Annotated in this window: 52 protein-coding genes and 1 rRNA gene (1 of these 53 cut by a window edge); 33 read left to right on the forward strand and 20 right to left on the reverse strand. The window is 54.5% G+C overall.

Annotated features, from left to right (window positions below):
• Positions 1-79 precede the first annotated feature (79 nt).
• Positions 80-1,619, reverse strand: a 16S ribosomal RNA gene (locus L462_RS04775).
• 453 nt (positions 1,620-2,072) lie between these two features.
• Between L462_RS04775 and L462_RS04770 the strand changes: the two genes are divergently transcribed.
• Positions 2,073-2,780 (forward strand): FadR/GntR family transcriptional regulator, encoded by a 708-nt coding sequence (locus tag L462_RS04770; RefSeq protein ID WP_020882776.1) that lies wholly within the window; start codon positions 2,073-2,075, stop codon positions 2,778-2,780.
• Positions 2,777-4,210, forward strand: coding sequence for a multidrug transporter subunit MdtD (mdtD, locus tag L462_RS04765; RefSeq protein WP_032679274.1), 1,434 nt, complete (start codon positions 2,777-2,779; stop codon positions 4,208-4,210). Before L462_RS04770 ends, mdtD begins: the two co-directional genes overlap by 4 nt.
• Here the strand turns inward: mdtD and rbsR are convergent.
• From rbsR to kup, 7 genes are all read right to left on the reverse strand, one after another.
• Complete coding sequence (rbsR, locus tag L462_RS04760) at positions 4,176-5,168, reverse strand: ribose operon transcriptional repressor RbsR (protein WP_106503580.1); 993 nt, start codon at positions 5,166-5,168, stop codon at positions 4,176-4,178. The two genes, mdtD and rbsR, sit on opposite strands and share 35 nt — an antisense overlap.
• Positions 5,169-5,171: 3 nt before the next feature.
• Positions 5,172-6,101, reverse strand: a complete 930-nt coding sequence (rbsK, locus tag L462_RS04755) for a ribokinase (RefSeq protein WP_020882773.1) — start codon at positions 6,099-6,101, stop codon at positions 5,172-5,174.
• Between the two features lie 107 nt (positions 6,102-6,208).
• The gene (gene rbsB / locus L462_RS04750; RefSeq protein ID WP_014172267.1) at positions 6,209-7,099 is read right to left on the reverse strand and encodes a ribose ABC transporter substrate-binding protein RbsB; all 891 of its coding nucleotides are present in this window, start codon (positions 7,097-7,099) and stop codon (positions 6,209-6,211) included.
• Positions 7,100-7,126: 27 nt separating this feature from the next.
• A complete protein-coding gene (gene rbsC / locus L462_RS04745; protein ID WP_020882772.1) occupies positions 7,127-8,092 on the reverse strand; it encodes a ribose ABC transporter permease in 966 nt (321 codons plus the stop codon).
• A gap of 4 nt (positions 8,093-8,096) precedes the next feature.
• A complete protein-coding gene (gene rbsA / locus L462_RS04740; RefSeq protein ID WP_032679277.1) occupies positions 8,097-9,602 on the reverse strand; it encodes a ribose ABC transporter ATP-binding protein RbsA in 1,506 nt (501 codons plus the stop codon).
• Positions 9,603-9,609: 7 nt separating this feature from the next.
• A complete protein-coding gene (gene rbsD, locus L462_RS04735; protein ID WP_020882770.1) occupies positions 9,610-10,029 on the reverse strand; it encodes a D-ribose pyranase in 420 nt (139 codons plus the stop codon).
• Positions 10,030-10,245: 216 nt separating this feature from the next.
• Complete coding sequence (kup, locus tag L462_RS04730) at positions 10,246-12,114, reverse strand: low affinity potassium transporter Kup (protein ID WP_014172271.1); 1,869 nt, start codon at positions 12,112-12,114, stop codon at positions 10,246-10,248.
• A 222-nt stretch (positions 12,115-12,336) separates the two neighbouring features.
• Between kup and ravA the strand changes: the two genes are divergently transcribed.
• Together ravA and viaA are read left to right on the forward strand one after the other, a co-directional pair.
• Positions 12,337-13,833 carry an ATPase RavA gene (gene ravA, locus L462_RS04725; protein ID WP_025202724.1) on the forward strand — a complete coding sequence of 499 codons (1,497 nt, stop codon included), beginning with the start codon at positions 12,337-12,339 and terminating at the stop codon, positions 13,831-13,833.
• On the forward strand, positions 13,827-15,278 hold the full coding sequence (gene viaA, locus L462_RS04720) for an ATPase RavA stimulator ViaA (RefSeq protein ID WP_014172273.1): 1,452 nt from the start codon (positions 13,827-13,829) through the stop codon (positions 15,276-15,278). Before ravA ends, viaA begins: the two co-directional genes overlap by 7 nt.
• Here the strand turns inward: viaA and asnA are convergent, their stop codons facing one another.
• Positions 15,279-16,271, reverse strand: a complete 993-nt coding sequence (gene asnA, locus L462_RS04715) for an aspartate--ammonia ligase (protein WP_014172274.1) — start codon at positions 16,269-16,271, stop codon at positions 15,279-15,281.
• Between the two features lie 151 nt (positions 16,272-16,422).
• On the opposite strand from asnA, the gene asnC reads away from it, so the two are divergent.
• The 20 genes from asnC to phoU all read left to right on the forward strand — a co-directional run bounded on the left by asnC (position 16,423) and on the right by phoU (position 36,496).
• Positions 16,423-16,881 carry a transcriptional regulator AsnC gene (gene asnC / locus L462_RS04710; RefSeq protein ID WP_014172275.1) on the forward strand — a complete coding sequence of 153 codons (459 nt, stop codon included), beginning with the start codon at positions 16,423-16,425 and terminating at the stop codon, positions 16,879-16,881.
• A 90-nt stretch (positions 16,882-16,971) separates the two neighbouring features.
• A complete protein-coding gene (gene mioC, locus L462_RS04705) occupies positions 16,972-17,421 on the forward strand; it encodes an FMN-binding protein MioC (RefSeq protein WP_020882767.1) in 450 nt (149 codons plus the stop codon).
• A gap of 374 nt (positions 17,422-17,795) precedes the next feature.
• Positions 17,796-19,685 (forward strand): tRNA uridine-5-carboxymethylaminomethyl(34) synthesis enzyme MnmG, encoded by a 1,890-nt coding sequence (mnmG, locus tag L462_RS04700; protein ID WP_032679278.1) that lies wholly within the window; start codon positions 17,796-17,798, stop codon positions 19,683-19,685.
• A 100-nt stretch (positions 19,686-19,785) separates the two neighbouring features.
• On the forward strand, positions 19,786-20,409 hold the full coding sequence (gene rsmG, locus L462_RS04695) for a 16S rRNA (guanine(527)-N(7))-methyltransferase RsmG (RefSeq protein WP_032679279.1): 624 nt from the start codon (positions 19,786-19,788) through the stop codon (positions 20,407-20,409).
• A gap of 616 nt (positions 20,410-21,025) precedes the next feature.
• Positions 21,026-21,406 (forward strand): F0F1 ATP synthase subunit I, encoded by a 381-nt coding sequence (atpI, locus tag L462_RS04690; RefSeq protein WP_008500194.1) that lies wholly within the window; start codon positions 21,026-21,028, stop codon positions 21,404-21,406.
• 8 nt (positions 21,407-21,414) lie between these two features.
• Positions 21,415-22,230: a F0F1 ATP synthase subunit A gene (gene atpB, locus L462_RS04685; RefSeq protein ID WP_014172280.1), complete on the forward strand. Its 816-nt coding sequence runs from the start codon at positions 21,415-21,417 to the stop codon at positions 22,228-22,230.
• A gap of 49 nt (positions 22,231-22,279) precedes the next feature.
• The gene (gene atpE / locus L462_RS04680) at positions 22,280-22,519 is read left to right on the forward strand and encodes a F0F1 ATP synthase subunit C (protein WP_000429386.1); all 240 of its coding nucleotides are present in this window, start codon (positions 22,280-22,282) and stop codon (positions 22,517-22,519) included.
• Positions 22,520-22,567: 48 nt separating this feature from the next.
• Positions 22,568-23,038, forward strand: coding sequence for a F0F1 ATP synthase subunit B (atpF, locus tag L462_RS04675; RefSeq protein ID WP_003862370.1), 471 nt, complete (start codon positions 22,568-22,570; stop codon positions 23,036-23,038).
• Positions 23,039-23,052: 14 nt separating this feature from the next.
• Positions 23,053-23,586, forward strand: coding sequence for a F0F1 ATP synthase subunit delta (atpH, locus tag L462_RS04670; protein WP_014172281.1), 534 nt, complete (start codon positions 23,053-23,055; stop codon positions 23,584-23,586).
• A 12-nt stretch (positions 23,587-23,598) separates the two neighbouring features.
• Entirely contained in the window at positions 23,599-25,140 is a 1,542-nt protein-coding gene (gene atpA / locus L462_RS04665; RefSeq protein ID WP_006808751.1) for a F0F1 ATP synthase subunit alpha, read from the forward strand.
• 51 nt (positions 25,141-25,191) lie between these two features.
• Entirely contained in the window at positions 25,192-26,055 is an 864-nt protein-coding gene (gene atpG, locus L462_RS04660) for a F0F1 ATP synthase subunit gamma (protein WP_020882764.1), read from the forward strand.
• Between the two features lie 31 nt (positions 26,056-26,086).
• Complete coding sequence (gene atpD, locus L462_RS04655; protein ID WP_006177559.1) at positions 26,087-27,469, forward strand: F0F1 ATP synthase subunit beta; 1,383 nt, start codon at positions 26,087-26,089, stop codon at positions 27,467-27,469.
• A gap of 20 nt (positions 27,470-27,489) precedes the next feature.
• Entirely contained in the window at positions 27,490-27,909 is a 420-nt protein-coding gene (locus L462_RS04650) for a F0F1 ATP synthase subunit epsilon (protein WP_006177560.1), read from the forward strand.
• A 305-nt stretch (positions 27,910-28,214) separates the two neighbouring features.
• On the forward strand, positions 28,215-29,585 hold the full coding sequence (glmU, locus tag L462_RS04645) for a bifunctional UDP-N-acetylglucosamine diphosphorylase/glucosamine-1-phosphate N-acetyltransferase GlmU (RefSeq protein WP_032679280.1): 1,371 nt from the start codon (positions 28,215-28,217) through the stop codon (positions 29,583-29,585).
• 228 nt (positions 29,586-29,813) lie between these two features.
• Positions 29,814-31,643 carry a glutamine--fructose-6-phosphate transaminase (isomerizing) gene (gene glmS / locus L462_RS04640; protein ID WP_032679281.1) on the forward strand — a complete coding sequence of 610 codons (1,830 nt, stop codon included), beginning with the start codon at positions 29,814-29,816 and terminating at the stop codon, positions 31,641-31,643.
• Between the two features lie 321 nt (positions 31,644-31,964).
• Positions 31,965-33,005, forward strand: coding sequence for a phosphate ABC transporter substrate-binding protein PstS (gene pstS / locus L462_RS04635; RefSeq protein WP_014172287.1), 1,041 nt, complete (start codon positions 31,965-31,967; stop codon positions 33,003-33,005).
• Positions 33,006-33,085: 80 nt separating this feature from the next.
• Positions 33,086-34,045: a phosphate ABC transporter permease PstC gene (pstC, locus tag L462_RS04630; RefSeq protein ID WP_014172288.1), complete on the forward strand. Its 960-nt coding sequence runs from the start codon at positions 33,086-33,088 to the stop codon at positions 34,043-34,045.
• On the forward strand, positions 34,045-34,935 hold the full coding sequence (pstA, locus tag L462_RS04625; RefSeq protein WP_014172289.1) for a phosphate ABC transporter permease PstA: 891 nt from the start codon (positions 34,045-34,047) through the stop codon (positions 34,933-34,935). Before pstC ends, pstA begins: the two co-directional genes overlap by 1 nt.
• A 47-nt stretch (positions 34,936-34,982) precedes the next feature.
• Positions 34,983-35,756, forward strand: coding sequence for a phosphate ABC transporter ATP-binding protein PstB (gene pstB, locus L462_RS04620; protein WP_014172291.1), 774 nt, complete (start codon positions 34,983-34,985; stop codon positions 35,754-35,756).
• Positions 35,757-35,770: 14 nt separating this feature from the next.
• Positions 35,771-36,496 (forward strand): phosphate signaling complex protein PhoU, encoded by a 726-nt coding sequence (gene phoU, locus L462_RS04615; protein ID WP_008500182.1) that lies wholly within the window; start codon positions 35,771-35,773, stop codon positions 36,494-36,496.
• An 84-nt stretch (positions 36,497-36,580) separates the two neighbouring features.
• On the opposite strand, the gene yieH is transcribed toward phoU, so the two are convergent.
• On the reverse strand, positions 36,581-37,246 hold the full coding sequence (gene yieH / locus L462_RS04610) for a 6-phosphogluconate phosphatase (RefSeq protein ID WP_014172293.1): 666 nt from the start codon (positions 37,244-37,246) through the stop codon (positions 36,581-36,583).
• Between the two features lie 165 nt (positions 37,247-37,411).
• Between yieH and L462_RS04605 the strand changes: the two genes are divergently transcribed.
• Positions 37,412-38,749, forward strand: coding sequence for an NCS2 family permease (locus L462_RS04605; protein WP_138614807.1), 1,338 nt, complete (start codon positions 37,412-37,414; stop codon positions 38,747-38,749).
• 87 nt (positions 38,750-38,836) lie between these two features.
• On the opposite strand, the gene L462_RS04600 is transcribed toward L462_RS04605, so the two are convergent.
• The 9 genes from L462_RS04600 to rpmH all read right to left on the reverse strand — a co-directional run bounded on the left by L462_RS04600 (position 38,837) and on the right by rpmH (position 46,356).
• On the reverse strand, positions 38,837-39,403 hold the full coding sequence (locus tag L462_RS04600; RefSeq protein ID WP_020882759.1) for an NADPH-dependent FMN reductase: 567 nt from the start codon (positions 39,401-39,403) through the stop codon (positions 38,837-38,839).
• 36 nt (positions 39,404-39,439) lie between these two features.
• Complete coding sequence (locus L462_RS04595; protein WP_014172296.1) at positions 39,440-40,186, reverse strand: 4'-phosphopantetheinyl transferase family protein; 747 nt, start codon at positions 40,184-40,186, stop codon at positions 39,440-39,442.
• A 122-nt stretch (positions 40,187-40,308) separates the two neighbouring features.
• Entirely contained in the window at positions 40,309-41,280 is a 972-nt protein-coding gene (gene yidZ, locus L462_RS04590) for an HTH-type transcriptional regulator YidZ (protein ID WP_032679282.1), read from the reverse strand.
• A complete protein-coding gene (locus L462_RS04585) occupies positions 41,249-42,424 on the reverse strand; it encodes an MFS transporter (protein WP_020882757.1) in 1,176 nt (391 codons plus the stop codon). The genes yidZ and L462_RS04585 overlap by 32 nt, the downstream gene beginning before the upstream one ends.
• Positions 42,425-42,535: 111 nt before the next feature.
• A complete protein-coding gene (gene mnmE, locus L462_RS04580; protein ID WP_032679283.1) occupies positions 42,536-43,900 on the reverse strand; it encodes a tRNA uridine-5-carboxymethylaminomethyl(34) synthesis GTPase MnmE in 1,365 nt (454 codons plus the stop codon).
• Between the two features lie 72 nt (positions 43,901-43,972).
• Complete coding sequence (gene yidC, locus L462_RS04575; protein ID WP_014172300.1) at positions 43,973-45,616, reverse strand: membrane protein insertase YidC; 1,644 nt, start codon at positions 45,614-45,616, stop codon at positions 43,973-43,975.
• A 2-nt stretch (positions 45,617-45,618) separates the two neighbouring features.
• Positions 45,619-45,876 (reverse strand): membrane protein insertion efficiency factor YidD, encoded by a 258-nt coding sequence (gene yidD, locus L462_RS24655; RefSeq protein WP_001307474.1) that lies wholly within the window; start codon positions 45,874-45,876, stop codon positions 45,619-45,621.
• On the reverse strand, positions 45,840-46,199 hold the full coding sequence (gene rnpA, locus L462_RS04570; protein ID WP_014172301.1) for a ribonuclease P protein component: 360 nt from the start codon (positions 46,197-46,199) through the stop codon (positions 45,840-45,842). The genes yidD and rnpA overlap by 37 nt, the downstream gene beginning before the upstream one ends.
• A gap of 16 nt (positions 46,200-46,215) precedes the next feature.
• A complete protein-coding gene (gene rpmH / locus L462_RS0123790) occupies positions 46,216-46,356 on the reverse strand; it encodes a 50S ribosomal protein L34 (RefSeq protein ID WP_000831330.1) in 141 nt (46 codons plus the stop codon).
• Between the two features lie 600 nt (positions 46,357-46,956).
• Here rpmH and dnaA point away from each other — a divergent pair.
• The 4 genes from dnaA to gyrB all read left to right on the forward strand — a co-directional run bounded on the left by dnaA (position 46,957) and on the right by gyrB (position 53,120).
• A complete protein-coding gene (gene dnaA / locus L462_RS04565) occupies positions 46,957-48,354 on the forward strand; it encodes a chromosomal replication initiator protein DnaA (protein ID WP_020882755.1) in 1,398 nt (465 codons plus the stop codon).
• Positions 48,355-48,358: 4 nt separating this feature from the next.
• Complete coding sequence (gene dnaN / locus L462_RS04560; protein ID WP_032679284.1) at positions 48,359-49,459, forward strand: DNA polymerase III subunit beta; 1,101 nt, start codon at positions 48,359-48,361, stop codon at positions 49,457-49,459.
• Between the two features lie 147 nt (positions 49,460-49,606).
• A complete protein-coding gene (gene recF / locus L462_RS04555; protein WP_032679285.1) occupies positions 49,607-50,680 on the forward strand; it encodes a DNA replication/repair protein RecF in 1,074 nt (357 codons plus the stop codon).
• 28 nt (positions 50,681-50,708) lie between these two features.
• Positions 50,709-53,120 (forward strand): DNA topoisomerase (ATP-hydrolyzing) subunit B, encoded by a 2,412-nt coding sequence (gene gyrB, locus L462_RS04550; RefSeq protein WP_032679286.1) that lies wholly within the window; start codon positions 50,709-50,711, stop codon positions 53,118-53,120.
• Between the two features lie 33 nt (positions 53,121-53,153).
• Here the strand turns inward: gyrB and L462_RS04545 are convergent, their stop codons facing one another.
• Positions 53,154-54,101, reverse strand: coding sequence for a LysR family transcriptional regulator (locus L462_RS04545; protein WP_032679287.1), 948 nt, complete (start codon positions 54,099-54,101; stop codon positions 53,154-53,156).
• A gap of 109 nt (positions 54,102-54,210) precedes the next feature.
• Here L462_RS04545 and L462_RS04540 point away from each other — a divergent pair, with 109 nt between their 5' ends.
• The 4 genes from L462_RS04540 to L462_RS04525 form a co-directional block, all read left to right on the forward strand.
• The gene (locus L462_RS04540; RefSeq protein ID WP_032679288.1) at positions 54,211-55,236 is read left to right on the forward strand and encodes a zinc-dependent alcohol dehydrogenase family protein; all 1,026 of its coding nucleotides are present in this window, start codon (positions 54,211-54,213) and stop codon (positions 55,234-55,236) included.
• Between the two features lie 113 nt (positions 55,237-55,349).
• On the forward strand, positions 55,350-56,162 hold the full coding sequence (gene yidA, locus L462_RS04535; protein ID WP_032679289.1) for a sugar-phosphatase: 813 nt from the start codon (positions 55,350-55,352) through the stop codon (positions 56,160-56,162).
• 226 nt (positions 56,163-56,388) lie between these two features.
• A complete protein-coding gene (gene dgoR, locus L462_RS04530; protein WP_006177594.1) occupies positions 56,389-57,078 on the forward strand; it encodes a D-galactonate utilization transcriptional regulator DgoR in 690 nt (229 codons plus the stop codon).
• Positions 57,075-57,671: the 5' portion of a 2-dehydro-3-deoxygalactonokinase gene (locus L462_RS04525; RefSeq protein ID WP_032679290.1), read on the forward strand. 282 nt of this gene lie beyond the right edge of the window; only the first 597 of its 879 coding nucleotides appear in the window; its start codon is at positions 57,075-57,077; the stop codon falls past the right edge of the window. Before dgoR ends, L462_RS04525 begins: the two co-directional genes overlap by 4 nt.

The raw sequence follows: 57,671 nt of genomic DNA on the forward strand, positions 1-57,671 counted from the left end.
GTCTCAATCGCAAGACGCCTTGCTATTTACTTTTCATCAGACAATCTGTGTGAGCACTACAAAGGCAGGTTCTTTAAGGTAAGGAGGTGATCCAACCGCAGGTTCCCCTACGGTTACCTTGTTACGACTTCACCCCAGTCATGAATCACAAAGTGGTAAGCGCCCTCCCGAAGGTTAAGCTACCTACTTCTTTTGCAACCCACTCCCATGGTGTGACGGGCGGTGTGTACAAGGCCCGGGAACGTATTCACCGTAGCATTCTGATCTACGATTACTAGCGATTCCGACTTCATGGAGTCGAGTTGCAGACTCCAATCCGGACTACGACGCACTTTATGAGGTCCGCTTGCTCTCGCGAGTTCGCTTCTCTTTGTATGCGCCATTGTAGCACGTGTGTAGCCCTACTCGTAAGGGCCATGATGACTTGACGTCATCCCCACCTTCCTCCAGTTTATCACTGGCAGTCTCCTTTGAGTTCCCGGCCGGACCGCTGGCAACAAAGGATAAGGGTTGCGCTCGTTGCGGGACTTAACCCAACATTTCACAACACGAGCTGACGACAGCCATGCAGCACCTGTCTCAGAGTTCCCGAAGGCACCAATCCATCTCTGGAAAGTTCTCTGGATGTCAAGAGTAGGTAAGGTTCTTCGCGTTGCATCGAATTAAACCACATGCTCCACCGCTTGTGCGGGCCCCCGTCAATTCATTTGAGTTTTAACCTTGCGGCCGTACTCCCCAGGCGGTCGACTTAACGCGTTAGCTCCGGAAGCCACGCCTCAAGGGCACAACCTCCAAGTCGACATCGTTTACGGCGTGGACTACCAGGGTATCTAATCCTGTTTGCTCCCCACGCTTTCGCACCTGAGCGTCAGTCTTTGTCCAGGGGGCCGCCTTCGCCACCGGTATTCCTCCAGATCTCTACGCATTTCACCGCTACACCTGGAATTCTACCCCCCTCTACAAGACTCTAGCCTGCCAGTTTCGAATGCAGTTCCCAGGTTGAGCCCGGGGATTTCACATCCGACTTGACAGACCGCCTGCGTGCGCTTTACGCCCAGTAATTCCGATTAACGCTTGCACCCTCCGTATTACCGCGGCTGCTGGCACGGAGTTAGCCGGTGCTTCTTCTGCGGGTAACGTCAATTGCTGTGGTTATTAACCACAACACCTTCCTCCCCGCTGAAAGTACTTTACAACCCGAAGGCCTTCTTCATACACGCGGCATGGCTGCATCAGGCTTGCGCCCATTGTGCAATATTCCCCACTGCTGCCTCCCGTAGGAGTCTGGACCGTGTCTCAGTTCCAGTGTGGCTGGTCATCCTCTCAGACCAGCTAGGGATCGTCGCCTAGGTGAGCCGTTACCCCACCTACTAGCTAATCCCATCTGGGCACATCTGATGGCAAGAGGCCCGAAGGTCCCCCTCTTTGGTCTTGCGACGTTATGCGGTATTAGCTACCGTTTCCAGTAGTTATCCCCCTCCATCAGGCAGTTTCCCAGACATTACTCACCCGTCCGCCACTCGTCACCCGAGAGCAAGCTCTCTGTGCTACCGTTCGACTTGCATGTGTTAGGCCTGCCGCCAGCGTTCAATCTGAGCCATGATCAAACTCTTCAATTTAAGTTTGATGCTCGTGAATTAAACTTCGTAATGAATTACGTATGTTCACTCAGAGACTTGGTATTCATTTTTTGTCCGAAGACATTAAGAATCCATGTCACTTTGAGTGCCCACACAGATTGTCTGATAAATTGTTAAAGAGCAGTGCCGCTTCGTTTTCGCTGCGGCGCGGGGTGTGCATATTACGCTTTCCCGCTTCAGAGTCAAGCATTTATTTTCGCTTATCTCTGCTGACCCGGCGGCGTGTGTGCCGTTGTTCCGTGTCAGTGGAGGCGCATTATAGGGAGTTATTCTGAAGTGACAAGAGGAAATTCAAAAAAAGTTTCTGTCCGTGTTTTTTTTCACCAACAGGGGTGAAATCAAGCTACAAATTGTTCTATTTGATGTATCTGCAACCACAATAACACCCGAGGTGGCATAATTATCAGCATGAATCTTTAAGGAATAAACGCGATGCCATTAAGCGCACAACAACTGGCTGCCCAAAAAAACCTGTCGTATGTGCTGGCAGAAAAACTGGCTCAGCTGATTTTAGCGGGTAAATATGCCCCGGGGAGCATCCTGCCGGGTGAAATGGAGTTGGGTGAGCAGTTTGGGGTGAGCCGTACCGCCGTTCGCGAAGCGGTGAAAACCTTAACGGCAAAAGGCATGGTGCTTCCGCGTCCTCGCATTGGTACGCGTGTGATGCCACAGAGCAACTGGAACTTCCTCGATCAGGAACTGCTCTCATGGTGGATGACGGAGGATAACTTTCATCAGGTCGTCGATCACTTCCTGGTGATGCGCAGCAGTCTTGAACCTCAGGCCTGCCTCCTTGCCGCCACGCTCGGGACGGCAGAACAGAAAGCGCAGCTCAATGCCCTGATGGAAGAGATGGTGTTCCTGAAAAAACACTTCAACCGCGAACGCTGGATTGAGGTCGATATGGCCTGGCATGAACACATCTATATGATGAGCGCCAATCCGTTCCTGACATCCTTTGCCTCTTTATTCCATTCGGTATACCACACCTACTTTACCTCTATTACGCAAGACGAAGTGGTAAAGCTGGATTTGCACCAGGCGATTGTTGATGCCATTCAGGAGAGCGACGGGCAGCGAGCCCAGGATGCATGCCAGGCATTGCTGGCCGCGCCAACCCACCAGCAGGTACATAAATGAGAGAGAGAAAAGCGCGCAGCATGGCCGGATTGCCGTGGATTGCAGCCATGGCGTTCTTTATGCAGGCACTGGATGCCACCATCCTCAACACAGCGCTACCCGCGATTGCACAAAGCCTTAACCGATCCCCGCTGGCGATGCAGTCCGCCATCATCAGTTATACCCTGACTGTCGCGATGCTCATTCCGGTGAGCGGCTGGCTGGCTGACCGCTTCGGCACCCGCAAGATATTCATGCTGGCCGTGACGCTCTTTACGCTCGGCTCTTTGGCCTGTGCGCTGTCAACGTCTCTTACAGAGCTGGTCATCTTCCGTGTTCTTCAGGGCGTTGGCGGGGCGATGATGATGCCCGTGGCGCGTCTGGCGTTACTGCGCGCCTATCCGCGCAGTGAACTGCTTCCTGTGCTCAACTTCGTCACGATGCCGGGCCTGGTCGGCCCCATACTGGGTCCGGTTCTCGGCGGGGTATTCGTTACCTGGGCAAGCTGGCACTGGATCTTCCTGATTAATATTCCCATTGGCGTCGCGGGGCTGCTTTATGCCCGCAAATATATGCCGAACTTCACCACCCCAAGACGCCGTTTCGATATGCGTGGTTTTTTCCTGTTTGGCCTGAGCCTGGTACTCTTCTCCAGCGGGATGGAGCTGTTTGGTGAGAAGATCGTCGCGACATGGATTGCACTCTCCGTCATCCTCGGCGGTATTTTGCTGTTCCTTCTTTATATACGTCATGCACACCGTCACCCTACGCCGTTAATTTCTCTGTCGCTGTTTAACACCCGAACGTTTTCCGTGGGGATTGCGGGTAACATTGCCTCACGCCTGGGGACGGGCTGCGTGCCATTCCTGATGCCACTGATGCTGCAGGTGGGTTTCGGCTACCCGGCTCTGATTGCCGGTTGCATGATGGCCCCCACGGCGATGGGCTCTATTCTGGCCAAATCAACCGTCACGCAGGTGTTGCGCTGGTTTGGCTATCGTAAGACGCTGGTAGGTGTAACGGTCTTTATCGGGCTGATGATCGCGCAGTTCTCCCTGCAATCCGCCTCTTTACCGGTCTGGATGCTGATTCTGCCCCTGTTTGTGCTGGGAATGGCCATGTCGACACAGTTCACGTCGATGAACACCATCACCCTCGCCGACCTGACCGATGATAACGCCAGTAGCGGCAACAGCGTGCTGGCAGTGACTCAGCAGTTGTCGATCAGTCTGGGGGTGGCCGTCAGTGCGGCGGTGCTGCGGTTTTATGAAGGTTTTGACAGTGCGAACACCGTCGAACAGTTTCACTATACCTTTATTACCATGGGCGCACTCACCGTCGTGTCGGCGTTGGTCTTTATGCTGTTAAAACCCAAAGATGGCCGCAACCTGATCAAAGAGCGCCACAAAGCAAAAGCTAAACCGAACCCCGTTCCATCAGAACAGGAGTAAGCTGCAGACGTTGCTGCTGCAGGCCGGGCTCGGCCATTCGGTGGATAAGCACATCGATGGCCAGCTCGCCCAGTTCATCTTTTGGCTGATGAATCGTGGTGAGCGGCGGCGTCATGTAGCGGGCCAGTTCAATGTCATCGTAACCAATCACCGCCAAATCGTGTGGAACACGCAGCCCCGCCTGATATAACGCCTGGTACGCGCCAAACGCCATCGCATCGTTGCCGATAAACACAGCCTGCGGACGCTGCGCTTGCGACAGCAGTTTCTGCATAGCTTCAAAGCCGCCGTTAAATTCGAAATCACCGGTAATACGGTAGCCATCCGGAACAGTAAGCCCCGCCCGCGCCATCGCAGAAAGATACCCCTCAAGACGCAAACGCGCCGGGGTTTTATCCAGGGGGCCAGTAATGCAGGCGATGCGGGTATAGCCTTTATCGATCAGATACTGGGTGGCCATGTCACCTCCCAGCAGCGAGTTATCCTGAATGAGATCGCTGGTACCGTCGAACGGCGCCCAGTCCATCATCACCGTGGGAATAGAAGGGTAGCGCTGAATAATCTCTTTCGAGGGCTGATGTGTTTCGGTACACAGCAGCAGTAACCCGTCGACGCGTTTTTGCATCAGCGTCTCCAGGTTGCGGTTCATTCGCTGCTCATCCCCTTCGGTATTGCACAGCACCAGGCTGTAACCACGCTCGAAGCAGCTGCGTTCGACACCGCGAACAAGTTCAGAATAAAAGGGGTTGGTACTGGCGGTGATCAGCATGCCGATGGTGCGCGTCTGGTTGAGCTTGAGGCTGCGCGCCAGCGCGGACGGCGCATAATTGAGATCTTTAACCGCGGCTTCGACTTTCTCCCGAATCGCCTCGCTAACGAAGCGATCGTTATTAATGACGTGGGAGACTGTCGACGTAGAAACGCCCGCCTGGCGGGCGACATCTTTCATTGTGGCCAAGCGTTACCCCTGCTGACTTAAGAATTCATCAATCTCTTTACGCCACGGAACGGAAGGCTGGGCACCTTTGCGCGTTACGGCAATCGCCGCGGCGGCATGGGCAAAGCGAATAGCATCATCCATTCTCTTGCCTTCCAGCAGCGCAGTCACCAATGCACCGTTAAAGGTATCTCCCGCCGCGATGGTATCAATCGCCTTAACCTTAAAGCCCGGCACGCGACGGCCTTCCCCGTTTACGCTGGCCCACACTCCACGACTGCCAAGGGTAATGATAACGGTGCCGATGCCTTTATCGTGCAGCACTTTCGCCGCCCGCGCGGCGTCGTCATCATTTTCAACGCGAACGCCTGTCAGTTTCTCCGCTTCAGTTTCGTTCGGGGTAATGATATCCACCAGCGCCAGCAGCTCGTCTGATAATACCCGCGCAGGCGCAGGATTGAGTACGACAGTGGTATGATTTTGATGCGCTATCTCTGCGGCCGCCAGGACGCTTTCAACGGGTGATTCCAGCTGCATCAGAAGCGCTTCGGCATTCGCGATGATCTCGCGCTGCGCGTTCACCCGCTCAGTGGTCAGCGCGGCGTTAGCCCCCGCATGAATACCGATGACATTCTCACCTTCCGCGTTGACGAAAATCAGCGCCACGCCGGTTGACTCCCCTTCGACAACGCTGACAGGCGCAATATCAATGTTATCGCTGGCCAGCTGTTTGCGTACGCGCTCACCGGTATCGTCATCACCCGTGCAGGCAATAAAGGCGATCTTCGCCCCACTGCGTCCTGCGGCGACGGCCTGGTTGGCGCCCTTACCGCCGAACGCTACCTGATACTGATTACCGGTGACGGTTTCGCCCGGTGTCGGGAACGATTCAAGGTTAAGAATGTGATCGGCATTGATACTGCCAAGGACGACAAGATTGCCTGCGGTTTTCATGGTTGAGGTGTCCATCTGAGAGCGCCACCGGTGTGACCCGGTGGCGTATGCCACACTTTTCTTTATAGGGTGTCCCTCAGGCAGCCAGCAACTGCCTGATTCGCCTTTTACTGCTTGATGACCAGTTTCAGGTCAACAGGATATTTGGCCTGAACTTTTTCGCCCTTCAGCACTTTATCAGCAGTCTGCACGCCCGTTGCGCCGATCTGCTCAGGCAGCTGAGCGATGGTCGCCGCCAGTTTGCCATCTTTTACTGCTTTTTCACCATCCGGCGTGCCGTCAAATCCGACAACCATCACATCAGATTTACCTGCGGTCTGCAGAGCACGCAGCGCGCCCAGCGCCATTTCGTCGTTCTGTGCGAACACAGCCTGCACGTCAGGGTGCGCGGTCAGCAGGTTCTGCATCACGTTCAGACCTTTCGTGCGGTCGAAGTCAGCAGGCTGGCTGGCCAGTACGTTAAATTTGTGCGCTGCAACAGCCTGCTGGAAGCCTTCACCACGCTCACGCGCCGCTGACGTACCGGCAATACCCTGCAGTTCGATAACTTTCGCGCCTTCACCCGCTTTCTTCGCGATGTAGTCACCCGCGATTTTGCCACCCAGTACGTTATCAGAAGCGATGTGGCTGACTACGTCGCCTTTCGTCGCCTGACGGTCAAGGGTGATGACCGGGATCTTCGCCTGGTTTGCCATCTTCACGGCGTTACCCACAGCGTCAGAATCCGTTGGGTTGATCAGCAGGATTTTGGTGCCACGTACGGTTAAGTCCTGAACGTTTGCCAGCTCTTTCGCCGGGTTGTTCTGAGAGTCCAGCACCACCAGGTTGTAGCCCAGTTTGTCAGCTTCTTTCTGTGCACCGTCCTTCAGGGAGACGAAGAACGGGTTGTTCAGCGTGGAGATAACCAGCGCGATGGTGTCTTTCGCCATTGCGTTAGCACTTACGGTTGCGCTCAGCGCGACAGCAGAAACCAGGGTAGCCAGTTTTTTCATGTTCATATCTAAGATGTCCTGTAGTGTCGTCAGTTACTGTTTTTTGTTGTCTACCAGGACCGCCAGCAAAATCACCACTGCTTTAACGATCATCTGGTAATAGGAGGAAACACCTAATAAATTCAAACCATTATTCAGGAAACCAAGGATCAGTGCGCCGATCAATGTCCCAACAATGCGACCTTTACCGCCCGCAAGACTCGTACCGCCCAGAACGACTGCCGCAATGGCATCCAGCTCATACCCCGTCCCCGCCGTTGGCTGCGCAGAAGAGAGGCGCGCCACTTCGATGATGCCTGCCAGAGAGGCCAGCAGACCACACAGCGAATAGACGATGATTTTGACTTTATTGACGCTGATCCCGGACAGACGCGTTGCCGCTTCGTTACCGCCCAGCGCATAGATATAACGACCCAGACGGGTGTGATGCAGCATGTACCACGCCGCGAGGAAAACGATAGCCATGATCCAGACCGGCGTCGGGATACCCAGCGGACGACCAATACCGAACCAGCCAAACAGATCGGCGTTATCCGTAAAGCCGGTATTTACTGGACTGCCGTTGGTGTAAACCATGGTGACACCGCGCAGCAGGAGCATCATGACCAGCGTCGCAATGAACGCCTGAACGCGACCTTTCGCCACAATCACACCGGTCACGGCACCAATTGCCGCCCCAAGTGCCAGCGCAGCTGCAACTGCCACCAGCGCGTTGACCTCAATCCCTACAATTGAAGCCGCAACCGCACCGGTGAGCGCCAGCAGGGAACCGACGGACAGATCGATACCCGACGTCAAAATCACCAGCGTCATCCCTACCGCCATAATGGCGTTAACCGACGTCTGCTGAAGAATATTGAACAGGTTATTAACGGTAAAAAAGTTTGGGCTCATGGTCGAAACAATCGCGATCAACACCAGCAGGGCAATCAGCGATTTTTGTTCCAGCAGCCATGCCTTTGTGAAATAACGGCGACCAGAAACAGCCTGGGTAGTCATCTTCTTACTCCTGATTCACGCGATTAAGCTTGCCCACAGCGGCAGCCATCAGAACTTCCTGGGTGGCCTGCTCGCGAGTGAATTCACCACCGAGATGCCCTTCATGCATGACGATAATGCGATCGCTCATGCCTAATACTTCTGGCATCTCGGAAGAGACCAGAATGATGCTCAGGCCGTCGGCCTTGAACTGGTTAATCAGCTGATAGATCTCTTTCTTGGCCCCCACGTCCACGCCGCGGGTTGGCTCATCAAGGATCAGCACTTTCGGGCGCGTCATCAGACCGCGCGCAATGGCCACTTTTTGCTGATTACCACCGGACAACAGGCCAATCGCCTGCTCCATCGACGGCGTTTTAACGTTGAAGAGACGGATAAAATCGCTGACCGCCTGCTGTTCATCTTTGTGCTTCAGGCTGCCACCGCTGCGGCTGAAATAGCGCAGGGCAGTAAGCGACATGTTCTCTTTTACCGACATCCCCAGTACTAAGCCGTCACGCTTGCGGTCTTCGGAGATATAGACGATGCCGTTTGCCAGGCCATCCTGTGGAGAGCGAGTCACCACCTCATGACCGTCGAGCGTGACATAACCGCTGGTACGCGGCAGTGCGCCATAGAGCACTTTCATCAGCTCGGTACGGCCTGCCCCCATTAACCCCGCCACGCCAAGGATCTCCCCCTGGCGCAGGGTAAAGGTGACATTGTTCACGCCCGGGCCACAGAGGTTGTCCACCTTCAGGCGGATCTCACCCGGTGCTTTGTCCAGATGCGGATACTGGTCTTCGAGCTTACGTCCCACCATCATTTCGATAAGGGTATCTTCGGTCAGCGTGGCGACTTCGCGCTCGGCAATGAATTGCCCGTCGCGGAAGACCGTTACGTCGTCGCAGATCTCGAAAATCTCTTTCATACGGTGAGAGATATAGACAATCCCGCGTCCCTGCGATTTCAGCTCGCGGATAACGCGGAATAAAGATTCGGTTTCGGTGTCGGTCAGCGCGTCCGTCGGTTCATCCATAATGATGACCTTCGACTCAAAGCTTAGCACCTTCGCGATTTCAACCATTTGCTGATCGCCAATGGAGAGGTCGCCCACCAGACGGTCGCTCTTGAAGCGCAGGTTTAGCTTCGCCAGCAGTTTATCCGCTTCGGCATACATCGTTTTCCAGTCGATTTTGCCAAACCGGTTAACGAACTCACGTCCGAGGAAGATGTTTTCCGCAATGCTGAGCTGCGGGATCAGGTTCAGCTCCTGATGGATAATACCGATCCCCGCATCCTGGGAGGATTTCGGGCCGTTGAACGTGGTCTCTTTACCCAGCCACAGCAGCGAGCCGGCATCGCGTTGATAGATACCGGTCAGCACTTTCATCATGGTGGATTTGCCGGCCCCGTTTTCGCCCACCAGCGCCATTACGCGTCCGGGATAAACGTTCAGTGCCGCGCCAGAGAGGGCTTTTACGCCCGGGAACGCTTTATCGATCCCTTTCAGTTGCAGTAATGCGTCCATGATGGCCTCAGAAGGTGACGCCAGCACAGAGAATGATATTCGCATACGGGGAACACTCCCCGCTGCGAATCACCGCCTGACTGTCTGCGGTTTGTTGTTTGAATTGCTCGTGCGTTGTGTAACGAATTTCTATGGTGTTTCCCTGGTGTTGTTGCAGTTGCTCAATGTGGCTGAGCAACGTTTCGTGGAGTTGCGGATTATGGTGTTTAATTTCCGTCGCGAGAATGGCCGCCTCAACCTGCATCTCCGCCGTCACCACGTCCAGTACCTGCATAAACGAGGGCACGCCCTGCGTTAACGCCATATCAATACGGGTTGTGCTGCGCGGAACCGGTAAGCCTGCATCGCAAACCACCAGCGTATCGGTATGCCCAAGACGGGAAATAACCGATGAGATTTCTGCGTTAAGAACGGTGCCTTTCTTCATTTTCTTGCTCCACTAGCGAAACGTTTCGCTGAAATCAGTTTAGTCTTAACGGTGTTCAGAAAACCACCATGACATAACAGATTTGTGATCGGCGTCGAAACGTTTCGCTACGTGAAATGAGAAGGCGATAAATGCAAAAACGGTAACCCTTTGGTTACCGTTTTTTTAGGGTTGCACCCTCTCCATCCAGGAGAGGGCATCAGGCCACACGAGGACCTAGATTTCGACCTGCGTTCCCAGCTCAATCACACGGTTAGGCGGGATCTCAAACTGGTCAGGCGCGCGAAGGGCGTTACGCTGCAGGATAAGGTACAACTTGCCGCGCAGACGCAAATACCAGGGGCGCTTGCCGATAATCAGCGACTCGTGGGACATAAAGAACGAGGTCTCCATCATGCGACAGCTCAGACCTTCCAGACCGCAGCGATGGAACACCTCTTCGACGTTTGGTGTCTCACGCCAGCCGTAGCTTGCCACTACGCGCCAGAAGGTCGGCGACAGTTGCTCGATTTGCACGCGGCGGACATTGTGGACATACGGGGCATCTTCGGTGCGCAGGGTCAGCAGAATCACGCGCTCGTGCAGCACTTTGTTGTGCTTGAGGTTATGCATCAGCGCAAACGGGATAACGTTCAGCGCACGCGACATATACACCGCGGTGCCCGGCACGCGGACCGGCGGCGATTTCTCCAGCGAGGCAATCATAGCCTCCAGGGAGTTACCGTGCTCATGCATACGGCGCAGAAGGCGGAAACGTTCGCTTTTCCACGTGGTCATGACAATGAACATCACCAGACCGAGCGTCAGCGGCAGCCAGCCACCAGAGACAATCTTGTCGAGGTTGGCGGAGAACAGCGGCACGTCAATGCACAGGAAGCCGACCAGAATCATCATCACGAGGAATTTGTTCCAGTGCCAGTTTCGGTACGCTACCGTGGTGGAGAGCAGCGAGGTCAGTACCATCGTACCGGTTACCGCAATACCGTACGCCGCCGCCAGGTTGCTGGAGTGCTCGAAGCTGACGATGACAATCACCACGGCGAAATAGAGCAGCCAGTTGATGAACGGAATGTAAATCTGGCCCGACTCCATCTCGGAGGTATGGATAATGCGCATAGGCGAGAGATACCCCAGACGCACGGCCTGACGCGTCAGAGAGAACACGCCTGAAATTACCGCCTGCGAGGCAATAACGGTCGCCAGCGTCGCCAGAATCAGCATGGGCACCAGCGCCCAGTCCGGAGCCAGCAGGAAGAATGGGTTCTTAATCGCCTCCGGGTTTTGCAGCAGCAGCGCACCCTGACCGAAATAGTTCAGCACCAGCGACGGCAGGACCACTAAAAACCACGCCACGCGGATAGGCAGTTTCCCGAAGTGCCCCATATCGGCATACAGCGCCTCAACACCGGTGATGGAGAGCACGACGGCACCGAGCGCGACGAAGGAAACCACTTTGTATTCCAGGAAGAAATGCACGGCCCAGTAAGGGTTCAGCGCATGCAGCACATCCGGGTTAGCAATAATGCTGCGTAAACCGAGTGCCGCCAGGACCAGGAACCAGGCCAGCATAATCGGAGCGAACAGCTTGCCCACCAGCCCGGTGCCGTGCTTCTGGATGATGAACAGCAGCGTCAGGACAAGGATCGCCAGCGGAACAACCCACGAATCAAGCTGTGGCGCGATAATCTCCAGCCCCTCTATCGCCGAGAGAACCGAAATCGCGGGCGTAATGACGACTTCCCCATAGAAGAAGCTGCCGCCAATCAGGCCGATAATAACCAGCACCGACGTCATTCTGGCGGAGGTATTCCGCCCGGCAAGGGACATCAGAGTCAGGATCCCCCCTTCACCGGCGTTATCTGCACGCATAACGAAGGAGAGGTATTTCACTGAAACCACCAGGATCAGCAGCCAGAAGATGAGGGACAGGAAGCCAAAGACGGCATCGCGCTCAACACCAAAACCAAACTGACCGGACAGACATTCACGAAGCGTATAAAGCGGGCTGGTGCCGATATCACCGTAGACAACCCCGATCGCCGCAAGCGTTATTGCGGGTAATGATTGCTTATTATCAGTGCTCATAGACTAGTCTTTTCGTTTAAATAACAAATGTGTGCTTAGTCCCTTGGCCCACAAAAAGCGCACAGTATGCACGATTCAATGCAAAATCGTACCCCTAAATGCAACCGCATTAATGTAGCGCAAAGAAAATAGCGCCGCACTTCAGTCTATTACCAGCCCTGACTGAAACGTCTATACTCGCTTCAATTGGCCGCCACGACGGCGAAAGGATGCAAAACTATTATGGCTCACTCACATTTAATAGCAGAAAGAATTTCCCGCCTCAGCGGCGCGCTGGAAAAAGGCCTTTTCGAGCGTAGCCACGCCATTCGCCTCTGTTTACTGGCAGCGTTGAGCGGCGAAAGCGTCTTTCTGCTTGGACCTCCGGGCATCGCCAAAAGCCTGATTGCCCGCCGGCTGAAATTTGCCTTTCAGAACGCCCGCGCTTTCGAATACCTGATGACCCGCTTTTCCACCCCAGAAGAAGTTTTCGGCCCGCTTTCCATTCAGGCGCTGAAAGATGAGGGGCGCTATCAGCGCCTGACTGAGGGGTATCTTCCGGAAGCGGAAATTGTTTTTCTTGATGAGATCTGGAAAGCGGGGCCGGCTATTCTGAACACCCTGCTCACGGCGATAAACGAACGCCGATTCCGCAACGGTGCCAGCGAAGAGAAAATCCCGATGCGCCTGCTGGTGGCGGCCTCTAACGAACTCCCGGAAGCCGACAGCAGCCTTGAAGCGCTGTATGACCGCATGCTGATCCGCCTGTGGCTCGACAAAGTGCAGGATAAATCCAACTTCCGCTCGATGCTGGTCAGCCAGCAGGATGAGAATGAAAACCCGGTCCCCGCTTCGCTGCAGGTCACGGATGAGGAGTATTACCAGTGGCAGGAGGATATCGGCAAAATCACACTGCCGGATTCGGTGTTTGAGCTGATCTATCTGCTGCGCCAGCAGCTCGATTTACTGCCTTCTGCGCCGTATGTCTCCGATCGTCGCTGGAAAAAAGCGATCCGCCTGCTGCAGGCCAGCGCCCTGTTCAGCGGCCGCGATGCCGTTGCGCCAATCGATCTGATCCTTTTAAAAGATTGCCTCTGGCACGACGCGGAAGGCATGAACCTGATGCAGCAGCAGCTTGACGTATTGATGACCGGACACGCCTGGGGCCAGCAGTCGATGCTCAACCAGCTGGGAGCGATTGCCCAACGGCGTATTCAGCTGCAGCAACAACAAAGCGACAAAACAGCGCTGAAAGTAAACCGCCTTGGCGGCATGTTCGCCCGCAAAGCGCATTATGAGCTGCCGTCCGAACTGACCAGTACAACGCTAACGCTCCTGCTTCAGCAGCCCCTTAAGCTTCATGACATGCAGGTGGTCCATATCACCGTGGAACGAGAACCACTGGCTCAGTGGCTTGATAAGGGCGGGGAGATCCGCGGCAAACTCAACGGCATCGGTTTTGCTCAGCCGCTGACGCTGGAAGTGGACAGCAGCCAGCATCTGGTGATCCGCGACGTCAGCCTTCAGGGATCGCGTCTTGCGCTTCCGGGAACCGCCTCTGACAGCGTGCCGGAAGAGATTAAACGCCAGCTTGAAGCGCTGGATACGGAATGGCACCAGCAACATACGCGCTTCAGCGAGCAGCAAAAATGCCTCTTTATTCATAGCGACTGGTTAGGTCGCATCGAAGCCAGCCTGCAGGATGTCAGCGCGCAGATCAAACAGGCTCGTCAATGCTAACGCTGGATACGCTTAACGTCATGCTGGCCGTCAGCGAAGAGGGGTTGATCGAAGAGGTGGTCATCACCCTTCTGGCCTCCCCGCAGCTGGCGGCTTTTTTTGAAAAATTCCCGCGGCTCAAAAAGGCGATGACCGACGATCTCCCGCGCTGGCGCGAAAACCTGCGTCAGCGGTTCAAAGAGACCGAAGTCCCCCCTGAATTAACTGACGAGGTGGCCTGCTATCAGCAGTGCCAGCGGCTCTCTACGTCACAGTTTATCGCCCAGCTCCCGCAAACCCTGACGTTACTCGACACGGTACACTCTCCGTTTGCCAGCCAGGCGCGGGCGCTGGTCACGGATAACGCCACGTTTACCCCCGCGCTACACACCCTCTTTTTACAACGCTGGCGCCTCAGCCTGGTGGTGCAGGCCACAACGTTGAACCAGCAGTTGCTGGATGAGGAGCGTGAACAGCTGCTTAGCGAAGTGCAGGAACGCATGACCTTAAGCGGTCAGCTGGAGCAGGTGCTGGTGGAAAATGAAAACGCCGCCGGGCGTCTTTGGGATATGAGCGCCGGTCAGCTGCGGCGCGGAGATTACCAGCTCATCGTCAAGTACGGCGATTTTCTGGCACAGCAGCCAGAGCTGATGAAGCTTGCCGAACAGCTGGGTCGTTCACGGGAGGCCAAATCGGTCCCAAAGAAAGATGCCCCAATGGAGACCTTCCGCACCCTGGTCCGTGAACCGGCCACCGTGCCTGAGCAGGTGGATGGGCTCCAGCAAAGCGACGATATTTTGCGCCTGCTGCCCACGGAGCTGAGTACGCTGGGGATGACCGAGCTTGAGTACGAGTTTTATCGCCGGCTGGTGGAAAAACAGCTTCTGACCTACCGGTTGCATGGCGAAGCCTGGCGTGAAAAGCTCAGCCAGCGCCCGGTCATCCATCAGGATTTTGACGAGCAACCGCGCGGGCCCTTTATTGTGTGCGTGGATACGTCCGGCTCGATGGGAGGGTTTAACGAACAGTGCGCGAAAGCGTTCTGCCTGGCTCTGATGCGCGTGGCGCTCGCCGATCGACGTCGCTGCTTCATCATGCTCTTTTCCAGCGAAGTTGTGGGGTATGAACTGACCCATCAGCAGGGTATTGAGCAGGCGATCCGCTTTTTAAGCCAGCGCTTTCGTGGCGGTACCGATCTGGCCAGCTGTTTTCGAAGCATCGTTGAGCGGATGCAGGGCGGAGACTGGTATGATGCTGACGCCGTGGTCATCTCCGATTTTATTGCCCAGCGGCTACCGGATGACGTGGTGAATAAAGTGAAGGAGCTACAGCGAGTGCATCAGCACCGTTTCCATGCTGTGGCGATGTCTGCCCATGGAAAGCCCGGCATCATGCGCATCTTCGATCATATCTGGCGCTTTGATACCGGGTTACGTAGCCGCCTGCTAAGACGCTGGCAGCGCTAATTACAGAAGAGATTCAACGCGATCGCGTACCTGTTGTGGCCAGACACCGCACTGTACCTGACCAATATGAGGCAGCTGCAACAGCAGCATGGTCAGACGGGACTGGCCAATACCGCCGCCAATGGTCTGCGGCATCTCTCCGCGCAGCAACGCCTGGTGCCACTCCAGCGTGAGGCGATCTTCATCCCCGGTCAGTGCCAGCTGACGCTTCAGGGCGTCAGCATCCACGCGGATCCCCATTGAAGAGAGCTCGAACGCATCTTCCAGCACCGGGTTCCAGACCAGAATATCACCGTTCAGACCGGCGAATTCGCCCTCACCCGTCGTGCTCCAGTCATCATAATCCGGCGCACGCACATCATGGCGTTTACCGTCAGACAATTTGCCGCCAATCCCGATCAGGAACACAGCACCCAATTCTTTGGCGATCGCACGCTCACGGCCTTTGGCATCCAGATCGGGATAACGGCTCAGCAGTTCCTGACTGTGGACAAAGTGGATCGATTCCGGCAGGAACGGTGCCAGACCAAACTCTTTGCTCACTGCCGCTTCGGTCGCTTTGATCCCGGCGTAGATCGCCTCTACGGTGGATTTCAGCGTACCGACGTGACGCTCGCCATCGCCCATGACACGCTCCCAGTCCCATTGATCGACGTAGACGGAGTGCATTGGCGTAAGACGGTCTTCATCGGGGCGAAGGGCTTTCATGTGCGTGTAAAGCCCTTCGCCCGCGCTGAAGTCGTGTTGTCCCAGGGTTTGACGTTTCCACTTCGCAAGGGAATGCACCACTTCGAACTGGGCGTCTGGCAGTGTTTTCACTTTCACCTGTACCGCTTTTTCGCATCCAGAAAGGTTGTCCTGCGTCCCGTCACCCACGCGGCTGAGAATGGGCGCCTGGACTTCGATCAGACCAAGCTTGTCTTCCAGCTGACGTGAAAAATGGGATTTAACGAAGCTGATCTGGCGTTGTTTTGCGATGTAAGCGGTTTTCATTATTTATACTCCTGCGTCCTGTTGATAGAGATTAAGCAACAGAAATGGCCTGTTATTCAATAACCCATCAACAAAAAGCCATCTTCACTTTTGATTCATTAAAATAAGGCGCTAGAATAGAGAGATTCATTAATGTTCATAAGAAAAAGCTATGGAAAATTATCAGATCGATAATCTGGACCGCGGCATCCTGGAGGCCTTAATGGCCAATGCACGTACTGCCTACGCGGAACTGGCGAAACAGTTTGGCGTCAGTCCGGGCACAATCCACGTTCGCGTGGAAAAGATGAAACAGGCGGGGATCATTACCGGCGCACGTATCGACGTCAGCCCTAAGCAGCTGGGTTATGACGTCTGCTGCTTTATTGGCATTATTCTCAAAAGCGCCAAAGACTATCCGTCAGCCCTGGCGAAGCTCAACGCGCTTGAAGAAGTCACGGAGGCGTACTACACCACCGGGCACTACAGTATCTTTATAAAGGTGATGTGCCGCTCCATTGATGCCCTCCAGCAGGTACTTATCAACAAGATCCAAACAATTGATGAAATTCAGTCCACTGAAACATTGATCTCCCTGCAGAACCCGATCATGCGTACCATCCGCCCCTGATCGGGCAAATTCATTCCCACATTTTCCACAGGTAGATCCCAGCTCGTTCACAGCGTACAATGAGCCCCTCTTTATTTGAGCGAGCGATCAATGGCAGACATTACCCTTATCAGTGGCAGCACCCTGGGCGGCGCGGAATACGTTGCGGAACATCTGGCTGAGAAGCTGGAAGACGCGGGCTTTTCCACCGAAACACTGCACGGCCCGTTGCTTGACGATCTCCCGACTGATGGGGTCTGGCTACTGATCACCTCGACGCACGGCGCAGGCGATCTGCCGGATAATCTGCAACCTTTATATGACGAACTGCTGGAACAGCAGCCTGACCTGTCAAACGTCCGTTTTGGCGCGGTGGGTATCGGCAGTCGTGAATATGACACCTTTTGCGGTGCAATAGAGAAAGTCGAAGCCGCTGTGACTGCCTGTGGGGCAAAACAGCTGGGTGAAACACTGAAGATCAACATCCTCGATCATGACATTCCGGAAGATCCAGCGGAGATCTGGCTGGGTGAATGGAAAAATTTACTCAAAAACGATTAAAGATCGCGCGAACAGATGTGGATAACTCTGGTTAAAAGCTCGTATTAAGCGGTAGTTATCCAAGTTATAACTCTGAGGCCGTTTTAGCCCTGTGTATAAAGTCGCGATCTGATCCCAGCTTATACTGGCCAGGATCACCGATCATTCACAGCAAACGATCCTTTCTAACTGCATGATCTTCATCGTGAGATCGGGCTTATCCACAGAAGTACTCGATCCTAATAAGAGATCACAATAGAACAGATCTCTAAATAAAAAGATCTTCTTTTTAATAGCCCAGGATCCCAATGCTTTCTCGAAAGACTAAAGTTGAGTAGAATCCACGGCCCGGGCTTCAATCCATTTTCATACCGCTTTACGCGAGGCAGACCACCATGTTTTATCAGGATCCTTTTGACGTCATCATCATTGGCGGGGGTCATGCAGGCACTGAGGCCGCAATGGCCGCAGCGCGAATGGGTCAGCAGACCCTGCTTTTGACACACAATATCGACACGCTGGGACAAATGTCCTGTAATCCGGCGATTGGCGGCATTGGGAAAGGACACCTGGTAAAAGAAGTGGATGCACTTGGCGGCCTGATGGCGAAAGCGATCGATCATGCCGGCATCCAGTTTAGGATACTAAACGCGAGCAAAGGTCCCGCTGTGCGCGCCACCCGTGCTCAGGCAGACCGCGTGCTTTACCGTCAGGCGGTACGTACTGCCCTGGAGAATCAGCCAAACCTGATGATCTTCCAGCAGGCGGTAGAAGATCTTATCGTTGAAAACGATCGCGTTGTGGGTGCCGTAACCCAGATGGGCCTCAAGTTCCGCGCGAAAGCCGTCGTACTGACTGTCGGGACCTTCCTGGATGGCAAAATCCATATCGGTCTGGATAACTACAGCGGTGGCCGTGCTGGCGATCCGCCGTCCATTCCGCTGTCTCGTCGTCTGCGTGAACTTCCGCTGCGCGTCAGTCGCCTGAAAACAGGCACGCCACCGCGTATTGATGCGCGCACCATTGATTTCAGCGTGCTGGCACAACAGCACGGCGATAACCCCATGCCGGTGTTCTCGTTCATGGGCAATGCGGCTCAACATCCGCAGCAGGTACCGTGCTACATCACGCATACCAACGAAAAAACCCATGATGTGATCCGCAATAACCTTGACCGCAGCCCAATGTACGCTGGCGTGATCGAAGGGATCGGCCCGCGTTACTGTCCGTCGATCGAAGACAAAGTGATGCGCTTTGCCGATCGTAACCAGCACCAGATCTTCCTGGAGCCGGAAGGACTGACGTCAAATGAAATTTACCCGAACGGCATCTCCACCAGCCTGCCGTTCGATGTGCAGATGCAAATTGTTCGCTCAATGCAGGGTATGGAGAACGCGAAAATCGTTCGTCCTGGCTACGCTATTGAGTACGATTTCTTCGATCCGCGTGACCTGAAGCCAACCCTGGAGAGCAAATTCATCCACGGTCTGTTCTTCGCCGGCCAGATTAACGGCACGACCGGTTACGAAGAAGCTGCCGCTCAGGGTCTGCTTGCCGGTCTGAACGCAGCACGCTTCTCTGCGGAGAAAGAGGGCTGGGCACCTGCGCGTTCTCAGGCTTATCTGGGCGTGCTGGTCGACGATCTTTGCACCCTGGGTACCAAAGAACCGTACCGTATGTTTACCTCTCGAGCGGAATATCGCCTGATGCTGCGCGAAGATAACGCCGACCTGCGTCTGACCGAAGTGGGTCGTGAACTGGGTCTGGTGGATGACGAACGTTGGGCGCGCTATAACGAAAAACTGGAACGCATTGAGCAGGAACGTCAGCGTCTGAAAACCACCTGGGTGAATCCACAGGCGGAAACCGCTGCAGAAGTGAATGCTCACTTAACTGCGCCGCTTTCGCGCGAAGCCAGCGGCGAAGACTTGCTGCGTCGCCCTGAAGTGACCTACGAGAACCTGGTGAAACTGACCGCGTTCGCGCCTGGCCTTGAAGACGCTGAAGCGGCTGAACAGGTTGAGATCCAGGTCAAATACGAAGGTTACATCGCGCGTCAGCAGGATGAGATTGAAAAACAGCAGCGCAACGAAAATACGCTGCTGCCGGAAATGCTGGACTACCGTCAGGTGACGGGGCTTTCCAATGAAGTGATCGCCAAGCTGAACGATCACAAGCCTGTGTCGATCGGTCAGGCATCCCGTATCTCCGGTGTCACACCTGCCGCGATTTCGATTCTGCTGGTGTGGCTGAAAAAGCAAGGTATGCTGCGCCGTAGCGCATAATATCCAGTGCTTTTGGCGGGTGGCGCTTCGCTACCCGCCCTGCTAATTCGTAGGCCCGGTAAGCGCCACCGGGCAATTTATGTCTAAACAGGTACCCACTGTGCTCAATAAACTCTCTCGTCTGCTGGAACAGGCAGGTATTTCGCTCACCGATCACCAGAAAACTCAGCTGGTGGCCTATGTCGATATGCTGAACAAATGGAATAAAGCGTACAACCTGACGTCTGTTCGCGACCCCAACGAGATGCTGGTTCGTCATATCCTCGATAGCATCGTGGTTGCGCCGTATCTTAAAGGGGAGCGCTTTATCGATGTGGGCACAGGTCCTGGCCTGCCGGGGATCCCGCTGTCGATTGTCCGCCCTGAGAGCCATTTCACGCTGCTAGACAGCCTTGGCAAACGCGTCCGTTTTTTACGTCAGGTCCAGCATGAGCTGAAACTGGAGAACATCGCCCCTGTACAGAGCAGGGTAGAGGCGTTCCCCGCGGAGCCGCCGTTTGACGGTGTTATCAGCCGCGCGTTTGCGTCGCTCAATGATATGGTGAGCTGGTGTAAGCACTTGCCTGCACAAGATGGCCGCTTTTATGCCCTGAAAGGGCAGTTGCCGGGCGATGAAATTGAACAGCTTCCGGAAGGTTTTGCTGTCGAATCCGTTGAGAAATTAAACATTCCTCAGCTTGAGGGTGAACGCCATCTGGTGATAATTAAGCCAAACAATTTTTAAATATTTAATAAAAATTGTGGAATTCGTGCTGTTCTGACCATGTTAAATAACAGCACAAATTCTCGGGTTTTACCGAAGAGAGTTTAACCTCTGTGTTACTAAGGTTTTTCTAACGGTTAACGTAACAGCCATTGTTCAGCATGAAGATAGTCAACATCGAAAATATCAGCCTGCTAAAAGTGGAATACGGCAACCAGAATCGAATGTTAAATATTTATTAAGAATGTCAATAAAAGGTTTTTATTGTATACCGGGCTGTTTTGAAAATAGTTACGATAATTTGTCTTTAATTTCATAAAGATGAAATAAACCGATTTGCGTCTTTGATAAATACACCCTTATCGCAAATGTGTATTTTGTGATCTCGTGCACGCTTTGTAGCCAACGTTTTCGCGCTGTTTGCAGTTTTGGTCGAAGGTCGTGGCTTTCAGGAAAAGTTAAAAAATAGCGGCGGGGAAAAATATTTAAACATTTATTCACCTTTTCGCTACTTAATGTTTGAAATCACGGGTGCGCACCGTATAATTTGACCGCTTTTTGATGCTTGACTCTGAGCCTTAAAGGACGTTTTATACGACACGCGGCATACCTCGAAGGGAGCAGGAGTAAAAACGTGATGTCTGTGTCGCTCTTGAGTAGAAACGTTGCTCGTAAGCTTCTGTTCATTCAGTTTCTGGCTGTGATAGCAAGTGGATTGCTGTTTAGCCTCAAAGACCCCTTCTGGGGCATCTCCGCCGTGTGCGGGGGTTTGGCGGTTGTTCTGCCAAACGTATTGTTTATGATTTTTGCCTGGCGTCATCAGGCGCATACACCCGCCAAAGGCCGTGTGGCCTGGTCCTTCGCTCTCGGTGAAGTGTGTAAGGTGTTGCTGACCTTTGCTCTACTGGTGATGGCGCTGGCGGTTTTGAAAGTGGTATTCATGCCGCTGATAGCAACGTGGGTTTTGGTGCTGGTGGTACAAGTTCTGGCTCCAGCTGTAATCAACAACAAAGGGTAAAAGGCATCATGGCTTCAGAAAATATGACGCCGCAGGATTACATAGGTCACCATCTGAATAACCTTCAGCTGGACCTGCGTACATTCTCGCTGGTGGATCCGCATAACCCCCCGGCCACCTTCTGGACGATCAACATCGACTCCATGTTCTTCTCGGTCGTTTTGGGTCTTCTGTTCCTGGCCATGTTCCGCGGTGTTGCGAAAAGAGCGACCAGCGGTGTTCCAGGGAAATTCCAGACGTTCATCGAAATGATCATCGGCTTCGTCCATGGCAGCGTCAAAGACATGTACCATGGTAAGAGCAAGCTGATTGCTCCGCTGGCCCTGACCGTGTTCGTTTGGGTGTTCCTGATGAACCTGATGGACCTGCTGCCAATCGATTTCCTGCCGTGGATTGGCGAACATGTCCTCGGTCTGCCAGCACTGCGCGTGGTGCCGTCCGCTGACGTGAACATCACCCTGTCGATGGCGCTGGGCGTGTTTATCCTGATTCTTTTCTACAGCATCAAAATGAAAGGCGTAAGCGGCTTCGTGAAAGAGCTTACCTTGCAGCCGTTCAACCACTGGGCGTTTATTCCGGTCAACCTGATCCTGGAAGGCGTTAGCCTGCTGTCCAAACCTGTTTCACTGGGTCTGCGACTGTTCGGCAACATGTATGCGGGTGAGCTGATTTTCATTCTGATCGCGGGTCTTCTGCCGTGGTGGTCACAGTGGATTCTGAATGTGCCTTGGGCCATTTTCCACATCCTGATCATTACGCTGCAAGCCTTTATCTTCATGGTTCTGACGATCGTCTATCTGTCGATGGCGTCTGAAGAGCACTGATTTTTTACCAACACTACTACGTTTTAATTGAAACAAACTGGAGACTGTCATGGAAAACCTGAATATGGATCTGCTGTACATGGCTGCCGCTGTGATGATGGGTCTGGCGGCTATCGGTGCTGCGATCGGTATCGGCATCCTCGGGGGCAAATTCCTGGAAGGCGCAGCGCGTCAACCTGATCTGATTCCTCTGCTGCGTACTCAGTTCTTTATCGTTATGGGTCTGGTGGATGCTATCCCAATGATCGCTGTAGGTCTGGGTCTGTACGTGATGTTTGCTGTCGCGTAGTAGTAGTTTTAAAACCCTAAGCCACAGATATTAAAGAGGTATTGTGCTGTGAACATGAACGCAACAATCCTCGGCCAGGCCATCGCGTTTATTCTCTTTGTCTGGTTCTGCATGAAGTATGTATGGCCGCCTTTAATGGCTGCCATCGAAAAACGTCAGAAAGAAATTGCTGACGGTCTGGCTTCTGCAGAACGCGCTAAGAAAGATTTGGACCTTGCACAGGCCAACGCGACAGACCAGCTGAAAAAAGCGAAAGCGGAAGCTCAGGTTATCATCGAACAGGCTAACAAACGCCGTTCGCAGATCCTGGACGAAGCCAAAGCTGAAGCAGAACAGGAACGTACTAAGATCGTGACACAAGCTCAGGCTGAAATTGAAGCTGAGCGTAAACGTGCTCGCGAAGAACTGCGTAAGCAGGTTGCGATTCTGGCTGTTGCTGGCGCCGAGAAGATCATCGAACGTTCCGTGGATGAAGCTGCTAACAGCGACATCGTGGACAAACTTGTCGCTGAACTGTAAGGAGGGAGGGGCTGATGTCTGAATTTGTTACGGTAGCTCGCCCCTACGCCAAAGCAGCTTTTGACTTTGCTGTCGAACACCAAAATGTCGATCGCTGGCAGGATATGCTGGCGTTTGCCGCTGAGGTGACGAAAAACGAACAAATGGCCGAGTTGCTTTCTGGTGCGTTAGCGCCTGAAACTCTCGCCGCGTCGTTTATCGCCGTGTGCGGAGAGCAACTGGATGCCAATGGTCAGAACCTGATTAAGGTAATGGCAGAAAATGGTCGTCTCCGTGTGCTCCCGGATGTTCTCGAGCAGTTTGAGCACTTACGTGCCCTTAGTGAAGCTACCGCTGAAGTCGAAGTGACTTCTGCGACTGAACTGAGTGATGAACAGCTTGCGAAAATTACCGCCGCGATGGAAAAACGTCTGTCACGCAAAGTTAAGCTGAATTGCAAAATCGATAAGTCTGTAATGGCAGGCGTAATCATCCGTTCGGGTGATATGGTCATTGATGGCAGCGTACGCGGCCGTCTTGAACGCCTTGCAGACGTCTTGCAGTCTTAAGGGGACTGGAGCATGCAACTGAATTCCACCGAAATCAGCGAACTGATCAAGCAGCGCATTGCTCAGTTCAGTGTTGTGAGCGAAGCTCACAACGAAGGTACTATTGTTTCTGTAAGTGACGGTGTTATCCGCATCCACGGCCTGGCCGATTGTATGCAGGGTGAGATGATTTCCCTGCCGGGTAACCGTTACGCTATCGCACTGAACCTGGAGCGCGACTCCGTAGGTGCAGTTGTGATGGGTCCATACGCTGACCTCGCCGAAGGCATGAAGGTTAAGTGTACTGGCCGTATTCTGGAAGTGCCGGTTGGCCGTGGCCTGCTGGGTCGCGTTGTTAACACCCTGGGTGCACCAATCGACGGTAAAGGTCCGGTTGAGCACGATGGCTTCTCCCCAATCGAAGTTATCGCACCAGGCGTTATCGACCGTCAGTCCGTTGATCAGCCAGTGCAGACTGGTTATAAGTCCGTTGATGCCATGATTCCAATCGGTCGTGGCCAGCGTGAACTGATCATCGGTGACCGTCAGACCGGTAAAACCGCGATGGCTATCGACGCCATCATCAACCAGCGTGACTCCGGCATCAAATGTGTGTACGTGGCTATCGGCCAGAAAGCGTCCACCATTTCTAACGTGGTTCGTAAACTGGAAGAGCACGGCGCGCTGTCTAACACCATCGTTGTTGTGGCGACCGCTTCTGAATCTGCTGCACTGCAATACCTGGCACCATACGCCGGTTGCGCAATGGGCGAATACTTCCGTGACCGCGGTGAAGATGCGCTGATCGTATACGATGACCTGTCTAAACAGGCCGTTGCATATCGTCAGGTTTCCCTGCTGCTCCGTCGTCCACCAGGACGTGAAGCGTTCCCTGGCGACGTATTCTACCTCCACTCTCGTCTGCTGGAGCGTGCTTCCCGCGTTAACGCGGAATACGTCGAGAACTTCACCAAAGGTGAAGTGAAGGGTAAAACCGGCTCTCTGACCGCGCTGCCAATCATTGAAACCCAGGCGGGTGACGTTTCTGCGTTCGTTCCGACCAACGTAATCTCCATTACCGATGGTCAGATCTTCCTGGAAACCAACCTGTTTAACTCCGGTATTCGTCCGGCAGTTAACCCGGGTATCTCCGTATCCCGTGTGGGTGGTGCTGCTCAGACCAAGATCATCAAGAAACTGTCCGGTGGTATTCGTACCGCGCTGGCACAGTATCGTGAACTGGCTGCGTTCTCTCAGTTCGCATCCGATCTGGACGAAGCAACCCGTAAACAGCTGAGCCACGGTCAGAAAGTGACCGAGCTGCTGAAGCAGAAACAGTACGCACCAATGTCTGTTGCTCAGCAGGGCCTGGTTCTGTTCGCGGCTGAACGCGGTTACCTCGAAGATGTGGAACTGGCGAAAATCGGTAGCTTCGAAGCCGCTCTGCTGGCTTACGTCGACCGTGATCACGCTCCGCTGATGCAAGAGATCAACCAGACCGGTGGCTATAACGACGAAATCGAAGGCAAGCTGAAAGCTATCCTCGATTCCTTCAAAGCAACCCAATCCTGGTAATCGTCCGGCGGCTTGTCTCAGGACAAGCCGCCTGGCATTGAGGAGAAGCTCATGGCCGGCGCAAAAGAGATACGTAGTAAGATCGCAAGCGTCCAGAACACGCAAAAGATCACTAAAGCGATGGAGATGGTCGCCGCTTCCAAAATGCGTAAATCGCAGGATCGCATGGCGGCCAGCCGTCCTTATGCAGAAACCATGCGCAAAGTGATTGGTCACCTTGCAAACGGTAATCTGGAATATAAGCACCCTTACCTGGAAGAACGCGACGTTAAGCGCGTGGGCTACCTGGTGGTGTCGACCGACCGTGGTCTGTGTGGCGGCTTGAACATTAACCTGTTCAAAAAACTGCTGGCGGATATGAAAGCATGGTCTGAAAAAGGCGTTCAGTGCGATATCGCAATGATCGGCTCTAAAGGCGTCTCTTTCTTTAACTCCGTTGGTGGCAACATTGTCGCTCAGGTGACGGGTATGGGTGATAACCCTTCCCTGTCCGAGCTGATCGGCCCGGTTAAAGTGATGTTGCAGGCTTACGATGAAGGCCGTCTGGACAGACTGTACGTTGTCAGCAACAAATTTATTAACACCATGTCTCAGGTTCCAACGCTCACTCAGATGCTGCCTTTACCGGCATCAGAAGATGACGAGCTGAAGCAAAAATCCTGGGATTACCTGTATGAACCCGATCCGAAACCGCTGTTGGATACCCTGCTGCGTCGTTACGTTGAATCTCAGGTTTATCAGGGCGTTGTAGAAAACCTGGCCAGCGAGCAGGCCGCACGAATGGTGGCGATGAAAGCCGCGACCGATAATGGCGGCAGCCTGATTAAAGAGCTGCAGTTGGTTTACAACAAAGCTCGTCAGGCCAGCATTACTCAGGAACTCACCGAGATCGTCTCGGGGGCCGCCGCGGTTTAACCAGGTTTACGAATTACGTAGAGGATTCAAGATGGCTACTGGAAAGATTGTCCAGGTAATCGGCGCCGTGGTGGACGTCGAGTTCCCTCAGGACGCCGTACCACGCGTGTACGACGCGCTTGAGGTACAGAATGGTAACGAGAGCCTGGTGCTGGAAGTTCAGCAGCAGCTCGGCGGCGGTATCGTGCGTACCATCGCGATGGGTTCTTCCGACGGTCTGCGTCGTGGTCTGGAAGTTAAAGACCTTGAGCACCCGATCGAAGTCCCGGTAGGTAAAGCAACACTGGGTCGTATCATGAACGTATTGGGTCAACCAATCGACATGAAAGGCGACATCGGTGAAGAAGAGCGTTGGGCTATCCACCGCGCAGCACCTTCCTACGAAGAGCTGTCCAGCTCTCAGGAACTGCTGGAAACCGGCATCAAAGTTATCGACCTGATGTGTCCGTTTGCGAAGGGCGGTAAAGTTGGTCTGTTCGGTGGTGCGGGTGTAGGTAAAACCGTAAACATGATGGAGCTGATCCGTAACATCGCGATCGAGCACTCCGGTTACTCCGTATTTGCGGGCGTAGGTGAACGTACTCGTGAGGGTAACGACTTCTACCACGAAATGACCGACTCCAACGTTCTGGACAAAGTATCCCTGGTTTACGGCCAGATGAACGAGCCACCAGGAAACCGTCTGCGCGTTGCGCTGACTGGCCTGACTATGGCTGAGAAGTTCCGTGACGAAGGCCGTGACGTTCTGCTGTTCGTTGATAACATCTATCGTTACACCCTGGCCGGTACTGAAGTATCTGCACTGCTGGGTCGTATGCCTTCAGCGGTAGGTTATCAGCCGACGCTGGCGGAAGAGATGGGTGTTCTTCAGGAACGTATCACCTCTACCAAAACCGGTTCTATCACCTCCGTTCAGGCGGTATACGTACCTGCGGATGACTTGACTGACCCATCCCCAGCCACCACCTTTGCGCACCTTGACGCAACCGTGGTACTGAGCCGTCAGATCGCGTCTCTGGGTATTTACCCGGCCGTTGACCCGCTGGACTCCACCAGCCGTCAGCTCGATCCACTGGTTGTGGGTCAGGAACACTACGACACCGCGCGTGGCGTACAGTCCCTGCTGCAGCGTTACCAGGAACTGAAAGACATCATCGCCATCCTGGGTATGGATGAGCTGTCTGAAGAAGACAAACTGGTGGTAGCACGTGCGCGTAAGATCCAGCGCTTCCTGTCCCAGCCGTTCTTCGTTGCGGAAGTATTCACCGGTTCTCCGGGTAAATACGTTTCCCTGAAAGACACCATCCGTGGCTTTAAAGGCATCATGGAAGGCGAATACGATCACCTGCCGGAGCAGGCGTTCTACATGGTTGGTTCCATCGACGAAGCCGTGGAAAAAGCCAAAAAACTTTAACGCCTTAATCGGAGGGTGATATGGCAATGACTTACCACCTGGACGTCGTCAGCGCAGAGCAACAAATGTTCTCTGGTCTGGTCGAGAAAATCCAGGTAACGGGTAGTGAAGGTGAACTGGGTATTTTCCCGGGTCACGCACCGCTGCTCACCGCCATTAAGCCTGGTATGATCCGCATCGTTAAACAGTTCGGTCATGAAGAGTTTATCTATCTGTCCGGCGGCATTCTTGAAGTGCAGCCTGGCAGCGTGACCGTTCTGGCCGATACCGCTATTCGTGGCCAGGATCTCGACGAAGCACGAGCCCTGGAATCGAAGCGTAAGGCTGAAGAGCACATTAGCAGCTCTCATGGTGACGTGGATTACGCTCAGGCGTCTGCGGAGCTGGCCAAAGCGATCGCGAAACTGCGCGTTATCGAGTTGACCAAAAAAGCGATGTAACACCGGCTTGAAAAGCACAAAGCCAGTCTGGTTTCCAGGCTGGCTTTTTTTATGGTTTCGTATCACACCGATCTTTATTCATGATCCAAAAGAATAGCTAAGCTATTGTGTGTGCTAGCGACTTATCGCGAGAAGGCTATTTTCCAGAGAAAAAGGGGTTTACTCTGCCCCTAAAAATCGCCTCAAATAGCCATTATTGGCTGATGTTGAACGTTTTACCGCCATTCCATTTTATGACGCAAAATATGTAGAATTTTCAACGTCAACGGGTTTAACTTCTTACTCAAATTACAGTCAGGACGCGTATGTTGAACAATACAATGAGCGTGGTCATCCTTGCCGCCGGTAAAGGTACCCGCATGTATTCCGATCTTCCAAAGGTACTGCACACGCTGGCAGGAAAGCCGATGGTGCAGCATGTCATTGATGCCGCTAATGAACTGGGTGCTCGTCAGGTCCATCTGGTCTATGGTCACGGCGGCGATCTGCTTAAAAAGACGCTGAACGATGACAAACTCAACTGGGTGCTTCAGGCAGAACAGTTGGGGACCGGACACGCCATGCAGCAGGCCGCCCCGTTCTTTGCGGATGACGAAGATATTCTGATGCTTTACGGCGACGTCCCGCTGATCTCTGTCGACACCCTTGCCCGCCTGCGTGAAGCTAAACCGCAGGGTGGTATCGGGTTGTTAACCGTCGTGCTTGACGATCCGACCGGCTATGGCCGCATTACCCGCGAAAACGGTAACGTAACGGGTATCGTTGAGCATAAAGATGCCAGCGACGCACAGCGTCAGATTCAGGAGATCAACACCGGTATCCTGATTGCCAATGGCGCGGACCTGAAGCGCTGGCTGTCGAAGCTCAACAACAATAATGCGCAGGGTGAGTACTACATCACCGACATCATCGCTATGGCCTATCAGGAAGGGCGTGAGATTGCGGCGGTTCATCCGGCACGGATTAGCGAAACCGAAGGGGTGAATAACCGCCTTCAGCTTTCCCGCCTGGAACGCGTTTATCAGTCCGAACAGGCTGAAAAACTGCTCCTGGCAGGCGTTATGCTGCGCGACCCGGCGCGTTTCGATCTGCGCGGGACCTTATCTCACGGGCGCGACGTTGAAATCGATACTAACGTTATCCTTGAAGGCAACGTCACGCTTGGCCACCGCGTCAAAATTGGTGCCGGTTGTGTTATCAAAAACAGCGTCATCGGTGACGACTGCGACATTAGCCCGTACAGCGTGGTTGAAGATGCACATCTGGACGCGGCATGCACCATTGGGCCGTTCGCACGCCTGCGCCCTGGCGCTGAATTGCTCGAAGGCGCCCATGTTGGCAACTTCGTTGAGATGAAAAAAGCGCGTCTGGGCAAAGGTTCCAAAGCCGGCCATTTAACCTACCTGGGCGATGCAGAGATTGGCGATAACGTGAACATTGGTGCAGGAACAATCACCTGCAACTATGACGGTGCCAACAAGTTTAAAACCATCATCGGTGATGATGTGTTTGTCGGTTCTGATACACAACTGGTGGCACCGGTGACGGTCGGGAACGGGGTAACCATTGCCGCCGGGACGACCGTGACGCGCGATGTTGCCGACAATGAGCTGGTGCTGAGCCGCGTGCCGCAGGTTCACAAGCAGGGCTGGAAACGCCCGGTGAAGAAAAAGTAACGACCTGCACCCTGCTCTCTCCCGCGAGGAGAGCGCTCGTTCGGTGCGGTGTTTTTCGCCCTCGCCCCTCTGGGGAGAGGGATGGGGTGAGGGGATAACATAATCCTCCCCCCAAAGGCAGTACTTATAACAATAACCCCACTCTCTACAAGGCTCGGGGTGCCCGGAAAGGGCAAATACAGGTCAGCGACAACGCATGGCATAACGCCATAATCAGGAAATTAAACTATGTGTGGAATTGTTGGCGCAGTTGCGCAGCGTGATATTGCTGAAATCCTTCTCGAAGGTTTACGTCGTCTGGAATACCGTGGTTACGACTCTGCCGGTCTGGCAGTTGTGGATGCAGAAGGGCATATGACCCGTCTGCGTCGTCTCGGTAAAGTGCAGATGCTGGCCCAGGCTGCGGAAGATCATCCGCTGCACGGTGGCACGGGTATTGCGCACACCCGCTGGGCGACCCACGGCGAACCGTCTGAAGGCAATGCGCACCCGCATGTGTCCGAACACATCGTGGTCGTGCATAACGGCATTATCGAAAACCACGAACCGCTGCGCGAAGAACTTAAAGCGCGCGGCTATACCTTCGTCTCTGAAACCGACACCGAAGTTATTGCTCACCTGGTTCACTGGGAGCTGGAGCAGGGCGGTACACTGCGTGAAGCGGTGCTGCGCGCGATCCCTCAGCTGCGCGGTGCATACGGTACGGTAATCATGGATTCACGCGATCCGTCCACGCTGCTGGCCGCACGTTCCGGTAGCCCAATGGTTATCGGTCTGGGCATGGGCGAGAACTTTATCGCCTCTGACCAGCTGGCACTTCTGCCGGTTACCCGTCGCTTTATCTTCCTGGAAGAGGGTGATATCGCGGAAGTGACGCGTCGCAGCGTGACGGTATTCGATACCAAAGGCGAGCAGGTGAAACGCCCGGAGATCGAATCCAATCTGCAGTACGACGCAGGCGACAAAGGCGCTTACCGTCACTACATGCAGAAAGAAATTTACGAGCAGCCGAACGCCATCAAAAACACCCTGACCGGGCGCATCAGCCACGGCGAGGTGGATCTGAGCGAACTGGGTGCCAACGCCAATGAGCTGCTCGGTAAGGTTGAGCATATTCAGATCGTGGCCTGCGGTACCTCCTACAACTCCGGTATGGTCTCCCGCTACTGGTTTGAATCCCTGGCCGGTGTTCCGTGTGACGTGGAAATCGCTTCAGAATTCCGCTACCGCAAATCCGCGGTGCGTCGTAATAGCCTGATGATCACCCTTTCCCAGTCTGGCGAAACGGCGGACACCCTGGCGGCGCTGCGTCTCTCTAAAGAGCTGGGCTATCTGGGCTCTCTGGCCATCTGTAACGTGCCGGGTTCTTCGCTGGTTCGTGAATCCGATCTGGCGCTGATGACCAACGCAGGCACGGAAATCGGTGTGGCCTCCACCAAAGCGTTTACCACTCAACTGACCGTTCTGCTGATGCTGGTGGCGAAACTGGCGCGTCTGAAAGGACAGGATGCGGCTGTTGAGCATGACATCGTTCATGGCCTGCAGGCGCTGCCAAGCCGTATTGAGCAGATGCTGTCTCAGGACAAACGCATTGAAGCGCTGGCGGAAGATTTCTCTGACAAACATCACGCCCTGTTCCTCGGCCGTGGCGATCAGTATCCAATTGCGCTGGAAGGCGCGTTGAAGCTGAAAGAGATCTCCTACATCCACGCGGAAGCTTACGCAGCAGGCGAGCTGAAACACGGCCCGCTGGCGCTGATTGACGCAGACATGCCGGTCATCGTTGTGGCACCTAACAACGAACTGCTGGAAAAACTGAAGTCCAATATCGAAGAAGTCCGCGCCCGCGGTGGTGTACTGTACGTCTTCGCCGATAAAGACGCCGGCTTTGCGAGCAGCGACAATATGCACATCATCGATATGCCGCATGTGGAAGAGGTGATTGCCCCTATCTTCTACACCGTTCCGCTGCAGTTGCTGGCCTATCACGTCGCGCTGATCAAAGGCACTGACGTTGACCAGCCACGTAACCTGGCGAAATCGGTCACCGTAGAATAATCCCCTCAGGCTCCACCTTCGGGTGGAGCTTTTTTACCCTTCCTGGTTTGTTTTTAATCAACCCATCCGCATTTTTATTTATGACAATCTGTCATCTTCAGCTACTTTTTTCAGTGTCACATAAAGAAAATATTTCTGAAAACTTGCTGTCATGTAAGTGGTTAACTAGATGATAATTAAATGAATTTTTACTGATATTTAAGCTAAATTTTCATTGTCATAAAACTGTCATAATTCGTACATTTATCTGTCACCTGTTTGTCCTATTTTGCTCATCGTAGCCACTAAACAACGATTTACGAAAATCTTGCAGGAGACATTATGAAAGTTATGCGTACCACTGTCGCAACTGTTGTCGCCGCGACCTTATCTCTGAGCGCGTTCTCTGTATTTGCAGAAGCAAGCCTGACTGGCGCTGGTGCAACCTTCCCTGCGCCGGTGTATGCCAAATGGGCGGATACCTACCAGAAAGAAACCGGTAACAAGGTTAACTATCAGGGTATCGGCTCCTCCGGTGGCGTAAAACAAATTACCGCGAATACCGTTGATTTCGGCGCATCAGACGCTCCACTGTCTGATGACAAACTGGCGCAGGAAGGCCTGTTCCAGTTCCCGACCGTTATCGGTGGTGTTGTGCTGGCCGTTAACATTCCAGGCCTGAAATCAGGCGAGCTGGTCCTGGACGGCAAAACCCTGGGTGACATCTACCTCGGTAAAATCAAAAAATGGGATGACGAAGCCATCACCAAACTGAACCCGGGTGTCAAACTGCCTTCGCAGAACATCGCAGTGGTTCGTCGTGCAGATGGTTCCGGTACCTCTTTCGTTTTCACCAGCTACCTGGCGAAAGTGAACGAAGAGTGGAAATCTAAAGTCGGTTCCGGCTCTACCGTTAACTGGCCAACCGGTCTGGGTGGTAAAGGTAACGACGGTATCGCCGCGTTCGTACAGCGTCTGCCTGGTTCTATCGGCTATGTAGAGTATGCGTACGCTAAGCAGAACAACCTGTCCTACACCAAACTGGTTTCTGCCGATGGCAAGCCAGTCAGCCCGACTGAAGAGAACTTTGCTAACGCTGCAAAAGGCGCTGACTGGAGCAAATCCTTCGCTCAGGATCTGACTAACCAGAAAGGCGATGGTGCGTGGCCAATCACCTCTACCACCTTCATTCTGGTTCACAAAGAGCAGAAGAAACCTGAGCAGGGCGCTGAAGTGTTGAAGTTCTTCGACTGGGCGTACAAAAACGGCGGCAAACAGGCTAACGCGCTGGATTACGCCACCCTGCCGGACAACGTGGTTGAGCAGATTCGCGCTGCATGGAAAACCAACGTGAAAGACAGCAGCGGTAAAGCATTGTATTAATTTAGTATTCTGACGAAAATGGCGGGTGGCGCTCGCGCTACCCGCCGATTTCGTAAACGCGTTTAACAGAAGAGTGATTTATGGCTGCAACAAAGCCTGCATTTAACCCTCCGGGTAAAAAAGGTGACATGATTTTCAGCGCGCTGGTCAAACTGGCTGCGCTGATTGTGCTATTGCTGCTGGGCGGCATTATCGTGTCCCTGATTTTCTCCTCCTGGCCGAGCATCCAGAAATTCGGTTTCTCCTTCCTGTGGACCAAAGAGTGGGATGCGCCGAACGATATCTACGGTGCGCTGGTGCCGATTTACGGCACGCTGGTGACGTCGTTTATCGCCCTGCTGATTGCGGTGCCGGTGAGCTTTGGTATTGCCCTGTTCCTGACGGAACTGGCGCCGGGCTGGCTGCGTCGTCCACTGGGTATCGCCATTGAACTGCTGGCCGCTATTCCAAGTATCGTGTACGGCATGTGGGGCCTGTTTATCTTTGCTCCCCTGTTCGCAACGTACTTCCAGGAACCGGTGGGTAATGTTCTCTCCGCCATTCCGTTTGTCGGCACCCTGTTCTCTGGCCCGGCTTTCGGTATCGGTATTCTGGCTGCGGGGGTGATCCTCGCCATTATGATTATTCCGTACATTGCGGCGGTAATGCGCGATGTCTTCGAACAAACCCCGGTGATGATGAAAGAGTCGGCCTACGGCATCGGCTGCACCACCTGGGAAGTTATCTGGCGCATCGTCCTTCCGTTCACCAAAAATGGGGTGATTGGCGGCGTCATGCTGGGTTTAGGCCGTGCTTTGGGTGAAACCATGGCGGTGACCTTTATTATCGGTAACACCTACCAGCTCGACAGCGCCTCCCTCTACATGCCGGGTAACAGTATTACTTCCGCACTGGCGAATGAATTTGCCGAAGCGGAATCCGGGCTGCACGTCGCGGCGCTGATGGAACTGGGCCTGATCCTGTTTGTGATTACCTTCATTGTGCTGGCGATCTCCAAGCTGATGATCCTGCGTCTCGCAAAAAATGAGGGGGCACGCTAATGGCAACTCTCGAAATGCAAAGCACCACTGCGCTGGCGGAATCCCGTCGCAAAATGCAGGCGAAGCGTCGTTTCAAAAACCGCGTTGCGTTGACGCTCTCAATGGCAACGATGGCGTTCGGTCTGTTCTGGCTGGTCTGGATCCTGTTCTCGACCGTTGTGCGCGGCATCGACGGGATGTCGCTTTCACTGTTCACCGAGATGACGCCGCCGCCAAATACGGCGGGCGGCGGCCTGGCGAATGCCCTGGCGGGAAGCGGTTTGCTGATCCTCTGGGCGACGGTAGTTGGTACACCGCTTGGCATTATGGCGGGGATTTATCTGGCGGAGTACGGGCGTAAATCCTGGCTGGCAGAGGTGATTCGTTTCATTAACGACATCCTGCTGTCTGCGCCGTCTATCGTGGTCGGTCTGTTTGTTTACACCATTGTGGTGGCGCAGATGGAACACTTCTCCGGCTGGGCCGGCGTGATTGCGCTGGCGCTGCTGCAGGTACCTATCGTCATTCGTACCACCGAGAACATGCTGAAACTGGTGCCGGATAGCCTGCGTGAAGCGGCTTACGCGCTGGGCACGCCGAAGTGGAAAATGATCTCTGCGATTACGCTGAAAGCCTCCGTCTCCGGGATCATGACCGGTATCCTGCTGGCCATTGCCCGTATTGCAGGCGAAACGGCGCCGCTGCTGTTTACTGCCCTCTCCAACCAGTTCTGGAGTACGGACATGATGCAGCCGATCGCCAACCTGCCGGTGACGATTTTTAAATTTGCGATGAGCCCATTCGCGGAATGGCAGCAGCTGGCCTGGGCCGGGGTGCTGATCATTACCCTTTGCGTACTGTTGCTGAACATTCTGGCGCGCGTCATTTTCGCGAAGCAGAAACACGGTTAAATTTTTACGGCGCGGCAGATCGCGGCGCCGAATGAGGAAATGAGTCAATGAGTATGGTTGATACTGCCCCGGGTAAGATTCAGGTTCGTGATTTGAACTTCTACTACGGCAAATTCCATGCCCTGAAGAACATCAACCTGGATATCGCCAGGAACCAGGTCACGGCATTTATCGGTCCGTCTGGCTGTGGTAAATCCACGCTGCTGCGTACCTTTAACAAAATGTATTCGCTCTATCCGGAGCAGCGTGCCGAAGGTGAAATCATCCTGGACGGCGATAACATTCTGACCAACAGCCAGGATATCGCCCTGCTGCGTGCGAAAGTCGGGATGGTGTTCCAGAAACCGACGCCGTTCCCGATGTCCATCTATGACAACATCGCCTTTGGCGTACGTCTGTTTGAAAAGCTCTCCCGTACGGATATGGATGAGCGCGTTCAGTGGGCTTTGACCAAGGCCGCATTATGGAACGAAACCAAAGATAAGTTGCACCAGAGCGGTTACTCTCTCTCCGGTGGTCAGCAGCAGCGTCTGTGCATTGCGCGTGGTATCGCCATTCGCCCGGAAGTGTTGTTGCTGGATGAGCCGTGTTCAGCTCTGGACCCGATCTCAACCGGCCGTATTGAAGAGTTGATCACCGAGCTGAAGCAGGATTACACCGTGGTTATCGTGACCCACAACATGCAGCAGGCTGCGCGTTGTTCCGATTACACGGCGTTTATGTACCTGGGCGAGTTGATTGAGTTCAGTAATACGGACGATCTGTTCACCAAGCCCGCTAAAAAGCAAACAGAAGACTATATCACCGGTCGTTACGGTTGATTCAGGAGCGCGCTATGGACAATCTCAATCTTAACAAACACATTTCAGGCCAGTTCAACGCAGAGCTGGAAAGTATTCGCACTCAGGTGATGACCATGGGTGGCATGGTTGAGCAGCAGCTTTCCGATGCCATTACCGCGATGCACAACCAGGACAGCGAGCTGGCAAAGCGCGTTATCGAAGGTGATAAAAACGTCAATATGATGGAAGTCGCCATTGATGAAGCCTGCGTGCGTATTATCGCCAAGCGTCAGCCAACGGCGAGCGACCTGCGTCTGGTTATGGCGATCATCAAAACCATCGCCGAGCTGGAGCGTATTGGTGACGTTGCAGATAAAATCTGCCGCACCGCGCTGGAGAAATTCTCTCAGCAGCACCAGCCACTGCTGGTGAGCCTCGAGTCGCTGGGTCGTCATACCGTGCAGATGCTGCATGACGTACTGGATGCCTTTGCGCGTATGGATCTGGACGAAGCGGTACGTATCTACCGTGAAGACAAAAAGGTCGACCAGGAGTATGAAGGCATCGTGCGTCAGCTGATGACCTACATGATGGAAGACTCCCGTACGATCCCAAGCGTCCTGACCGCGCTGTTCTGCGCGCGCTCAATCGAGCGTATCGGTGACCGTTGCCAGAACATTTGCGAATACATCTTCTACTTCGTGAAAGGACAGGATTTCCGTCACGTTGGCGGCGATGAGCTGGACAAGCTGCTGGCGGGTAAAGATCCGAAAGAGTGATGCGCTAACATGCCCGGTGCTGCTGAGCTTACCGGGCCTGCGAGCCTTATAGGCCGGATAAGCGTCAGCGCTATCCGGCTTTTTTTAGCGAGTAATATTCCACCCGCGAGCCTTCCACAATTCTGGCAGCTGCGCCAGATCGGTGAAGGTCGTCACTTTTGGATGATCGATCGGTTTGTTGTGCGGATCGGCGCAGAAGTAAAACACCTCCATACCCGCATCAATCCCCGACTGCGCTCCCGCAGAAGAGTCATCCACCAGAATGCAGTTCGCCACGTTAACGTTCATCGCTTTTGCTGCATGGAACATCAACGCCGGGTCTGGCTTCCAGCGCTGGATATCGTAGCCGCTGAACAGTTTTTCCGGGAAGTGGTGCAACATTTCAAGCTTACCCAGCGAGTGCTGCATTTTGCTGACCGGACCGTTCGAGACCACGCAGATGGGCACCGTCATCGCATCCAGAAGCGCATTCGCCCCGGCAATGACCTCCAGTTCGGAGTCGAAGAGGCGTGCGACCTCGGCGCGGTAGACCGGCTCCAGATCTGCTTTCGCCAGATCCACACCGTGCTCTTCGTTAATGATGTCGATGATCTCGTAGAGCTTCACACCTTTAAAGCGTTTAAACACCTCTTCGAGATCCAGCGTAATGCCAAATTCCCTGAACATGGTCACATACGCGCGGGAACAAATGACCTCACTGTCGACCAGCGTACCGTCGCAGTCGAAAAATACCGCTTCAATTCCGGACATGCCTTTCCCTTTTTACAAGTTTAACGTTTACGTACGGCAGTTTAATGAGACGCAATCGTTGCCGTATAAGCAAAATCAATGAAAAAAGTATCTTGTAACCGCCACTATTGTCGCATTTTGGTATAGGATAGCGACGAATTTTCCCTCCTTGTTCGGAAATTGATGATGAGTCAACAACACACTACCCAGACATCTGGTCAGGGTCTGCTTGAGCGCGTGTTTAAACTGCGTGAGCACGGCACAACGGCACGCACCGAAGTGATCGCCGGTTTCACCACCTTCCTGACGATGGTCTATATCGTTTTTGTTAACCCACAAATTCTTGGCGTTGCTGGCATGGACACCAGCGCCGTCTTCGTGACCACCTGTCTGATCGCTGCGCTGGGCAGTATCCTGATGGGCGTGTTCGCTAACCTGCCCGTGGCGCTGGCCCCGGCAATGGGCCTGAACGCTTTCTTCGCGTTCGTGGTCGTCCAGGCGATGGGTCTGCCATGGCAGGTCGGCATGGGCGCTATCTTCTGGGGCGCGGTTGGCCTGCTGTTGTTGACCATTTTCCGCGTACGTTACTGGATGATAGCCAATATTCCGGTGAGCCTGCGCGTGGGGATTACCAGCGGTATTGGTCTGTTTATCGGCATGATGGGTCTGAAAAACGCAGGCGTTATCGTGGCTAACCCGGACACGCTGGTGAGCATCGGTCACCTGACCTCGCACAACGTGCTGCTGGGCGTGCTGGGCTTCTTTATCATCGCTATCCTGGCCTCGCGCAATATTCATGCGGCCGTGCTGGTTTCCATCGTGGTCACCACGCTGCTGGGCTGGATGCTGGGCGATGTGCAGTACAAAGGGATTGTCTCCGCGCCACCGAGCGTATCTACCGTCATTGGGCACGTCGATCTGGCAGGCTCCCTGAACCTGGGTCTGGCGGGCGTGATTTTCTCCTTCATGCTGGTTAACCTGTTTGACTCCTCCGGTACGCTGATTGGCGTGACCGACAAAGCCGGCCTGGCGGATGAGAATGGGAAATTCCCGCGCATGAAGCAGGCGCTGTTTGTTGACAGTGTCTCCTCTGTCACCGGTGCGTTTATCGGTACATCGTCTGTTACCGCTTACATTGAATCCTCTTCAGGTGTCTCTGTGGGTGGCCGTACCGGTCTGACGGCGGTTGTGGTGGGTATCCTGTTCCTGCTGGTGATCTTCCTGTCGCCGCTGGCGGGCATGGTGCCTCCGTATGCAGCAGCCGGCGCGCTGATCTACGTGGGGGTGTTAATGACCTCCAGCCTGTCGCGCGTGAAGTGGGATGATTTAACCGAAGCGGTGCCTGCGTTTATTACCGCGGTGATGATGCCGTTTAGCTTCTCGATTACCGAAGGTATCGCGCTGGGCTTTATCTCCTACTGCGTCATGAAGATTGGTACCGGTCGCTTCCGCGACCTCAGCCCGTGCGTCATCATTGTGGCGCTGCTGTTTGTGCTGAAGATTGTTTTTATTGATGCCAAATAAACAGAAAGCCCTTTTCGTCGAAAAGGGCTTTTGTGTTTGCGCCCTCTCCCTGTGGGAGAGGGCCAGAGTGAGGGGGTCAGGCTACGTTTAAGCTTTCACTCGCTTAATATAATCACCAAACGCGGTCAGTTGGCCAGAAAGATGGTCACGCGTACTTTGATCCACCACTTCACCCGTCTGCGGGTCGACCTTGTTCTGAATCACGCCCCCCATAAATTCCGGTTTGTTCATTACCATCGCATCCAGGAAGACCAGGATCTGACGCAGATGGTACTGGCAGCGTGCCCCGCCAATCGCGCCCATAGAGCTGGTCTGGATCAGCACCGGTTTACCCGACAGCGGCTGCTCCGGGAGACGGGATAACCAGTCAATGGCGTTCTTCAGGCCACCCGGGACGGAGTAGTTATATTCAGGCGTAACAATGACCACGCCGTCTGCCTGGCGGATCTGCTCTGCAAGCGCTTCTACGCTCTGTGGAAACCCTTCTTCCTGCTGCACATCCGCGTCGTAAAGCGGAATGTCGCCAATCGATGGCAGGGCGCTAATGTCCATACCTGCCGGTGCCAGCTGAGGCAGCGTGCGGGCAACCATCCCGTTAAATGAACCTTTGCGCAGGCTTCCCAGTAACGTAACAACTTTCAACGTATCAGACATGATTACTCCTGTTTCATCATGATGACCCTGAATGGATCAGCTAAGGGTATATGCTTTTTCTGCCGGTAAACTGGTTAATCTCATCAGGCGCGCGGCGGGTTCGTTGGCTCGCTCGGGCACATCCGGAAGGCTACTCCATCCGTGTTGACTGTCAAATTCCCAGATTTTCAATCGTTCGATGGCGGGGGTCACCGCGATGGACCAAATCAGTACGTCTTCGGCATCGCTGAGCGCCTCTACCAGCGTGGCTTTAGCGGAACGCAGACGTCCGGAGCCTGGAAGCAATTGCAGCAGGCTGGCGTCGTCTGATGCACAGCCACAGAGCTTTCGAATGCTCTGGCGTAAGGTAATGAGCTGAGCTCTGGCCTCGATGGGATCGTTCTGGTTACGCACCCACAGCTTTTCATTACTGGAAAGCGGGTAGTCATCGTGCGGGTTCGCGCCGTGGAAGCCGCGGGTTGCGTGCTGAAGCTCCATGTCCAGGCCGCAATCCCCTTCAGTGGTGAGCGCGACGCCAATGATATTGCCCGTGTAGGCAATGGAGAAACGCGGCAGCTCCGGGTCGGCAAAGACCGGGCGGCCTTCAGGTTGGGTGAGGATATCCGGCAGTTCACTGGTGCCGTACAGCATGAACATCAGCTCAGCGAGAAGCGCGCGGGATGCCAAAAACCGCGTCCGGCGATGCTCCGGCAGTTTACGTGCTTCCTGGTGACACGCGGATGAAATTCTGGCCGATACGAGATGTCCCTCTGTCAGTATCCCTCTTGCAAAGTGCGTTGCCATTTTTCGCTCCTTGATAATGGTCGTATTCGGTTAAACGGTTACATGATTATCGCTTAACTTGCCTTCTGTTTTAATCAGTAAATGGGAGTAAGAGAAGCCTGAGCACCCAACTTTACATTTTCTTAGGCAAAAATAAGCGCTGGAGCGGCATATAGCGCTTTGATTGTCTCACGGAGCCAGAGGATTTTCGGATTATGGCTGTTTCGTTTATGCCAGATCAGCGTGAAAGGAACGGTCAGTTTTTCAGCCTGGGCTTCATCAATGGGAATGGGCAGGGCGATCAGCTTACGCTGGTGGAGTTGATTATAGTGATGGCAGTAGTGTGGCGCCGTGGCGATGTAGTTATGGCCTGGCTGCGCCGCCATAAACATCGACTGTTCGAAACCGGGCAGGCTCATGGCGATATTACGCTCACGTCCCATCTCTCTGAGCACCTCATCAAGCGCCCAGGTGTCGCTGCGCTCCCAGAAGATGCTGATATGCGGATAGCGCAGGAAAGTCTCCAGGTTCCACTCTTCCTGAAGAGCCGGATGATCTTCGCGCAAATAGACGCAGGGGCGGTCGCTGAACAGAATTTCGTAGTCGATAAACCACGGCATCAGCTTCAACAGCTCGCGGGAGCGCGGATGCGTTTCACGGCCCGTGAAGCCAAGATCGACTTCTCCGCGCGTAATGGCATCCACCGAGTCGTAATCCCAGTGGCGCATCTTTACCCTGGCCTGTGGATAGCGCTGATTGACCTGCTCGAGCAGGGCATTAAAGCGGATCAGCATCAGAGGCGTTTCCGCGGCCAGCACGAACGTCAGCCCGCCCGGGGAGTCATGATGGAATTTATCGAGGATCTGATTGCCAATCTGCATCCAGTCGGCCAGATCCTGCTCCAGACTCATCGTCAGCGGTGTCGGCAGCAGGCCTAACGGTGTTTTCACAAACAGCGGATCGTCAAACCAGTCGCGCAGTTTCGCCAGCGATTTACTTACCGCGGACGGGGTCACGTTCATCCGTTTCGCGGCTTTGGTTACGCTGCGCTCCTGCAGCAAAAGCTGCAGACACAACAACAGGTTAAGATCGAGACTGCTGATTGGCTTCTTCATAATGGGCCGCGGGCTGGATGACCATAAGTAAGGTGATGCAGAGCATGCTACAACCAATCAGAATCCCGATCAGCATATTGAGCGCATTAAGGCCGATGACCGCCGCCAGCCATATCCACAGCGACGAACCACAGACCTGCGCAATACCCAGTACCGAGCTTGCCACACCCGCGCGCAGCGAGAACGGGCCAAGTGCCTGACTCATCGCCACGCCAAAGCCGACGGAGAAGCCGGCGCAAATCAGCGTAATCCCTACCAGCATCAGCGCATGTGTGCTGGTGGTCGCCAGAATCCCCCCCGCAGCGAGGAACAGCACCTGAGAGGTTAGCATGAGCGTGCGCTGACGGAAGATATTCAGTGCGAACGGCGTCGAGAACGAGACGGCCATACTGACCATCGCGGTGAGTGCCATCACGGTGGAATACTCACCGCGATCAAACCCCATGGTCTCCATCAGCAACACCGGGGAAACGTTTACATACGTCAAGATCACCGCCACGCTCAGTGTGGTAATGGCCAGGCGACTCAGGAAAAAGCGGTTTAGCAGCGTCTCGGCCGGATGAAGGGTTGCCGTATGGCCTGCGTTTTGCGAGCCTGGATGGGTCTCTTTCAGCACCGTGATCGAGAGGATAAAGACCAGCGCACCCATGGCCGCCATCGTCCAGAACAGGCTCTGCCACGGGAATTTCAGCATGATCAGATAGCCCACCACCGGCGCCATCACCGGAATGATGCAGGTAATACCGTTGAGCATGGAAAGCACTTTGGCACGGCGCTGGGCGCTTAAGGTATCGCGCAGGATGGCGAAGGCCACTACATAACAGCCACCGGCACCTATCCCCTGAATAAAGCGTCCTGTCAGGAACAGGGTACTGTCCTGGGCCAGGGAGCAGAGCATTGACGCCAGCGCGAAGATGATGGCACAGGTAATGGCCACGGGCTGACGACCCGCTTTGTCCGCGATTTTCCCGGCAAATACCATCGATGATGCCATCCCGGCGAGATAGGCCGAAAACGCAATATGCAGCTGCGCCTCGCTGGCACCCAGATCGCGGGCAATGTGCGGCAGCCCCACCAGATACATATCAATACCCGATGGATAGAGCAGAACCAGCGCAAAACTACAAAACAGAAAACGAGCCATAAACCCCCCATAGATGCAGGCAAGCAGAATAGGGGGATAAAAGGGATTAGGCGAGTTGCCATTTGGACAAAGGTGATTTCCCGGGAGGAAATCACCCTTCATCAGCGGTAATTACTTGCCGATACAGAAGCTCGAGAAAATCCGTCCCAGCAGATCGTCCGAGGTAAATTCGCCGGTTATCTCACTCAGATTTTGCTGCGCCAGACGCAGCTCTTCCGCCAGCAGTTCACCCGCCCATGCGCCAAGTAGCTGCGCTTTCCCCTGATCGAGGTGGCGTGCCGCGTCTTCCAGCGCCTGAAGGTGACGACGGCGCGCAAGGAAGCCGCCTTCCATACTGGTATCAAAGCCCATGCTCTGTTTGAGATGGTTGCGCAGGTCGTCAACGCCTTCACCGGTACGGGCCGACAGGCGAATAAGTGAGTGGCCATTCACTTCACTGATACCCAGCGTTTCGCCGGTCACATCCGCTTTGTTACGCACCACGGTGATCGGCAGTTTTGCCGGCAGGCGGGCAATAAAGTCGGGCCAGATGTTCGCCGGATCAACGGCATCGGTCGTGGTACCGTCCACCATAAACAGCACGCGGTCAGCCTGCTCAATCTCTTGCCAGGCACGTTCGATACCGATGCGCTCTACTTCGTCACTGGCGTCGCGAAGACCTGCCGTGTCGATGATGTGCAGCGGCATACCGTCGATATGAATATGCTCACGCAGCACGTCGCGGGTGGTACCGGCGATGTCGGTGACGATCGCCGCTTCACGGCCCGCCAGGGCGTTGAGCAGGCTCGATTTACCGGCGTTAGGGCGGCCCGCAATCACGACCTTCATCCCCTCGCGCAGCAGGCTACCCTGACGTGCTTCGGCACGCACCGCATCGAGATCGGCCATCACGCTATTCAGCTGAGCTTCAATTTTACCGTCAGAGAGGAAGTCGATCTCCTCATCCGGGAAATCGATAGCCGCTTCGACATAGATGCGCAGGTGAGTAAGTGCTTCCACAAGATGATTCACGCGCGCCGAGAATGCGCCCTGAAGCGAGTTCAGTGCGGAGCGGGCTGCCTGCTCGGAGCTGGCGTCGATCAGGTCAGCAATTGCTTCTGCCTGTGCGAGGTCGAGCTTGTCGTTCAGGAAGGCACGCTCGGAGAACTCACCTGGCTTTGCAATGCGCAGGCCCGGCAGCGTCAGAATGCGTTTTAACAGCAGGTCGAGGATGACCGGGCCACCGTGGCCCTGCAGCTCCAGCACGTCTTCTCCGGTAAAGGAGTTCGGGCCCGGGAACCACAGCGCAATGCCCTGGTCCAGCGGCGTGCCGTCAGTGTCTTTAAACGGCAGATAATCAGCGTAGCGCGGCTTTGGCAGTTTACCCAGCACCGCTTCGGCGACCTCGCGGGCCTTCAGGCCGGAGATACGCAGAATGCCTACACCACCGCGTCCCGGTGGGGTTGCCTGGGCGACGATAGTGTCGTTATGGCTCATGGTTGGTCTCGTTCAATACAAATAAAAAAGGCGGTCAATCGACCGCCCTTATTTTAGCGTTAACTTACCGAATCAGGACTTTTTCTTTTCGCGGCTATGCAGGCCACGTTTTTCCAGACCACGGTAAATCAGCTGCTGCTGGATAATGGTCACCAGGTTGCTGACGATATAGTACAGCACCAGACCTGACGGGAACCACAGGAAGAACACGGTGAAGATGACCGGCATAAAGGTCATGATCTTCTGCTGCATCGGGTCGGTCACGGTGGTCGGCGACATCTTCTGGATGAAGAACATCGTTACGCCCATCAGGATCGGCAGGATGTAGTATGGGTCCTGTGCAGACAGGTCATGGATCCACAGGGCGAACGGCGCGTGGCGCAGCTCAACGGAACCCATCAGCATGTAGTACAGCGCAAGGAAGATTGGCATCTGAATCAGCAGCGGGAAGCAACCACCCAGTGGGTTCACTTTCTCTGCTTTATACAGGGCCATCATCTCCTGGCTCTGACGCTGTTTGTCATCGCCCAGACGCTCACGCATTGCCTGAATCTTCGGCTGCAGCATACGCATCTTCGCCATGGAGGTGTACTGCGCTTTAGTCAGCGGGTACATGATGCCACGTACGATGAAGGTGATAACGATGATGGAGAAGCCCCAGTTACCCAGGAAGCTGTGGATGAACTTCAGCAGCTTAAACAGCGGCTGAGAGATGAACCACAACCAGCCGTAGTCCACGGTCAGATCCAGGTGCGGCGCAACGGCAGCCATTTTGTCCTGGATTTCTGGACCGACCCACAGGGTGCTTGCCAGCTTACCGGTTTGACCCGGCTGTACCAGAACCGGCTGAGATTTGTAGCCAATGGCTGCAAGACCGTTACCCAGGTTCGCGGTATAGAAGTTGTTAGTACCGTCGTTCGTTGGCACCCACGCAGTGGCGAAATACTGCTGCAGCATTGCCACCCAACCGCCTTTAGCGCTGACGTTCAGGTTTTCGTTATCGGCAATGGTGTCGAATTTGTATTTCTCGTACTTCGCATCAGGCGTGGAGTACGCCGCGCCACGGAAGGTATGCAGCGCAAAGTTGCTGCTTCCTGTGTCACGGTGAGACGGCAGATTGATGGACTGCTTCAGCTGACCAAAGGTCGACAGTTCCAGCGGTTTCGCACCGGTGTTCTGAACGCTGTAGCCCACGTTCACCGCATATTCACCGCGTTTCAGGGTGAAGGTTTTGGTGAAGGTGTTGCCCGCGGCGTCGGTGTAGGTCATCGGGATAGCGATTTCGTTCTGACCATCAGCCAGTACGAAGGTCTCTTTCTCGACGTTGTACAGTGGACGCGCACCGTTAGCCGGGTTATCCGGGCCATCACGACCGGTCAGGCCGCTCTGGGCCTGGTAGATAAACTCAGGCGTGGTTTCCAGTAACTGGAACGGTTCGTTAGACTTCAGCTCTTTTGGGTAGGTCAACAGCAGCGCCTGCTCAACATCACCACCACGGGTGTTGATAGTCAGCTCAAGCACATCGGTCTTAACCGTAATCTGTTTCCCCTGGCCACTGGCCGGTACGCCCTGGTCGGCGGCGCTACCCGCTGCGGTGGTCGTAGTCTGCGTGGTCTGCTGCTGGGGTTGAGGATTTTTATCCTGCTCCCATGCCTGCCAGATCATGAAAGACACGAACAACAAAGCGATGATAAGAAGATTGCGTTGCGAATCCATCGTTAGTGTTCTCTGGTATCAAAGGGTCCTGGCGGGACGGGATCGTCTCCACCTGGGTGTAAAGGGTGGCATTTTAATACGCGTTTCACCGTCAACCAACTGCCTTTTATCACTCCAAACCTGCGCAATGCCTCAATTCCGTAGCTTGAGCATGTTGGCGTGAAACGGCAGTGCGGCCCGAGTAGCGGACTAATCAGGCGTTGATAGACCCGAATGAGGGCTATCAGGACCCGCGAGCCAGGCGACAATGGCGGCGCCATAATTTTTCCAACGCTTCCGAGAGAGCACGGTTATCGAGGTCGGCAACCCCTTTTTTAGCCACCACCACGAAATCCATTGAAGGCAGTTCGTGCTGACGTAAACGGAAGCTTTCACGCGTCAGACGTTTAATCCGATTGCGTTCATGCGCACGCTTAACGTTTTTCTTGGCGACAGTAAGACCGATGCGGGGATGCCCCAGCGAATTCAGGCGGCCGAGGATGGTGATTTGCGGCGTGCCAGCCCGTTGTGGCTGCTGGAAGACGAAAGTGAAATGAGTGGGAGTTAACAAACGTAACTCCCTGGGAAATGCTAGCTTAACCACTCAGGGGTTAGCTTTATTACTTGGAAACGGTCAGACGAGCGCGGCCTTTAGCACGACGACGTGCCAGAACCTGACGACCATTTTTAGTAGCCATACGAGCACGGAAGCCGTGAGAACGGTTGCGCTTCAGTACAGACGGTTGAAAAGTGCGTTTCATGGCGATTTCTACCTAAACTTGAATAAATTCACTGACTTTTGCGTATACCCGAACGAGTTTCGAACGACTAACGCCTCAGCGTGGGTGATTAAAGAGGCCGGATTGTAATAATTGTACACTCCGGAGTCAATTCTCTTTCCTTATTTCCCGCGTATTTCCGCACGTTTTCGCGTGGAAAATGAGCAACGGACGACGCAGGAAGATGAGCATCACGCGCCGGGTCGAGGATTATACGGCCTCCCAAACAAAGCGCAAGGATCGTCCCGGATCTTCGTTAGATCATTTAAGCAAGAAATTGTCTGTGCTCATTAATTTTTCCAATATGCGGGCTAAATCGTAGGGTACTCGCCCCAGGATCGTTTACACTTACCCGGTTTCCGATCTTCCTGTGGATAAATCGGGAAGAATCTGTGAGAAACAGAAGATCTCTGGCTCAGTTTAGGCTATGATCCGCGGTCCCGATCGGGATCCAGCGATCCTGGCCGGGTATAACCGCAGATAGCGGTTCGCACATCACCCTTTTGCACAGGGTCATGTCGATGTGCGCCAACAATCATGAATATTCAATAGTTTTCTTTTATTGTTCGAGTGGAGTCCGCCGTGTCACTTTCGCTTTGGCAGCAGTGTCTTGCCCGATTGCAGGATGAGTTACCAGCCACAGAATTCAGTATGTGGATCCGCCCCTTGCAGGCGGAACTGAGCGATAACACGCTGGCTTTGTATGCGCCAAACCGTTTTGTGCTCGATTGGGTAAGGGATAAATACCTTAATAACATCAATGGACTGCTGAATGATTTCTGCGGATCCGATGCGCCACAGCTACGCTTTGAAGTGGGAACAAAACCGGTCACGCAGACCGTGCGTGAAACGGTAAATGTGGCAATACCTGCTCAGGCAGCCCCCGCGCCGGCACCGCGCGCCCTTCCGGCGACCCGTTCGGGCTGGGACAACGTGCCTGCTCCGGCAGAGCAAACCTACCGTTCTAACGTCAATGTTAAACACACGTTCGATAACTTCGTTGAAGGTAAATCGAACCAGCTGGCGCGCGCGGCGGCACGCCAGGTTGCAGATAACCCCGGTGGTGCTTACAACCCGCTGTTCCTTTATGGCGGCACGGGTTTGGGTAAAACGCACCTTCTGCATGCGGTAGGCAACGGCATTATGGCGCGTAAGCCAAATGCGAAAGTGGTGTATATGCACTCCGAGCGCTTCGTTCAGGACATGGTAAAAGCCCTGCAAAACAATGCGATCGAAGAGTTTAAACGCTACTACCGTTCTGTTGACGCACTGCTTATCGATGACATCCAGTTCTTTGCCAACAAAGAACGATCCCAGGAAGAGTTTTTCCACACCTTTAATGCGCTGCTGGAAGGTAATCAGCAGATCATTTTGACGTCGGATCGTTATCCAAAAGAGATCAACGGCGTTGAAGATCGTCTGAAATCCCGTTTTGGCTGGGGCCTGACCGTGGCGATCGAGCCACCGGAACTGGAAACCCGCGTCGCGATCCTGATGAAGAAAGCTGATGAAAACGACATTCGCCTGCCGGGTGAAGTGGCGTTCTTTATTGCCAAGCGTCTGCGCTCCAACGTCCGTGAGCTTGAAGGGGCACTGAACCGCGTGATTGCCAATGCCAACTTCACCGGCCGTGCGATCACCATCGATTTTGTGCGTGAAGCGCTGCGCGATTTGCTGGCACTGCAGGAAAAATTGGTCACTATCGACAATATTCAAAAGACGGTGGCCGAGTACTACAAAATCAAAGTGGCAGATTTGCTGTCTAAACGTCGTTCCCGCTCGGTGGCGCGTCCGCGTCAGATGGCGATGGCGCTGGCAAAGGAGTTAACCAACCACAGTCTGCCGGAGATCGGCGATGCGTTTGGTGGCCGTGACCATACGACCGTGCTGCACGCTTGTCGTAAGATTGAGCAGTTACGCGAAGAAAGCCACGACATAAAAGAAGATTTTTCCAATTTAATCAGAACATTATCATCGTGACGCTATGAAATTTACCGTTGAACGTGAACATTTATTAAAACCGCTGCAACAGGTGAGTGGCCCATTAGGTGGCCGCCCAACGCTGCCAATTCTCGGAAACCTGCTGCTTCAGGTCGCGGACGGTACGCTGTCGCTGACCGGCACAGATCTGGAAATGGAAATGATCGCGCGCGTTACGCTGTCTCAGCCGCATGAAGCGGGCGCGACCACTGTTCCGGCACGTAAATTCTTTGATATCTGCCGCGGGCTGCCGGAAGGCGCTGAAATTGCCGTGCAGCTGGAAGGCGACCGTATGCTGGTGCGCTCTGGCCGTAGCCGTTTCTCGCTCTCCACGCTGCCTGCCGCGGACTTCCCGAACCTGGACGACTGGCAGAGTGAAGTTGAATTCACCCTGCCGCAGGCAACGATGAAGCGTCTGATTGAAGCCACGCAGTTCTCAATGGCGCATCAGGACGTTCGTTACTACTTAAACGGCATGCTGTTCGAAACCGAAGGTGAAGAGCTGCGTACCGTGGCTACCGACGGTCACCGACTGGCAGTCTGTTCCATGCCCATTGGCGACTCGCTGCCAAACCATTCGGTGATCGTACCGCGTAAAGGGGTGATTGAGCTGATGCGTATGCTCGACGGTGGTGATACGCCACTGCGCGTGCAGATCGGCAGCAATAACATCCGTGCTCACGTGGGTGATTTTGTCTTCACATCGAAGCTGGTTGACGGTCGTTTCCCGGATTATCGCCGCGTATTGCCGAAGAACCCGGACAAAACGCTGGAAGCCGGTTGCGACAGCCTCAAGCAGGCCTTTGCCCGCGCCGCGATTCTCTCTAACGAGAAATTCCGCGGGGTGCGTCTGTATGTGAGCGAAAATCAGATCAAAATCACCGCCAACAACCCGGAGCAGGAAGAGGCAGAAGAGATTCTGGACGTCGCCTATGCCGGGACTGAGATGGAAATCGGCTTTAACGTCAGTTATGTGCTGGATGTACTGAACGCGCTTAAATGCGAGAACGTTCGCATTCTGCTGACCGACTCCGTTTCGAGTGTACAGATTGAAGATGCGGCCAGCCAAAGTGCGGCTTACGTTGTCATGCCGATGAGGCTGTAGTGAACGCTATCGGGCTATCTTACTTGCCTTTTTCAACCCGGGCTGTGCTCGTCCCTGTCTCGTACTTTGTGTACGCGCCAGGGTCTGCGTGCAGTCCGCGTTGAAACGGGCTGAGCCGATTACGCCCTGGCCCGAAGAAATCCAGATATGTCACTGACGCGCCTTTTAATTAAAGATTTCCGCAATATCGAAAACGCGGATCTCGCTTTATCCCCTGGCTTTAATTTCCTGGTTGGCGCGAACGGCAGCGGCAAAACCAGCGTGCTTGAGGCCATCTACACGCTCGGCCATGGACGGGCGTTTCGCAGTCTGCAAATTGGCCGCGTCATTCGCCACGAACAGGAAGCCTTTGTTCTGCACGGGCGTTTGCAGGGCGCGGAGCGTGAAACGGCCATCGGTCTGACCAAAGACAAGCAGGGCGACAGCAAGGTTCGTATCGACGGTACTGACGGCCACAAAGTGGCTGAGCTCGCGCTGCTGATGCCAATGCAGCTGATTACGCCGGAGGGGTTTACTTTACTCAATGGCGGCCCCAAATACAGAAGAGCTTTCCTTGACTGGGGATGCTTTCACAACGAAGCCGGTTTCTTTAACGCCTGGAGCAACCTGAAGCGCCTGCTTAAGCAGCGTAACGCTGCACTGCGCCAGGTGACACGCTACGCCCAGCTGCGCCCGTGGGACAAGGAATTAATTCCCCTTGCGGAACAAATCAGCTGCTGGCGTGCCGAATACAGCGCGGGTATCGCCGACGATATGGCCGACACCTGCAAACAGTTTTTACCTGAATTCTCTCTCACCTTCTCCTTCCAGCGCGGCTGGGAGAAAGAGACAGATTATGCCGAAGTGTTAGAGAGAAATTTCGAGCGCGACCGCATGCTGACCTACACCGCACATGGCCCGCACAAGGCGGATTTCCGCATTCGTGCCGACGGTGCGCCGGTGGAAGACACGCTGTCGCGTGGGCAGCTCAAGCTTTTGATGTGTGCGCTGCGCCTGGCGCAGGGAGAGTTTTTGACCCGCGAGAGCGGGCGACGCTGCCTGTACCTGATAGATGATTTTGCCTCGGAACTTGACGACGCGCGGCGCGGGCTGCTTGCCAGCCGCTTAAAAGCCACGCAGTCACAGGTTTTCGTCAGTGCGATTAGCGCTGAACACGTTATAGACATGTCGGACGAAAATTCGAAGATGTTTACCGTGGAAAAGGGTAAAATAACGGATTAACCCAAGTTGAAATGAGCGAGAAACGTTGATGTCGAATTCTTATGACTCCTCCAGTATCAAAGTCCTGAAAGGGCTGGATGCGGTGCGTAAGCGCCCGGGTATGTATATCGGCGACACGGATGACGGCACCGGTCTGCACCACATGGTATTCGAGGTGGTAGATAACGCTATCGACGAAGCGCTCGCGGGTCACTGTAAAGACATCGTGGTCACGATCCATGCGGACAACTCCGTCTCCGTCACCGATGACGGTCGTGGCATCCCAACCGGTATTCACCCGGAAGAGGGCGTATCGGCTGCGGAAGTTATCATGACCGTTCTGCACGCAGGCGGTAAGTTCGATGATAACTCCTATAAAGTTTCCGGCGGTCTGCACGGTGTAGGTGTGTCCGTGGTTAACGCCCTGTCGCAGAAACTGGAGCTGGTTATCCAGCGCGAAGGCAAAATTCACCGTCAGCTGTATACGCACGGCGTGCCGCAGGCACCGCTGGCTGTTACGGGTGACACCGACAAAACCGGTACCATGGTGCGTTTCTGGCCGAGTCTTGAAACGTTCACCAACGTTACCGAGTTCGAATATGAGATTCTGGCGAAACGCCTGCGTGAACTGTCGTTCCTGAACTCCGGTGTCTCGATTCGTCTGCGTGACAAACGCGACAACAGAGAAGACCACTTCCACTACGAAGGCGGTATCCGGGCGTTCGTTGAGTATCTGAACAAGAACAAAACGCCCATTCACCCGAATATCTTCTACTTCTCTACCGAAAAAGACGGTATTGGCGTGGAAGTGGCGCTGCAGTGGAACGATGGTTTCCAGGAAAACATCTACTGCTTCACCAACAACATTCCACAGCGTGACGGCGGTACTCACCTTGCGGGCTTCCGTGCGGCGATGACCCGTACCCTGAATGCCTACATGGACAAAGAAGGCTACAGCAAGAAAGCGAAAGTCAGCGCCACCGGTGATGATGCCCGTGAAGGCCTGATTGCGGTTGTCTCCGTGAAGGTACCGGATCCGAAGTTCTCCTCTCAGACTAAAGACAAGCTGGTCTCTTCTGAGGTGAAATCGGCGGTTGAACAGCAGATGAACGAACTGCTGAGCGAATACCTGTTGGAAAACCCGTCAGACGCGAAAATCGTGGTTGGCAAAATTATCGATGCGGCACGTGCCCGTGAAGCGGCGCGTAAAGCCCGTGAAATGACCCGTCGTAAAGGCGCGCTGGATTTAGCTGGCCTGCCAGGCAAACTGGCTGACTGCCAGGAACGCGACCCGGCGCTGTCCGAACTGTACCTCGTGGAAGGGGACTCCGCGGGCGGTTCTGCGAAGCAGGGCCGTAACCGTAAGAATCAGGCTATCCTGCCGCTGAAGGGTAAAATCCTCAACGTAGAGAAGGCCCGTTTCGACAAGATGCTCTCTTCTCAGGAAGTGGCAACGCTGATCACCGCGCTCGGTTGCGGCATCGGCCGTGACGAGTACAACCCGGACAAACTGCGCTACCACAGCATCATCATCATGACCGATGCGGACGTCGACGGCTCGCACATCCGTACGCTGCTGTTGACCTTCTTCTATCGTCAGATGCCAGAAATTGTTGAACGTGGCCACGTCTACATTGCACAGCCACCGCTGTACAAAGTGAAGAAAGGCAAACAGGAACAGTACATCAAAGACGACGAAGCGATGGATCAGTACCAAATCGCGATCGCGCTTGATGGTGCGACCCTGCATGCGAACTCTCACGCCCCTGCACTGGCCGGTGAGCCGCTGGAGCGTCTGGTGTCCGAGTTTAACGCGGCACAGAAAATGATTGGTCGTATGGAGCGTCGTTATCCTAAATCGCTGCTGAAGGCGCTGATTTATCAGCCAACCCTGACGGAAGCCGAACTGAGCGATGAACAGGTTGTTACCCGCTGGGTGAACACCCTGGTAACCGAGCTGAACGAGAAAGAGCAGCACGGCAGCCAGTGGAAGTTTGATGTCCAGCAGAACGCTCAGCAGCAGTTCGAACCGATTGTGCGCGTGCGTACTCACGGCGTTGATACCGATTACCCCCTGGAGCACGAGTTTGTGACCGGTCCGGAATATCGCCGTATCTGTACGCTGGGTGAGAAGCTCCGTGGTCTTATCGAAGACGATGCGTTTATCGAACGTGGTGAACGTCGTCAGCCGGTAGCAAGCTTCGAGCAGGCGCTGGAGTGGCTGGTGAAAGAGTCCCGTCGTGGTCTGTCTATTCAGCGTTATAAAGGTCTGGGTGAAATGAACCCGGATCAACTGTGGGAAACCACCATGGATCCGGAAAGCCGTCGTATGCTGCGCGTGACCGTTAAAGACGCGATTGCAGCCGATCAGCTGTTCACAACCCTGATGGGCGATGCGGTTGAACCACGTCGTGCCTTTATCGAAGAGAACGCCCTGAAAGCGGCGAATATCGATATCTAAGGGTGGTTACACCGCAAGTCAGAGGCCGCGCGTTTAGCGCGGCTTTTTTGTGGGCGCAGAATTATCAGCATCCAGCTCCAGCGACAGGACTGACGGTAACCGGCTGACCAGCATGTCGACCGCAATCCTGACTCGCAGGGGCAGATGCGGCGTCTGCTGCCAGACCGCGTGAACGTCGAAACGCACATCCGGCGCCTGTTTTAAGAGTGGGATGAGCCTTCCATTCTGCAGCTCTTTGAGCACCATCCAGCAGGGTAACCATGCAATACCATGCCCGGCCAGCGCTGCGTCGCAGATAGCCTGCAGATCGTCCATATTGAGGGATGAGCGGGGAATTAGGGTGTGCGATATTCCTTCGTGGTCCGCCAGTTCCCACGGTAACACCCTGCCGGCACGCAGGTAGTTAATGGTCTTATGCTGGCGTAAATCGGCAACGGTTTCAGGCTGGCCGTTATTCCTCAGGTACTCCGGCGCGGCGCACAGCACCATTCGGTGTTCCCCCAGGCGTCTGGCGACCAGCATGGTGCTGTCCGGCAGTGCGCCGTTTCGCACCGCCATATCAAACCCTTCCTCGACGATATCCACTACGCGATCGCTGAATGACATTTCCAGCTCAAGGGCAGGATGCTCCTGCGTCAAGGCTATCAGCAGCGGGGCGATGCACTGGCGGCCAAACAGCACCGGCATGGCAACACGCAGACGGCCACTCACCTGATGTTTCCCTGTTTCCAGCAGCGACTCCGCGCCACGGATTTCCTGGAGTGCTCGCAGGCAACGTTCATAAAAAAGGGCACCGTTATCGGTCAGGCTTTGGCTACGCGTTGTGCGCTGAAACAGGCGTACCCCCAGCCGCGCTTCAAGGCGAGCAATGCTTTTCCCTACCGCCGAGCGCGACAAATGCAAACGCACCGCGGCCTGAGCAAAACTGCCTGCCTCTACGGCGGCGACAAAAACGGGAATATCCTTCAGCGTATCGGTCATGGATTGTCGTTCTTCAGGAATCAATAGTGGGAAAAGGTATCGCCACTGGCGACCATGAGTCAACGTTAGACTGTCAGTACTGAAGTGCATTTGATAACAGGAGAAAAAGATGACAGAGATGATGCAACGCTGGTCAATGGACGCCCTTGGGCGTGAAAACCTCAGACTCACTCAGGCGCCTGTTCCCCAGCCAGGCCCGGGTGAAGTGCGCGTGCGGGTGAACGCTGTTGCGCTCAACTATCGCGATAAAATGGTCATCGAAGGCAACATGCCGATCGCGCTCTCCTTCCCGTTTACTCCGGCATCTGACATGGCAGGCGTGGTGGACAGTACGGGGGAAGGCGTTACCCGCTTTAAACCCGGTGCTCGCGTCATCTCCACCTTCTCTCCGGAGTGGGTAGACGGTAAACCGAAAGGCGACGCCCGCAATTTGCCCTACCAGACGCTGGGCGGTTACTTTCAGGGGATGCTGTCTGAATACGTGATCATGCGTGAAAACTGGCTGGTGGCCGCCCCGGAAACGCTGGATGACGCAGAGGCCAGCACCTTACCCTGCGCGGGGCTTACCGCATGGTTTGCACTGGTGGAGCGCGGACAGTTACGTGCCGGACAGTCGGTGCTGGTGCAAGGCACAGGCGGTGTCGCAATCTTCGCGTTGCAAATCGCCAAAGCACACGGTGCAGAAGTTTTTGTGACGTCGGGCAGTGATGAAAAACTGGCGCTGGCTAAAACGCTCGGTGCCGATCGGGGCATCAACCGGCTTAAAGGGAACTGGGCTGACGAGATTTACGCGCTGACGCAGGATCGCGGTATCGACCATATTATTGAAACCCTTGGCGGGGAGAACCTGAGACATTCCCTGCGGGCCGTTGCCGTTCACGGGCGCATATCCGTCATTGGCGTGTTGGCCGGGAGTGAAATCTCGCTGCCTGCCAGCGAACTCTTGCTGAAATCACCTGTGATTCAGGGGATTGGTGTCGGGCACCGCCGTGCGCTGGAAGATTTTGTCCGCGCCGTCGATGTCACGGGGCTGAAACCGGTGATTGAACACCGCTACCGTTTTAACCAGCTTGAAGAGGCGCTTGTACACCTCGACCGCGGTGCTTTTGGCAAAATAGTCCTCACCCGCGAGTAAGCCGTTATCCCCGGGACAGGCGTAAAAGGGGGCTTTTGTTGCGCAATGTAGCTCTATTTTTGTGGGCTTAATCGCGTTAGCATGAGGCAGCACTCATTTATCCCGGGGACCCTATGGCTATCAAACTTATTGCTATCGACATGGACGGCACGCTGTTGCTGCCAGACCACACTATTTCTCCAGCCGTTAAAAACGCGATTGCCGCTGCGCGCGCAAAAGGCGTGAATGTGGTACTGACCACCGGTCGTCCGTATGCGGGCGTGCACAGCTACCTGAAAGAGCTGCACATGAATCAGCCGGGCGATTACTGCATTACCTATAACGGTGCGCTGGTACAGAAGGCGGCGGATGGCAGCACGGTGGCGCAAACCGCGCTGAACTATGACGATTACCTGTTCCTGGAAAAACTGTCCCGCGAGGTCGGTTCCCATTTCCACGCGCTCGATCGCAATACGCTCTATACCGCTAACCGTGATATCAGCTATTACACCGTACATGAATCCTATGTCGCGACGATCCCACTGGTGTTCTGCGAAGCTGAGAAAATGGATCCGAGCACCCAGTTCCTGAAAGTGATGATGATTGATGAGCCTGACATCCTGGATAAAGCGATTGCGCGCATTCCGGCTGAGGTAAAAGAGAAATACACCGTGCTGAAAAGTGCGCCGTACTTCCTCGAAATCCTGGATAAACGCGTTAATAAAGGCACAGGTGTGAAATCGCTGGCAGATACGCTTGGCATCAAACCGGACGAGATCATGGCGCTGGGCGATCAGGAAAACGACATTGCGATGATTGAATATGCGGGCATGGGTGTGGCAATGGACAATGCGATCCCGTCGGTGAAAGACGTGGCCAATTTCGTGACCAAATCTAACCTCGAAGACGGCGTTGCCTACGCGATCGAGAAATTTGTTCTGCAGTAACAGCGTTTCACGCTCATCAGCCTCGGTTATCAACCGGGGCTTTTTTTTGCGCTGAATTTATCGAATTGTTCTTTTTGTGATCTGTATTGTAGTACAATATTAATTTATTGTACTACATTACAGCCACGGTAATGACGAAAGGCGTCACGTTTGTACTGCAAAAGTGAGGCGAAATTCAGCGGTCGAGGTAAAGTAGTCCTGAACATACAGAGCATAAGGACTCTCCATGACTCTCAATAAAACCGATCGCATCGTCATCACGCTGGGCACCCAGATCGTGGGTGGAAAGTACGTTCCCGGTTCACCGCTGCCTGCTGAGGCAGAGCTGTGTGAGGAGTTTGAAACCTCGCGCAACATCATTCGGGAAGTGTTTCGCTCGCTCATGGCAAAGCGGCTGATTGAAATGAAGCGCTACCGCGGCGCCTTTGTCGCCCCGCGTAATCAGTGGAACTACCTCGACACCGATGTCCTGCAGTGGGTGCTGGAAAACGACTACGACCCAAGGCTGATTGGCGCGATGAGTGAGGTACGAAACCTGGTAGAGCCGGCCATCGCCCGTTGGGCTGCGGAACGTGCAACGTCAGGAGACCTGGCTCAGATTGAGTCCGCCCTGAACGACATGATTGCCAATAACCAGAACCGGGATGCGTTCAACGAAGCGGACATCCGCTATCACGAAGCGGTGCTGCAGTCGGTTCATAACCCGGTATTACAGCAGCTTAGCGTTGCCATCAGCTCGCTACAGCGCGCGGTATTTGAACGAACCTGGATGGGCGATGAGGCCAACATGCCAAAAACGCTCCAGGAACATAAAGCGCTGTTCGATGCTATCCGGCATCAGGACGGCGACGCGGCAGAGCAGGCGGCACTTACGATGATCGCCAGCTCGACACGAAGGTTGAAGGAAATCACATGACATCTCGCTACATCGCTATTGACTGGGGATCGACCAATCTGCGCGCCTGGCTGTATCAGGGCGAGCAGTGCCTGGAAAGCAGGCAATCAGAAGCAGGCGTGACGCGCCTGAACGGTAAATCCCCCGAGGCGGTGTTAGCAGAGGTGACACACAACTGGCGCGAGGGCGCCACGCCGGTGGTCATGGCGGGCATGGTGGGCAGTAACGTGGGGTGGAAGGTCGCGCCTTATCTGCCCGTACCTGCCGCGTTCGCTGCCATTGGCGAGCAGTTAACGTCCGTTGGTGACAATATCTGGATTATTCCAGGATTGTGCGTTTCCCGGAACGATAACCACAATGTGATGCGCGGCGAAGAGACCCAGCTCCTTGGCGCGCGCACGCTCTCTCCTTCTTCTGTCTACGTCATGCCCGGCACGCACTGTAAATGGGTGCAGGCCGACGCTGAGCACATCCACGATTTTCGCACCGTGATGACCGGTGAGCTGCACCACTTGCTGCTGACGCATTCGCTGGTGGGCGCGGGGTTGCCGGAGCAGGACGCTTCGTCCGAGGCCTTTGCCGCCGGGCTGGAGCGGGGTATCGCCAGCCCTGCC

Origin of the sequence: Enterobacter sp. BIDMC 26, from assembly GCF_000534435.1 — a bacterium.
Lineage (GTDB): Bacteria > Pseudomonadota > Gammaproteobacteria > Enterobacterales > Enterobacteriaceae > Enterobacter > Enterobacter ludwigii.

Coding starts and splice junctions, on each gene's coding strand:
- atpD (WP_006177559.1), top strand. CDS start 26,087: ATGGCTACTGGAAAGATTGTCCAGGTAATCGGCGCCGTGGTGGACGTC.
- yidA (WP_032679289.1), top strand. CDS start 55,350: ATGGCTATCAAACTTATTGCTATCGACATGGACGGCACGCTGTTGCTG.
- yidC (WP_014172300.1), bottom strand. CDS start 45,616: ATGGATTCGCAACGCAATCTTCTTATCATCGCTTTGTTGTTCGTGTCT.
- pstC (WP_014172288.1), top strand. CDS start 33,086: ATGGCTGCAACAAAGCCTGCATTTAACCCTCCGGGTAAAAAAGGTGAC.
- atpA (WP_006808751.1), top strand. CDS start 23,599: ATGCAACTGAATTCCACCGAAATCAGCGAACTGATCAAGCAGCGCATT.
- pstB (WP_014172291.1), top strand. CDS start 34,983: ATGAGTATGGTTGATACTGCCCCGGGTAAGATTCAGGTTCGTGATTTG.
- L462_RS04650 (WP_006177560.1), top strand. CDS start 27,490: ATGGCAATGACTTACCACCTGGACGTCGTCAGCGCAGAGCAACAAATG.
- asnC (WP_014172275.1), top strand. CDS start 16,423: ATGGAAAATTATCAGATCGATAATCTGGACCGCGGCATCCTGGAGGCC.
- kup (WP_014172271.1), bottom strand. CDS start 12,114: ATGAGCACTGATAATAAGCAATCATTACCCGCAATAACGCTTGCGGCG.
- pstA (WP_014172289.1), top strand. CDS start 34,045: ATGGCAACTCTCGAAATGCAAAGCACCACTGCGCTGGCGGAATCCCGT.
- atpE (WP_000429386.1), top strand. CDS start 22,280: ATGGAAAACCTGAATATGGATCTGCTGTACATGGCTGCCGCTGTGATG.
- viaA (WP_014172273.1), top strand. CDS start 13,827: ATGCTAACGCTGGATACGCTTAACGTCATGCTGGCCGTCAGCGAAGAG.
- atpH (WP_014172281.1), top strand. CDS start 23,053: ATGTCTGAATTTGTTACGGTAGCTCGCCCCTACGCCAAAGCAGCTTTT.
- rbsB (WP_014172267.1), bottom strand. CDS start 7,099: ATGAACATGAAAAAACTGGCTACCCTGGTTTCTGCTGTCGCGCTGAGC.
- rbsD (WP_020882770.1), bottom strand. CDS start 10,029: ATGAAGAAAGGCACCGTTCTTAACGCAGAAATCTCATCGGTTATTTCC.
- pstS (WP_014172287.1), top strand. CDS start 31,965: ATGAAAGTTATGCGTACCACTGTCGCAACTGTTGTCGCCGCGACCTTA.
- atpI (WP_008500194.1), top strand. CDS start 21,026: ATGTCTGTGTCGCTCTTGAGTAGAAACGTTGCTCGTAAGCTTCTGTTC.
- L462_RS04540 (WP_032679288.1), top strand. CDS start 54,211: ATGACAGAGATGATGCAACGCTGGTCAATGGACGCCCTTGGGCGTGAA.
- L462_RS04585 (WP_020882757.1), bottom strand. CDS start 42,424: ATGGCTCGTTTTCTGTTTTGTAGTTTTGCGCTGGTTCTGCTCTATCCA.
- rbsA (WP_032679277.1), bottom strand. CDS start 9,602: ATGGACGCATTACTGCAACTGAAAGGGATCGATAAAGCGTTCCCGGGC.
- mnmG (WP_032679278.1), top strand. CDS start 17,796: ATGTTTTATCAGGATCCTTTTGACGTCATCATCATTGGCGGGGGTCAT.
- rbsC (WP_020882772.1), bottom strand. CDS start 8,092: ATGACTACCCAGGCTGTTTCTGGTCGCCGTTATTTCACAAAGGCATGG.
- L462_RS04545 (WP_032679287.1), bottom strand. CDS start 54,101: ATGACCGATACGCTGAAGGATATTCCCGTTTTTGTCGCCGCCGTAGAG.
- rbsK (WP_020882773.1), bottom strand. CDS start 6,101: ATGAAAACCGCAGGCAATCTTGTCGTCCTTGGCAGTATCAATGCCGAT.
- mdtD (WP_032679274.1), top strand. CDS start 2,777: ATGAGAGAGAGAAAAGCGCGCAGCATGGCCGGATTGCCGTGGATTGCA.
- rpmH (WP_000831330.1), bottom strand. CDS start 46,356: ATGAAACGCACTTTTCAACCGTCTGTACTGAAGCGCAACCGTTCTCAC.
- mioC (WP_020882767.1), top strand. CDS start 16,972: ATGGCAGACATTACCCTTATCAGTGGCAGCACCCTGGGCGGCGCGGAA.
- dnaN (WP_032679284.1), top strand. CDS start 48,359: ATGAAATTTACCGTTGAACGTGAACATTTATTAAAACCGCTGCAACAG.
- phoU (WP_008500182.1), top strand. CDS start 35,771: ATGGACAATCTCAATCTTAACAAACACATTTCAGGCCAGTTCAACGCA.
- L462_RS04605 (WP_138614807.1), top strand. CDS start 37,412: ATGAGTCAACAACACACTACCCAGACATCTGGTCAGGGTCTGCTTGAG.
- dgoR (WP_006177594.1), top strand. CDS start 56,389: ATGACTCTCAATAAAACCGATCGCATCGTCATCACGCTGGGCACCCAG.
- L462_RS04770 (WP_020882776.1), top strand. CDS start 2,073: ATGCCATTAAGCGCACAACAACTGGCTGCCCAAAAAAACCTGTCGTAT.
- glmS (WP_032679281.1), top strand. CDS start 29,814: ATGTGTGGAATTGTTGGCGCAGTTGCGCAGCGTGATATTGCTGAAATC.
- gyrB (WP_032679286.1), top strand. CDS start 50,709: ATGTCGAATTCTTATGACTCCTCCAGTATCAAAGTCCTGAAAGGGCTG.
- mnmE (WP_032679283.1), bottom strand. CDS start 43,900: ATGAGCCATAACGACACTATCGTCGCCCAGGCAACCCCACCGGGACGC.
- yidD (WP_001307474.1), bottom strand. CDS start 45,876: ATGGCGCCGCCATTGTCGCCTGGCTCGCGGGTCCTGATAGCCCTCATT.
- glmU (WP_032679280.1), top strand. CDS start 28,215: ATGTTGAACAATACAATGAGCGTGGTCATCCTTGCCGCCGGTAAAGGT.
- L462_RS04600 (WP_020882759.1), bottom strand. CDS start 39,403: ATGTCTGATACGTTGAAAGTTGTTACGTTACTGGGAAGCCTGCGCAAA.
- yieH (WP_014172293.1), bottom strand. CDS start 37,246: ATGTCCGGAATTGAAGCGGTATTTTTCGACTGCGACGGTACGCTGGTC.
- recF (WP_032679285.1), top strand. CDS start 49,607: ATGTCACTGACGCGCCTTTTAATTAAAGATTTCCGCAATATCGAAAAC.
- ravA (WP_025202724.1), top strand. CDS start 12,337: ATGGCTCACTCACATTTAATAGCAGAAAGAATTTCCCGCCTCAGCGGC.
- atpB (WP_014172280.1), top strand. CDS start 21,415: ATGGCTTCAGAAAATATGACGCCGCAGGATTACATAGGTCACCATCTG.
- yidZ (WP_032679282.1), bottom strand. CDS start 41,280: ATGAAGAAGCCAATCAGCAGTCTCGATCTTAACCTGTTGTTGTGTCTG.
- atpG (WP_020882764.1), top strand. CDS start 25,192: ATGGCCGGCGCAAAAGAGATACGTAGTAAGATCGCAAGCGTCCAGAAC.
- asnA (WP_014172274.1), bottom strand. CDS start 16,271: ATGAAAACCGCTTACATCGCAAAACAACGCCAGATCAGCTTCGTTAAA.
- L462_RS04595 (WP_014172296.1), bottom strand. CDS start 40,186: ATGGCAACGCACTTTGCAAGAGGGATACTGACAGAGGGACATCTCGTA.